The following is a 57,671-nucleotide window of genomic DNA, read 5'->3' on the forward strand; positions in this document are numbered from 1 at the left end:
CGGTGCGGCCTGCGGGCTCTGGCGATGCGATGCCAGATCATCCGGCATGAATGTCAGCATGCGTAACAGCGTCATGGTAAAACCGGCATATTCATCGGGCGCCAGACTCAGATCGCTGCGCCCGTGCAATGCGATCTGATAAAACAGTTGTACATCATCGGGCGCTAAGGATTTTGCCAATGCAACGATACGCGCGTATTCCGGGGTATCTTCGCCGATTGCCTGCGGCACGGTTTGCGCCAGTGCGATGCGATGCAATAACGCGGCCAGGTCCTGCAATGCGGAATCGAAGGAGAGGCACTGCGCTTCCATTTCATCGGTCAGAGACAATAATTTTGCGCCATCCCGCTGCACCAAAGCTTCGAGCAGATCGAACAAATAGCCTTGATCGATGATGCCGAGCATATCCCGCACACCGGCTTCCTCGATTTTGCCTTCGCCGAACGCGATGGCTTGATCCAGCAGACTGAGCGCATCGCGCATGCTGCCTTGCGCGGCGCGCGCGACCAACTGCAACGAGGGGGTGTCGCAAGGAATGTTTTCCTGCGCCAAGATATGCTTGAGGTGGGCGGCAATCTGCGTTTGCGGAATTTGTTTCAGGTTGAATTGCAAACAGCGGGATAACACGGTAATCGGGATTTTTTGCGGATCGGTGGTCGCCAGCACGAATTTGACATGCGCGGGTGGCTCTTCCAATGTTTTCAGCATGGCATTGAACGCCGATTTCGACAGCATGTGCACTTCGTCGATGATGTAAATCTTATAACGCGCACCGGTGGGGGCGTACAGCGCATTTTCCAGCAGTTCGCGCATGTTATCGACTTGCGTGTTGGAAGCCGCATCCAATTCGATCAGATCGATAAAACTTCCCGCATCGATTTGCAGGCACGCCGCGCAGGCGCCGCAAGGCGTTGCGGTGACACCGGTTTCACAGTTGAGCGACTTCGCCAGAATGCGGGCGATGGTGGTTTTGCCGACACCGCGCGTGCCGGTCAGTAAATACGCATGGTGTAAACGGTTTTGCTCAAGCGCATTGGTCAATGCTCTGACCACATGCTCCTGTCCAGTCAATTCGGAAAAATTTCTCGGGCGCCACTTACGCGCAAGGACTTGTGTTTGGGACACGTTTTTGATTGGAAAAGCGAATTAGATCCTGTTAAACCAGTAAAAATCCGGAAAGGCAGATCCCAGTTCGTGTTGGGTGGCGAGCCCGACCCCCGGCACTCGCAATAAATAGCTGTGGCTGCTTCCTTCCGGACCTGACCAGATTGACTACCTTGCAATGCGGGGAGGCCCGCCATAAAACTCAATGTGGCGGAAGTATACCAGTTGATGATGGATTACTCCAATTTCAATCACGGTTGAAGTGCGCATTTGCCGGTAAAAGGAAATAAATTCAAACTCAAATTTGATCTGGCCGTTATGTTATTTTCCCCCGGGAATTGCAAAATGTTTAATCATCGTGATCTGCTCGACGACTTGAATAAACCGTTACCGTTGAAGGATAAAATGATCAGCGCGCATCGTTCTGTTCAGAACAAATTTCCGTTTATTTCACGGATTGCAATCGCGCTGTACGATCCCGATACGCGAGTGCTAAAAACGTATCTGAATAGCAGCGAGGGAGAAAACCCCTTGCTACACTATCAAACGTCGTTGGATAACGCGCCGTCGCTCAAGGAAATCCTTGTCCAAGGCTTGCCGCGGGTGGTCAATAACCTGGTGACTTTTGAGAACGGCACGCACGAGCATACCCAGCGCATTGGCCGCTCCGGCTACGCCGCGAGCTATACCATGCCGATTTTTCATGGCGGCGAGTTTGTCGGATTTTTGTTTTTTAATTCGCATGAAGCGGAGGTATTCACCGAGAATGTATTGAGCATTCTCGATATCTACGGACACCTGATCGCGCTGATGATCGTCAATGAACTGGCCACATTGAAGGTCATGAACGCCGCGTTGAAAACAACCAGCGGCATTACGCATTTCCGCGATCCCGAAACGGGCAGCCATCTGGATCGCATGTCGCGCTACAGCCGCATCATCGCCGAAGCGCTGGCTGATCGATACGATCTGGACGATGCGTATATCGAGCAAGTTTTCATGTTTTCACCGCTGCACGATATCGGGAAGATCGCCATACCTGACAGTATCTTGCTGAAACCGGGGCCGCTGAACGCGGAAGAACGGGCGATCATGAATACGCATGCGCGAAAAGGCAGGGAAATGATTGATGATATCGTCATGAACTTTGGCTTCGGCAATATCAATCATATCGACGTACTGCGCAATATCGCTGAATTTCACCATGAAGCGGTGAACGGCAGCGGTTATCCTACCGGTAAACGCAATGATGAGATTCCGCTGGAAGCGCGCATCGTCGCAGTGGCCGACGTGTTTGATGCGCTGACGTCGCGCCGTCCTTATAAGGAAGCGTGGGGCAATGAAAAAGCATTCGCCATGTTGCAACAGCTCGCCGGTGAAAAACTGGATATCGATTGCGTGCAAGCATTGATTGAAAACCGGCAGAAAGTGGAATCGATTCAACAACAGTTTAAGGAAGATATCTACGGTTAGCGGTGCCTGGCCGCTGCACCGGGATCAACCGGATTTTTCCCGCAAAATCCATCCGCAACAAATGGTTTAAATCCGCTAAAATCAGCAGTTTTATGAGAAGCTCACTCGTAGAGCGATGACTGCCGGTAATTTTTCCCCAACTCTGATCAAACCCAGTGACGCCAGCGCATGGATGACTTGTGTCCGGCGTGTCTGGCTGGATAAACATCAACCGGTTGCAGCGGAACTCGATGGATTTAATCGGCTGCTCAGCGATCTTGGGCTGGAACATGAAGCCGCCATGCTGGCCAAGCTGGGAGATCAATATGCCGTCAGCAAAGCGGTCTCTTTTGAACATACGCAAGCCTTGATGCAGCAAGGTGTGCCGTTTATCTACCAGGGCCGTTTGCTGGATGAACGGCAGGGGTTGGTGGGTTATCCCGATTTCCTGATCCGGCATGAAAGCGGGCAATATCAGTCTGCGGATGCGAAGCTTTCCTCGAGTGAAAATAAAAAATCGATTCAGATTCAACTGGGAATTTATCGCCGTTTGCTCGCCAACGATTTACCGGCGATGGTTTTTTTGGGCAATGGCCGTGTTGCGCAATTGGGCGATGAAGTCGAGCCATTGGTCGATGAGTTTATTACCAGCATGCGAGCCTTGCTGGATTTGCCGCAACCGCCCGCAGTCCGTTATAGCCATAGCAAATGCCGCATTTGTCCGCACCAAGCGGTTTGCCGCCCAGAATTCGAAGCCAAGGAGGATATTTCGCTGTTGTACGGCGTGCACGGCAAAGCCGCGGATCATCTGGCGCAAGCCGGAATTGCAACGATCTCGCAGCTTGCCGGGGAGTCGGCCGAATCCCTGCCGGATGTGCCGCATCTCAAGGGTAGTAAACGCAAGCACCGCGCCATTTTGCAAGCCCGCTCGATGTTGAGCGGTGAGGTATTTCAACTGAATAAAGCCGTTTTGCCGCAAGGCACCTGGGTTCATTTCGATATCGAAGACAATCCATTGACCCCAAATCGCGAGCGTCATGTTTATCTGTGGGGATTTTTGGCGCCGCCGTATGGCCGGGAAAGCTTTGAATACGTCTGGACCGATGATGAAACCAGCGATTACGACGGATGGCTGGGTTTTTTGCAGAAAATGGATGAATACCGGTCACAGTATCCGGCCGTAGTGCTGGCGCATTATTCCAACCACGAAAGGGCGACGATCGGCAAGTACGCCGAGCGTTACGGTATGGGAAATCATGCTACGGTGAAATGGTTGCTGGGCGCCGATAGCCCGCTGTTTGATATGCAGAATCCTGTGCTGGACTGTCTGGTATTGCCGCTGCAAGGCTATGGACTGAAGGATATCTGTAAACATCCGGGGCTAGTGAATTTCCAATGGGAAAATGAGGAATCCGGTTCGCAGTGGTCGGTGGTGCAATTCAACCGTTTCCGCGCGGAAACAAGCCTGGCCGAGAAGCAAAAATTGCAAGCCGCAATACTGGGTTATAACCGTGACGACGTGATCGCTACGCGCAGACTGGAAGTCTGGCTGCGCGAGCGATTTTCCTGAAGTCCGTTCTGATGAAATTTCCCGCTTAGGTTAAAATACGTTTTTTTCCGATCCGCGTTGTTTATTGCAAGGCGAATCTTTGCTGTTAGACCCGAAAGTCTATAAAAGGAATTGTTATGAAATACCAGACCGATGATTTACGTATTGTCGGCGTGCATGAACTGACTCCGCCGGTTGAGCTGCATCGCGAATATCCGATGACGGAGAATGCGACGCAAACCGTTTATGCCGCGCGGCAAGCCACTCATCGCATTCTGCACGGCGAAGATGACCGCTTACTGGTTGTGGTCGGCCCTTGCTCCATTCACGATGTCGACGCCGCGTTGGAGTATGCCGCGCGTTTGAAGCATTTGCGCGAAACGCTGAAGCAGCAGTTGCATATCGTGATGCGCGTGTATTTTGAAAAACCGCGCACGACCATCGGCTGGAAAGGGCTGATTAACGATCCCGATCTGGATAACAGTTTTCATATCAACAAAGGTCTGCGGACGGCGCGCCGGTTGCTGCTGGATTTGAATACCATCGGCATGCCATCGGCCACCGAGTACCTGGACCTGATTAGTCCGCAGTATTTGTCGGACTTGATCAGCTGGGCAGCGATCGGTGCACGCACGACCGAAAGCCAGGGGCATCGCGAACTCGCTTCCGGCGTGTCCTGCCCGATCGGTTTCAAGAATGGCACGTATGGCAATTTGAATATTGCGATTGACGCGATTGCAGCCGCTTCCCGCCCGCATCATTTTCTGTCGGTCACCAAAGAAGGGCATACTGCGATTTTTGCCACCAAAGGCAATGAAGACTGCCACATTATCCTGCGCGGCGGGCGTAAACCCAATTACGATGCCGCCAGTGTCACTGCGGCGGTGGAAGAATTGAAGAAAGCCAAACTGCCGCCGCATTTGATGATCGATTTCAGCCACGCCAATAGCCACAAGGATTACCGCCGTCAAACCGATGTCGCGGCCGATGTGGCGGAACAGATTGCAGGCGGTAGCCATGCCATTTGCGGTGTGATGATCGAAAGCCATCTGGTGGAAGGTAACCAAAAAGCCGACGGTAAAAAACGCGAAGAATTGGTTTACGGGCAAAGCATTACGGACGGCTGCATCAGCTTTGAGGCGACCGAGCACGTGCTGCAACAACTGGCAAACGCGGTTGAAAAGCGCAGAAAGAAATAGCGCAACTTTCTGATTTCCCTCTGCAAGGCGCTGTAAAGCAGCAAGTCGGCAGAATATCGAAGTGTGGAGGTGGGATGCCTAAAATTCTGGTAACCGGCGCGACCGGTCAAATCGGTGCGGAATTGACGCTGGCATTGCGTGAGCGTTACGGTGCGGATAGCGTGATCGCTGCCGGACATCGCCGCGAACCATCTGATCATCTGATGCACGGTCCTTATGTCAGTCTCGACGTGCGCGATGCGGCAGCGCTTGATGTCGTGGTTGCCGGTCGGTGTATTACCATCATTTACCACCTCGCCGCACTGCTTTCCGCAGTGGCCGAAGAACAACCGCTGCAAGCCTGGGATATCAACATGAACGGCCTGCTCAATGTGCTGGAAAGCGCGCGCCAGCACGGTTGCCAAGTGTTTTTTCCCAGTTCCATTGCCGCATTCGGTCCCGGCACACCACCTTACAATACGCCGCAGGATACCGTGCAGCATCCTTCGACGATCTATGGCATCACCAAAGTGTCGGGTGAATTGCTATGCGATTACTATCATCGCCGCTACAGTGTCGACGCGCGCGGCTTACGCTATCCCGGACTGATTTCCAATCAAGTGCTGCCCGGCGGCGGCACGACCGATTATGCCGTGGATATTTTTTACGCCGCGGTCAAACAGCGGCATTACGACTGTTTTCTGCGCGCCGATACCCAACTGGATATGATGTATATGCCCGATGCCATTGCAGCCGCAATGCAACTGATGCAAACCGATCCCGGCAAATTGACGCATCGCAACGGCTTTAACGTTACCGCGATGAGTTTTACTCCGGCGCAATTGGCGGCGGAAATACAAAAGCATCTGCCCGGATTTACCATCGGCTATACGGTCGATCCGCTGCGGCAAGCGATTGCCGATTCCTGGCCACGGCATATGGATGACAGTGCCGCGCGGGCTGAATGGGGTTGGCAGCCGGGTTTCGATTTACCTGGCATGGTGGCCGATATGCTGGCGCACATCAGCGCCAAATTTCGTAACGGTTAATGGGAGATCTCTATGTCGCTATCGAAAGTGGAACCGCTATTCCTGGCCAAGTTGAACCAATTGCAACAGCAAGGCGTCCGCAAGGGCGACGAGAAAATCATTACCGGCATGCTCGCGCCGGAAAACGGATTGGGGCCGCGCTATCAGCTGCACGGTTATGGCAAGCGCGCATTTTTGCGCATGAATTCGAATTCCTATTTGGGATTGGCGCGGCATCCCGCCGTGATCGAAGCGGAAGCGCTGGCAGCGGAACAGTATGGCGCCGGTCCCGGCGCGGTGCGTTTTATCAGCGGCACGTATGCGCCGCATGTCGAGCTGGAGCGCAGGCTGGCGGCATTTCATGGCCGTGAAGCGGCGCTGCTGTTCAGCGCGGCCTATGCCACGATGGTTGGCGTGCTGCCGCAATTGATTTCCGAACAGACGCTGGTGGTCAGCGATGCGCTGAACCACAATTGCATCATTAACGCGATCCGTCTCGCGCATCCGGCCGGAAAAGCGATTTATGCGCATGGTGATATGTGCGATCTGGAAAAAATCCTGAGCACCAACCGTGACCGCTATCAACGGGTTTGTGTGGTCACCGACGGTGTTTTCAGCATGCGCGGCGATCATGCGCCGCTGGATGAACTCGATGCCTGCTGTGCCAAGCACCAAAGCGATTATCCCGAAGGAATTGTCACACTAGTGGATGACTCGCACGGCGTCGGCGCTTTCGGCAGCACCGGGCGCGGTACTGAAGAAATTACGGGAGGATGGGCGGATGTGTTGGTAGCCACGCTCGGCAAGGCGTTCGGTGTCAACGGCGGTTACGTTGCTGCCAGCGCCACGGCCATCGCTTACTTGCGGGAAACCGCGCCGTTATATATCTATTCCAACCCGATCACGCCCGCCGAAGCGGCTGCGGCGCTAGCCGCGCTGGATGTTCTGGAAAGCACGGAAGGCTTGCGCCTGCTGGATCGATTGCGCAGCTTCAGCACTAGACTCCGATCCGGATTGCAACAGCTGGGTTTTGAAACTTTGCCCGGAGAGCATCCCATCGTGCCGGTGTTTATCCGCGACACCGCCAAAACCGCCGCATTGGTTGCGCATTTATTCGACCACAACATTCTCGCCACCGGTTTGAATTATCCGGTCGTGCCGCAAGGCGATCAGGAAATCCGCTTGCAGGTTTCCGCCGGACATACTGAGAAAGATTTGGATTATTTACTCAATGCGTTGGCGGATTTTCGTCAGTAGCAGCGGACTCTAAGGGTTTCAGGCCGCTTGAGTGCGCGGACGGAAAAAAGAACAAACGCTTCAATGCGATTTGGAAATAAAAAACGCCAGAACTCGAACTGAGTTATTTCGTAGCATCTTCAGTTTGATTTTTGATTTCTTTAGCGATTTCTTCCATTTTTCCCTGAGCTTCTTCAGAAGCATCCTTCACTGCGCTCGTGATATCTTCGACCGCATCGCGCGCTTTTTCGTTAGGACGACGGTCTAGCGCGTCGTTGACTTTGTCCATTACCTTTTCTGTGGTTTCCGTTGGTTTTTGTCCGCAGGCGGATAAAGTTGATAGTGCTATCGCAATCATAAAAAGGTAGCGTAATTTCATGTTTTTTCCCCGTATTGATTAGAACTGAGATTCTAACTCACCGGGCTGGTTTTTATTCAGCCAAGTGAGTTTTTCACGTTATTTTACGCTGGGACAATCCATGTAAACGGGGTGCGATGTGATCACAATCGCCACGCGGCTTTCCTGATCGGGCGTGTTGTCGGCGCCGGGAACTTCACCGATTGCTTTGGCAATTAATTGGCTGGGCCGTGCACCGCTTGCTACCAATCGTTGTATCACCGCCTGGGCTCTTCTTTCCGATAAATCCTGATTGTAGGCCGGTTTGCCGACAGTATCGGTTGATGCCGTGACGGTTGCAGTCGCATCGGGATGAGCTTCCAGCCAGTTGCCCACTTTGCCGATGGTTTCATCTTTGGTTTTAAAGGGCACGGCGCTGCCTGTTTTGAAATAAGCCACGGTATCGTGAATCGATTCTTTTTTATGATGGTTATGACCATGTACTTCCGTCAGCCACAGACACATTTCCTTCTCCGCTTCCAAACGATGGCGTGCGGCTGATTTGGCGGCATCCAATGCCTTTTGCTTCTCGTTGATATTCCAATAGTGATTTTTTTCAAGATGACCCAGAATCTCATTGGCGGTTTCCAGATCTTCTTCGGATTGTTCTTGATGCCACATGGCTTGCCCGTAGTGACCGGTTCTGGCGGCTTTAATCTCGGCTTTCAAATCTTCCGTATCGGTTTTGGGCGTGGCACAGGCGGTCAGGAACAGTATCAAAATTGCGAGCGGTAAGTAATGATATTTTTTCATGATGATATCCTTATGATCGAATGGGTCGCAGCAGGCTTATTCGCCATTATCCAATGGGCCGTAACTGGTCCAGTAGCCGGGATAATGCAAACCAAAATAACGGCTGTCTTCACTGAAACGATTCCAAACATAAGCCGGTGTGGCAAATTCACTGGATGGAACCGGTGAAGTGATGACTTCCACACCACCCACCAGCGTCCGGCTCACGCCATGCACAATGCCGCGGATAACACCCCACGTCAGACCTAGAAAGATATTTTGATCGTTGGTGATATTGATCACGTTTTTGGGAATTTCGATAAAGCCGAAGGCAATGTTTGCAATACCTTGGCTGAATTTGTCGATGAAATAGCTTTCTGCTTTGGCTGCTGATGTCATCATCAGCGCACAGGTTAGCATGCAGGCAGCCAGAATTTTATTTTTGCTCATGAGTAGCTCCTTATTTTTAGAATTGAAACTACGCGAGACCCTACACAGATACCCAAAAGTGCAGACCCCACATCGATCTTTACTTTGATGACTGATTTATCTGGGAATTTTCTTGCGGCCCCAGATTTTTTTCATCATAAGGCCGCTGGTTGGATAAATAAATAAGCTTTTGCTTATTTCTATCTAAGCGATTTGCTTATAAAAATGCAGAGATGATTGAAAATCAGCGCAAAAATCAGGAGAAGGCGCGTGATTCTGAGTACCGCGGGCTGATCATAAGCGCCTGCTTTGGGTGCTTACCATTCGGATCAGTTACGACCTGCCACGCCCGCATAGCTGCCGCCAATTTTTGAGCATAGCGGGGATTCTGTGGATCAAAGTAATCAGGAACATCGATAGCCGCCGGAAAGTAAAAACCTGTTTTGATACCTCGGCGAGTCAGCCAAAGACAAAGTGATTCAACCTCTACTCGAGGCTCGGCAAGATCGATTCAAAAAAGCTGCTTTAGCAAGGTATTCGTCATGTTTCAGAAAAAATTTTTGGTTAGATAGTGCCGGGTCTAAGTTTGCTCATTTGTTAGATATTGACTCGTCCTATCTATTGGATTAGCGAGGATTTTACTGTACATTGCGGCATATTTTATAAGCATATCTATGCTTAGGATAATTCGCTCTATCGGCTAATCAAGTTGAGCAAGAATAAAAAAGGATTTCGCACAATTCATGGCCGCTAAAGAAGCCAAAGCCCGAATCAAAATCAATAAGCTACTTGTAGAATCTGGTTGGCGTTTTTTTGACGATGCCTTTGGCAAAGCCAATATCGTGCTGGAACCTAATGTCAAGCTGACCAAAGCCGGTATTGATGCAATGGGTGAGAATTTTGAGAGTGCGCACAACGGTTTTATCGATTTTCTGTTATTAGACGCACAAAGTCATCCGCTGATTGTGCTCGAAGCGAAAGCGGAAGATAAAAATCCCCTGATTGGAAAGGAACAAGCGCGCAGCTATGCCAAATCCCAGAACTGCCGCTTTGTGATCCTTTCCAATGGGAATTTGCATTATTTTTGGGATTTGGAACAAGGCAATCCGCATATCATCACGCGCTTCCCAAATCCGGATTCAATCAAGGGATACCAGCGCTTTCAACCAAATCCACATCGCCTGATTACCGAGATAGTTTCAAAAGACTATATTGCGCTGACGCAAATGCCGGGCTATGCCAATGAGGCAGGCTGGAAAAGCGAAGCCGAACGTCCTGCTTTTACCGCGAAGAATCGGCTGCGCTTCCTGCGGGATTATCAAAAACGTGCAGTTCAAGCATTGCAGAATGCTGTGGCGGAAGGGAAAAGCCGTTTTCTGTTTGAAATGGCAACCGGCACCGGTAAGACACTAACCGCTGCCGCAGTCATCAAACTTTTCCTGCGAACGGGAAACGCGCAGCGCGTGTTGTTTCTAGTGGATAGGCTTGAATTGGAAGACCAGGCTAACAAGGCATTTGTTGCCTATCTGAAGAATGATTACACCTCGGTCATATACAAAGAACGCCGGGACGAATGGCGCAAAGCCGAGATCGTTGTGACGACGGTGCAATCCCTGTTGTTCAACGACAAATACCAGCGATTGTTCTCGCCCACCGACTTCGATCTGGTGATTTCCGACGAAGCGCATCGCTCCATCGGCGGTAATGCCCGTGCGGTGTTTGAATATTTTGTTGGCTACAAACTGGGATTGACCGCAACGCCCAAGGATTACCTGAAACAATTCGACAACAGCAAATCCAACACTCGCGATCCACGCGAATTGGAGCGGCGTCTGTTGCTCGATACCTACCGCACTTTCGGCTGCGAATCCGGCGAGCCGACTTTTCGTTACTCGCTGCTCGATGGCGTGCGTGAAGGATTTCTCATCAACCCCCTAGTGGTCGATGCGCGCAGCGACATTACCACCCAACTGCTATCCGACAAAGGCTATGCGGTTGCCGTGGTGGACGACGACGGAAAAGAAGCAAACGAAAGTTTCTACCAAAAAGACTTCGAGAAAAAATTCTTCTCCGAAGCGACCAATCGATTATTCTGTGAAACGTTCATGCGCAATGCGCTCCGTGATCCAATCAGCGGTGAAACCGGCAAAAGCATTGTCTTTGCCGTGAGTCAGAATCATGCCGCCAAGCTGACGCAAATTCTCAATGAGCTGGCCGATGCTTTCTTTCCTGGCCAGTATCAATCCGACTTCGCCGTGCAAGTGACGTCACTGATTCCCGAAGCGCAGCAATTTACCATCAACTTCGCTAACAATAATTTGCTGGGTTCGGGCAATTTCGAGGAAAACTACCGTACCAGCAAGGCGCGCATTTGTGTCACCGTCGGCATGATGACCACCGGCTACGATTGTCCGGATATTCTGAACCTGGCGATGATGCGCCCGATCTTCTCGCCGCAGGATTTTGTGCAAATCAAAGGACGCGGCACACGCAAGCACGATTTTCTGGAGCAGCTTTTCGATCCGGTCATGAAACAGCAGTTGAAGAAACAGGAGAAAACCCGCTTCAAGCTATTCGATTTTTTTGCGAATTGCGAATACTTCGAGGGAAAATTCAATTACGACGAAGTGCTGAAACTGCCGCAACCGCAAAGCGGTGAAAAATCCGAATTGCCGCCGTTGCCGCCGTCTGGCGCATTCCAGTATGGTGGAGCGGATACGCTGGCTGCATTAGATGAGCATCAAATCGGCGAACGGGGCATGAAAATCGACCGCATGTTTTTCAGTAAATTTGAAGAACAAGCCCAAAGCGATGCCGCGCTGAAAGCCCTGGTTGAAAATGCGCAATGGGATCAAGCCGCCGATTACGTGCATCGCCATTTATTCGACAAACCGAAAGAATTCTTTTCGCTGGACACCTTACGCCGCGCGGCAGGCGTGGATCGTCACCTGAGTTTGCGGGAACTGCTGGAAAAAGTGTTCGGCTTGATTCCCGGATTCAAATCGAAGGATGAATTATTGGAAGACGAATTCCGGAAGCTCTTGCTCGATTTGTCGCCGGAGGAGCTGGAACAGCACGCGGATGCCATTGTCGCCCTCAAGAACTATTTCAAGGCGTATGCCACCGATGGTCATTTGCGTTACATCATCGATGAAGGACAATTCACCGATCTGAATGTCAATCCGAACTTCAACATGGCTGACTTCAAAGCTGTACCGGCGGCATGGCGCAACCGTATCCCGGAATACGTCAAAAATTACCTTCCGCTCGATCAATTCAAATAGGCAGTAAAAAATGCTCGATTCCGAAACCAAACGCCGCATTGATTCCTGCCGTGACATCCTGGTCGGCAAAGTACCCGATCCCAAATCGCAAGTTGAGCAGATCACCATCGCGCTGATCTATAAGTTCATGGACGACATGGATGCCGAAGCCGAAGAACTGGGCGGAAAACGCAGTTTCTTTACCGGCGAATTTGCGCAATACCGTTGGTCCAAGCTGATGGTGCCCGGCATGGGCGGATTCGATATGCTCAGCCTTTATTCCGAGGCCATCGGCAAAATGAACGAAAACCCGGGCGTGCCTGCGCTGTTCCGGGATATTTTCAAGAACGCCTATCTGCCGTACCGCGATCCGGAAACGCTGCGCAGCTTCCTGAAGGAAATTAACAGCTTCACCTACGATCATTCCGAACGGCTCGGCGATGCTTTCGAGTACCTGCTGTCGGTGCTCGGCAGCCAGGGCGATGCCGGGCAATTCCGCACGCCGCGCCACATCATCGACTTCATGGTGGAAATCATCGATCCGAAAAAGGACGAATCCATTCTCGATCCGGCCTGCGGCACGGCGGGCTTTCTGATTTCGTCGTACAAACACATCCTCAAGCACAATAGTAAGGATTACCAAGCGCAACAGGATCGTGAAACGTACGATGAACAAGGCGTGCCGCTGGAATTGCTGACGCTCGACAACCCGCTGCATTACCGGGGCGAACTGCTCACGCCCGACGACAAAAAACGCCTCGCTACCAATATCCGTGGCTACGACATTTCGCCGGATATGGTGCGTCTGTCACTGGTGAATATGTATTTGCACGGCTTTGCCAGCCCGCATATCGACGAATACGACACGCTCACCAGCGATGAGAAATGGAACGAACTGGCCGACGTGATCCTTGCCAATCCGCCGTTCATGTCGCCGAAAGGCGGTATCAAGCCGCATAAGCGCTTTTCCATCACCGCCACGCGTTCGGAAGTGCTGTTCGTCGACTACATCGCCGAGCACCTCACGCCCAACGGCCGCGCCGCCGTGATCGTGCCCGAAGGCATCATTTTCCAGAGCGGCAATGCCTACAAACAATTGCGCGAAATGCTGGTAAAGCAGTATCTGGTCGCGGTCATCTCGTTGCCCGCCGGGGTGTTCAATCCCTACAGCGGCGTCAAAACCTCGATCCTGGTGCTGGACAAACGCTTGGCGAAAAAGACCGACGCGATTTTGTTCGCCAAGATCGATAATGATGGTTTCAACCTCGGCGCTCAGCGGCGTCCCATCGACAAAAACGACCTGCCCGCAGCGGTGCGCAATATCAAGGCGTGGCTGGCGAGCTTGCATAATGGCGCGGCGTTTGATGTTGAGTCAATTGCCAATCTGAATCTCGTGGCCAAGGAGAAAATTGGTGAGAATGGTGATTGGAATTTGAGTGGCGATAGGTATCGTGACGATAACAAACGGCACTCTCAATTTGATTTACTGCCGTTTGATCAGGTCTGTACACTCGAATATGGGGCGGCGCTTCCAAAAGAAAAGCGTATTGATGGCGAGTATCCTGTATTGGGATCGAATGGTATAACCGGCTATCACAATGAATACTTGGTTGAAGGTCCTGCTGTTATCGTTGGTCGAAAAGGTTCGGTTGGTGAGGTTACATATATTGAGGAAAATTGCTATCCGATCGACACAACGTATTACATAAATCGGACTTCACCAGATAAGTGCGATATTCGCTATCTTTATCATGTGCTCAAAACGCTTGATCTGCCTTCTTTGAAGGGCGGCGCTGGAATTCCAGGGCTGAATCGCAAAGAAGTTTATGAAAAACACAAAATACCCCTCCCACCGCTAGAAGTGCAAAAGGCGATTGTGGCGGAGATCGAAGAATATCAAAACCGGATTGAAACACTTAAAAGAGAGATTATAGAGCAGGAAGAAAAAATCAAAACCGCCATCAACCGCGTCTGGGGAGAAACCACATGAGCAAAGACCTGACCAATTCATCCATCGACCGGCAGAATATTCTCAACAATCCCTATGCAGTTGCTGAAATCGAGAAAGCCGCCGGAATTCAGGGGATTCCGTTCGAAGGCAAGACGGTGCTGCTCAAGGAGCAAGTTGCTACGTTTTTTGAAGTAACGGCGCGCACGATTGACAATTACATCGAGAAATTCAGCGATGAATTGCGTCAAAACGGGTATGAGGTATTGCGCGGTAACAGACTGAAACAACTGAAATTATCACTCAGCGGCCAATCTGATCACGAAATTGATTTCGTTACCAAAACCACTGCGCTTGGCGTGTTCGATTTCCGCTCCTTTCTCAATCTGGCGATGCTGATTTCTGAAAGTGAACGGGCAAGGTTGTTGCGTCAGGCGATTCTCGATATTGTCATCGATACGATTAACCAGCGTACCGGCGGCGGGACTAAGTACATCAATCAGCGTGACGAGGATTTTCTGCATTCCGCCTTTGTCGAGGAAAACTATCGTAAGCAGTTCACCGATGCGCTGAAAGATTGCGTAGCGATGGGAAATTTTAAGTACGCGGATTATACGAACAAGATTTATGTCAGCATTTTCCGCGAGAAGGCGAGCGAGTATCGAAAAATATTGAAACTCGACAATAGGGACAATGTCCGCGCTACGTTTTATGCCGAAGTGCTCGATTTGATCGCTTCTTATGAGAGCGGTTTTGGCGACATGCTGCAACAGCAGGCGGCCATGAAAGGGCGTAAGCTCACGACCTGGGAAGTCGATAGCCTGTTCAAGACTTTTGAATCGCAGGCACACTGGAAACCTCTGATCGAGAAGGCGCGTATGAAGATGGCCAGCCGCGATCTGGCTTTCCGCGACGCATTGCATCTCCAGCTCAAGGAATACGTCACACCAGTGCAGCGCGAGGATTACGAGCGTTTTCTCGGGGAGAAAAGCAAGGAATTGGCTGAACGGCTGGAAGAAGCCAGGGATGTGATGAAGCGTTTGAAGGAGCGGGAATAGTGGCGTTGATCTATCTGACTTTGGAACAGATTATCGATATTCATGCAAAAACAGTAGAAGTAAGCGGCGGCGGCGCACTGGGACATTTGGATCTCGGTAAACTGGAAAGCGTGCTTCAGCACATTCAAGATGATGACTACTACCCGACATTTGAAGAAAAGCTGACACATTTGTTCTTTAGTGCCTGCAAGTTTCACTGTTTTCAGGATGGCAATAAACGGATTGCCATTACGCTCAGTGCGCAGATGTTATTGTTCAATGGCTATCTGTATTGCGTGAGCAGTTTTCTAAGAGAAATGGAGAATATCAGCTATCACGTTGCTGCCGGAAATATCGATAAGGAATTGCTTCAGGAAATCATTACGGCTCACTTGATGGAAGAGGAAAACAGCGAATCGCTTAAGTTAAAGATATTGAATGCTATTTCAGGGTAAACCCGATAATGGCAATTTGATGTGCAGAAGGTATTGTTTATTGCAAAGAATTGAATCGTCTGCCAGTCGGCATAAAGGCTGGGGGTATCGATCTTAATTCAGCAGCATTACGCACCGAGAAAATAAAAAAGACCTGAATTTATTCAAGTCTTTATTTTATTTGGCGTCCCCAACGAGATTCGAACTCGTGTTACCGCCGTGAAAGGGCGATGTCCTAGGCCTCTAGACGATGGGGACAAAGTGATGTGTCGTTTATAGCACCGCTTAATCCAAGAAAAACTTGGTGGAGATAAGCGGGATCGAACCGCTGACCTCTTGCATGCCATGCAAGCGCTCTCCCAGCTGAGCTATACCCCCTGATCAAAGGAAGGGGGATTATACTGATGCGATGATTTATTGTAAAGAAAAGATCAACCGGGAAAACTGCTGAGATGACTGTTCATGCGCGCCAGTGTCTCCTCGCGTCCGAGTAATGCCAGTACCGCATCGATCGACGGGGTGTGAACTTCGCCGGTGACCATGACCCGTAACGGCATGGCGATTTTCGGCAGTTTGACATCGTGCTCCTTGGCGGCGGCTTTTATTTCTTGATGGATGACTTCGCGTGTCCACTCGATGTGGCGGAATTTTTCCAGCAAACCGGTCATGATCGGCTTTGTTTCCGCAGTAAAATGCTGCGCTTTCAGTTCATTGTCGGGTTCCAGCGGGCGGTAAAAGTACACTGCGGCATCCGCCAATTCTTCGATGGTATTCACTCGTTCCTTGAGCAAATCGACAACCTGTGCCAGATCGGGGCCGCCATTCGTCAGACAATTGTCTTTTGCCAGAAAAGGTGCCGTCAGTTCGGCCAGGCGGGTGTTATCCGTTGTTTTGAGATATTGCTGATTGATCCAATGCAGTTTTTCTGGATTGAATTTGGCCGGGGAGCGGCTGATCGCGGATAAATCGAACCATTCCACCAATTGGTCGCGGCTGAAAATCTCCTCGTCGCCGTGCGACCATCCGAGTCTTGCCAGGTAATTCAACAGCGCTTCCGGCAAATATCCATCCTCGTGATATTGCATGACCGAGACCGCGCCATGCCGTTTCGACAAGCGCTCGCCGTTGGCGCCCAAAATCATCGGCACATGCGCGTATTCCGGTAATGTGGCGCCCAGCGCCTTAAGAATATTGATCTGGCGCGGGGTATTGTTGACGTGGTCGTCGCCACGGATGACATGGGTGATATTCATGTCCAGATCGTCAATGACGACGCTGAAATTATACGTTGGCACGCCATCGCCGCGCAGCAGCACCAGATCGTCGAGTTCGTTGTTGGCGACGGTGATTTTTCCCTTGATCTGATCGTTGAACGTCACGAAACCGTCCAGCGGGTTTTTGAACCGCAGCACCGGTTTTACACCGGCTGGCGGGGTTTGCTTGCTATCGCGCCAGCGGCCGTCGTAGCGGGGCTTCAAGCCCGCCGCCAATTGCTGTTCACGCATTTGCTCCAATTCCTCCTTGGTGGCGTAGCAGTAATACGCTTGATTATTCCGCAGTAATTGCTCGGCAATCTCGTGATAACGCGCTAAGCGCTGCATCTGATAAAACGGCCCTTCGTCGTAATCCAATCCCAGCCACGCCATGCCGTCCAGAATTGCCTGAATCGATTGTTGCGTTGAACGTTCCAGATCGGTGTCTTCAATGCGCAGAATAAATTTTCCGCCGTGCTTGCGGGCATAAGCCCAGGAAAACAGCGCGGTGCGTGCGCCGCCGATGTGGAGATAGCCGGTTGGGCTGGGAGCAAATCGTGTGCGTACCATCATGATTGTTGTGTCAACTATTACGCCGAATATTGGAAAGCGGATAGTTTACGCGATTCCGCCGGGTATGTTGATAGCCGTATGAAAGCCAAAGCCGATTATAATGAGCGCACTTTCTAATTCAGATGCTTTTCTTGTGGCGCAGACAAGCGCGTTTGCTCAATGACTGACTTGATCCATGATCTGATTTTTGCCGCTGCCGGACGGACACCGGACGCCGAAGCGTTGTCTTATGACAATCAGCGTATGCGCTATGCCATGCTGGCGGGGGCAGTCGCGGCAACGGCGAATGGCTTGCGCGCATCCGGTTTGAGCCGCGGCGAGCGTGTGGCGGTTTATCTCGAGAAACGTTTCGAGACCGTAATTGCGCTCTTTGCCGCAACGGCGGCGGGCGGTGTGATGGTTCCGGTAAATCCGGTATTGAAGCCGGAACAGGTGGCGTACATCCTGATCGATTGCAATGTCAGGATATTGGTGACTTCGCTGGAGCGGCTAAAATTGCTGCAAACGGTTCTGCCGCTGTGTCACGATTTGCATACTGTGATTGTCGTCGATGGCGGAGATCGCTTGCCTGTGCTTGCCGGTCTGACAATTGCCAGTTGGCAAGCTGTTTCTGCGGTGCAAAAAGAACATTCCGCATCGGGCGTGATCGATAGCGATATGGCGGCGATTATCTATACCTCGGGCAGCACCGGCAAACCCAAGGGCGTGGTGCTGTCGCATCGCAATTTGCTGGCCGGCGCGAAAAGTGTCGCGCAGTATTTGCAAAACCGTCCGGATGACCGGATTCTGACCGTGCTGCCGCTGAGCTTCGATTATGGATTGAATCAATTGACGTCGGCTTTCTATGCGGGAGCGGCGAATGTGCTGATGAATTATCTGCTGCCGCGCGACATTATCCGCATCGTCAACGACGAGCGAATCACCGGTCTTGCGGCTGTGCCGCCGCTGTGGATTCAGCTGGCGCAATTGGACTGGGGAAAAGCGCCGTCGCTGCGCTATATCACCAATTCGGGCGGCGCCATGCCGCGTGGGACGCTGAACAAATTGCGCAGCGTATTACCGGCAACGGAAATTTTCCTGATGTATGGTTTTACCGAAGCGTTCCGCTCGACGTACCTGGCGCCGGAAGAAATTGACCGTCGCCCGGATTCGATCGGCAAGGCGGTACCGAATGCGGAAGTGTTGGTTCTGCGCGACGATGGTTCGCCGTGCGCGCCGGGTGAGCCGGGCGAATTGGTGCATCGCGGTGCTTTGGTGGCGATGGGCTATTGGAACGATGCGGAAAGAACCGCATTGTGCTTCAAACCGCTGAAAACGCGCCAGGCCGGGTTGCCGCTCGCGGAGATCGCTGCCTGGTCCGGCGATACCGTGCGCGTGGACGAAGAGGGGTTCCTATATTTCATTGAACGCCGCGACGAAATGATCAAAACCTCGGGTTATCGGGTCAGTCCGACCGAAGTGGAGGAAGTGATTTATGCCGCTGAGCATGTTGCGGAAGCGATTGCGATCGGTGTGCCGCATCCCGTGCTAGGGCAGGCAATCGCGGTGATCGTTACGGCGCGCAATGCTGTGAAGCCGGATGTGGATGCGTTGTTGCGCGCATGCAAACAGCATTTGCCTGCGTATATGCTGCCCAGTCACATCGAGCTGCGTGAGGGTAATCTGCCGCGCAATCCGAACGGTAAAATAGACCGCAAATTGCTTTCTCAGGAATTGCAGCATTTATTTAAGGAAATCGCGCAATGAGCAATTTACCGCCGGAGCATGCGCCGCTGGTGCAGTTCGCCGTGCAGGACGATTGTCTGCAAGTGGGCGGCATGGCGTTGACGCGCTTGGCGCAACGCGTCGGCACGACGCCGTTTTATGCCTATGACCGGCAGAAAATCAGCGAACGGATTGCATTATTACGGCGGCATTTGCCGGGCGGAGTTTTGCTGCACTATGCCATGAAAGCCAATCCGATGCCGGCGCTGGTGCAGCATGTGGCCGGTTTGATCGACGGTATGGATGTCGCTTCGGCGGGTGAGATGCGCGTGGCGCTGGATACGGTTCTGCCGCCGGGTCAAATCAGTTTTGCCGGGCCGGGTAAAAAAGAGCATGAACTGCGCAGTGCGATTGCGGCGGGCGTTATGCTGAATCTCGAATCGGCGCGGGAGATGGAATCGGTTGCGCAATTGGGAGCCAATTTAGGGATTACGCCCAAAGTGGCCATCCGGGTGAATCCGGATTTTGCACTCAAATCCTCCGGCATGAAAATGGGCGGCGGGCCGCAGCCATTCGGTATCGATGCCGAATGTGTGCCGGATGTATTGAAACGACTGGCTGCGCTGGGATTGGATTTTACCGGTTTCCACATTTTCAGCGGTTCACAAAATCTCAATGTAACCGCGCTGCAGGAAGCGCATGCAAAATCCTTGCAGCTGGGTATCCGGCTGTCTGAATATGCGCCATCGCCGGTGCGCTTGCTGAATATCGGCGGCGGTTTGGGGGTGCCGTATTTTCCCGGCGAACGGGCGCTGAATCTTGCCGCTGTGGGGGAAAATTTGCAGCGTCTGATGCCGGAAGTGCAGCGGCAGTTGCCCGGCGCCAGAGTTGCAATCGAATTAGGCCGGTATATCGTGGCGGAAGCGGGGATTTATGTGTGCCGCGTTCTGGAACGCAAAATCTCGCGCGGGCAGGTTTTTCTCATCACCGATGGCGGACTGCATCATCATCTGGCGGCTTCCGGCAATTTCGGCCAGGTCATCCGCAAGAACTATCCGGTCATCATCGGCAATAAAGTCCGTGGCGCGGAAAGGGAAGTGGTATCTGTCACGGGACCATTGTGCACACCGTTGGATGTACTGGCCGATCAGTTGCCAATGGCCAAGGCATCCGCAGGCGACTTGGTTGTGGTATTGCAGTCCGGTGCCTACGGTTTAAGTGCCAGTCCGGCTGCATTCTTAAACCATCCTGCACCCATCGAAGTGCTGGTTTAATCGATTAAATTTCATCATCCTGCGCGCAATTGTTGTTTATTGTGTACAAGTAGTTATCTTTGTTGTAATTCTGCCATTAATTGCTAAAGATCAGTTGAATATTCGCTTTAAATATACTTAAATGACCGCTGTAGTTAATTTATATTACTTATTGAAAGAAAAGCTTTGTTTCGTGCGGCTAAAAATAAGAAATGCACCGTAGATTCTGCGCTTTTTCAATGATGATGTGGCGCCAGCACAGTTTACTATTTGGACACTTCTCCATATCAACGAATGATCCGGAGGAGTGCTAAAAATGAATGTAACGAGCTGCTTATTAAATTGGGTGATTCTATGAATGATTTGTATCAAAATTTTCAGAAGTTCTTTGAAATTGTAGTCGCTGATACAGCTGAGCTGCTTGAACATGTTTATAGAATTCGCTATCAGGTGCTATGCGTGGAACAGCGTTTACCCGGATTCGACCCTGCGCTTTGTCCGGATGAAAAGGAAAAAGACAGCTATGACAGCCATTCCTGCCATGTGCTTTTGCGCTATCGACCATCGGGAGAATTTATCGGCACTGTGCGGTTAATTCTGCCGGATTCAACGCGGCCTGAAAAACTATTGCCAGTCGAATTGTATAGTCAAACAGACCCGGCACTGTGCGATATCAAAGCATTACCGCGCCAGCAGACGGCTGAGATTTCCCGTTTTCTGGTGATCAGCCGGTTTGACCGGCGTAAAGACGAACGGCGCAGGGAAGAGCGCCGCAAGGAAACCGCCGAGACTGACAGCGATAAAAGAAATACGCAGGATCGCCGTTCCACCGATCGCCGTTCCGCGCTCAGCATTGGACTGGTGTTGATGGCGGGCGTTTTACGCATGTCCGTCAAATACAATATCAAGCACTGGCTATCGGTTGCCGATCCCGCGCTGAATAAGCTGATGGGTTTTTACGGCTTGAATTTTAATCCGATCGGACCACCGGTAGACTATCATGGCATGCGCCGTCCCTATTACGTGAAAGTGGAAGACGCGCTCAATAAAATGTACCAAGAGCATCGCGATGCCTGGGAAGTCGTAACCGACCGCGGTACCTATAATCCCATTCATATTAACTAATGGAATAACCCTGAATCAGGAATCTGTTTCTTGAATTTATTTCATTTCTCTTTACAGGCCCAATTCTCCAGGCACTGTTTGTTAAAAACTAGAGCTTGCTTGTGTTTTGCTCTAACTGTATGCCTTTGGATTGTGGCAGCGGAAGTAAGAGCAAATGATCATTATGAAATTGTCACCAATCCGGGCGTGACCGAGAAAACCCTCTCGGTCAATTCGTTACGCTCAATTTTCAGTATGCGTTTGAAAACCTGGTCTGACGGAACCAAGATCAGGGTTTTCGTGCTATCCGATGAAGATCAACTGCATCAAATCGTTTCCAAGGAGAAGTTAAACGTATTTCCTTATCAATTAAGATCCACCTGGGATCGATTAGTATTCTCGGGCACAGGCCAAGCGCCGATTAAAGTCAACTCAAATGAAGAAATGCTGGCTAGGATTGCCACTACACCCGGCGCAATAGGTTATTTATGGAGAGCCAATATTAATGAAAATGTTAACGTGCTCGAGATTAAGTAGCTATTTCATCAGCTCCGTCCGGTGGCTGGGCAAGGGTATTGCCGTGCTATGGATGATTGGCGCTGTTTCCACTCAGGCGCAACAGCTTGATCAATCACAAAAACAGCCTGAACCCGCTCAAGCGCCGGTCAAATGGGTGCAAGCGAAAGATTTACCCGCCGAAGCGACAGAAGCAGGCAACGCCAAAGAAAAACCCGGTGTGGTCAGCACTGTGCTCAAATGGTGGCATTCAACCGAGCGCCCCGGCGATTTGCAGATTCACGGTTTTGTCAGTCAGGCTTACATATCAACTTCGGATAATGATGTTTTTGGCAATAGTGATAAAGGCGGCAGTTTTGGTTTGACCGAAGCCGGGCTCAACGCTTCCTTGCGGCCATTGCCGAGGTTGCAACTCTCGGCGCAAGTGTTGTCGCGCCGTGCAGGTGAAGGAAACTCGGGTATGCCGCGCCTTGATTATGCCATCTTCGATTACCGCTTGTATTCCCAAGAAGTAAACCAATTCGGTATCCGCGTGGGCCGGTTGAAGAATCCTTTCGGGTTCTATAATGAAACCCGGGATGTGGCGTTTACGCGTCCCAGTATTATGCTGCCGCAATCGATTTATTTTGACCGCACCCGTAATTTGGGGCTTTCCAGTGATTCCGTGCAACTCTATGGCGATACCGCAGTATCCGATTGGGGTACGTTGTCTACCCAGTTTGGCGTGACACTGCCAGTCGTGAATAACAGAGATACCGAGAGTTCATTATTGGGATTGGTACGGCCGGGGGAATTGAATCGTGAAATTTCCTATATTGGCCGCGGAATATTTGAAACCAATGACAAACGCCTTCGTTTGGGTATCAGCGGAATATGGCTGAATACATCGTATGATCCAAAAAAATTGAGCTCCCCGTTAGAATTGGGTCCCGGTGCCTTAGAATTTACACCGGTAATTTTTTTTCTGCCCAATATAACTCGGAACGTTGGACGCTGACTTCGGAATATGCCATACGGCCTTTTAGCTATGATAGGAATTTTAAAAGTACAAGGTTAGATGGTCAGCATTTCGTTGGCGAGAGCTATTACTTTCAAGGTGAATATCGCTTTACTCCGAATTGGGAAGGTTTTTTGCGGTATGATGCTCTCTTTATTGATCGATCAGATCGAGATGGAAGCGACTGGGTTGCACAAAATTCCGCTGGACGAAGCGGTTTGGGACATAGTCGTTTTGCCAAGGATATTGCCGTGGGTATACGTTGGAATGTCACACCGGCATTCATGCTGCGTGCCGAATATCATCATGTCAATGGAACAGGCTGGTTATCCGGATTGGATAATCCAATCGATCTAAGAACGGGTCGGCCCATTGATACACATCAGTATTGGGATCTTTTCGCGATTCAGGCTTCTTATCGTTTCTAAGCAGAAATTCTGATGGAAAATAGTTCCGGGATTAAAGTGGAAAAAGCGCCTATTGTTTCAAACCCCAAGGGGCGCCGGTTCCGCAGTCTGAGATGGAAAATCTCGCTGAGCAGCAGCATGATTCTGCTGGCGGTGGTGATGCTATTTTGTTTCGTCAGCTATCTGGGCTTAATGGCCAATTTCGACAACCAACGGGAAGTCGAATACCATCGCTATTCCAGGGAAGTCAATAGTTTAATCAAGAATACTTCGCAGAATTTATATCAACTGGCTGAAATGATTCCGTTTCTGGACGGGATGAAAAAAGCTTTGCTGACCAACGATGGTGAAAGCATCAGTAAAGTTTTTGATCTGCACTGGGCACTATTGCAATTCCATAACGGCGTTGAGTTCGTTCACTTTTATAATCCGCAGAATCAGTTGAACGCCAGCTGGGATAGTCTGGATACCCATATGGATGGCAATATCCTGCTGTCGACCTGGGTCAGTCATGTCAATCAATCGGAAAGACCCATCAATCCGCTACTGTGCCGGGAAAGCTGCATACAGTACATAGTTGCGCCGTTGCTCGTGGAAGGTAAGAAAGTGGGTGTCGTGGTGATGGGAATATCGCTGGCGGATGTATTTCTGGCGTTCAAACGGATAGCCGGTGCCGATATCGGTTTGCTGATCAAGGAACAGAATAGCCTGTTGCAAAATGATCCCGATTTTTTACGTTGAAATATTCACATCTCGGCGCTGACCGACAAAGAAAAAAATCTTGAGGTGCTGAAAAAGATCGCCCGGATATACCCGGAGATGCCGGTATTACAGAACGGCGCTCAGATCCGCTGGAACGATCAGTATTTGCAAATAAAATTATTTCCGCTTGATTCGTACGAACCCGATAAAGCGCATCTGATCGTAATGACCGATGTGACCGCTGCGGTGAAGAATATTCATGATTCGATCTGGAAGATTGCGCTGATCGGTTTACTGGGGCTCATTTGCGCGGAAATATTGCTGTTTCTGATTTTTACCCGGTTGCTGGCGAAGCTGAAAGATGTCGTGTTTGTCCTGCCGCTTCTGGCTAACGGACAGTTTGAGAGATTCCGCTTATCGGTGGCCTCGACGGACCGGGCGCAGCGTTTTAGGGATGAGGTCGACACACTTTCGGAAGCGGCTGTTTCCTTGTCATTGCAACTGGAAAAACTGGAGCAGGAAGTATCCACGCGGACAAGAATGCTCATTGAGCAGAAAAATGAGCTCGGCAGAGAAAGGGATTTTGTCGAGAACCTGCTGGATACGGCCCAGGCTATCGTGCTGACACAGAATGCCGAAGGCCTGGTTATGTCGCTCAATGCGTATGGCGAAATGCTGATGCGTTATACCGAAAGTGAATTGCAGGGTAAATCTTTCCTGAACATTCTGATTCCGGAGTATGAGTCGCAAGATTTGCTGACGCGCTTTAAAGAAATTCACAGCGGAAAAAGAATGCAGTTGCGGCACGAGGCGATAACCCATTGTAAGGATGGAACGACACGGCATGTGGCTTGGTTGCATTCGCATCTCGGCCGGCAATCCGAGAATGACCCGTCTATTTTGTCGGTCGGGCTGGATGTCACCGAGTATAAACGGGTTGAAGGGCACTTAGCCTGGCTGGCGGATCACGATCCATTAACCAATTTGTTCAATCGGCGGCGTTTCAGCGAAGAATTGGAACAAGTATTGAGCCGGGCGGAGCGTTACCGCCACCCCGGCGCATTGTTGTTTTTCGATCTGGATCGTTTCAAATATATCAACGATACCAGTGGCCATCAGGCGGGTGATACGCTGCTGAAAATGGTGGCCAGCATGCTGGCTCAGACCATCCGCGCGGACGATATCACCGGCCGCTTGGGCGGTGATGAATTTGCGATTATTCTGCCGGAAATCAATGCCAACGGTGCGATCGAAGTAGCTAAAAAGGTTCTGGATCAACTGGGCCATGCGCAATTGACCATCAACAACCGCACACACAAGATTTCAGCCAGTATCGGCATTGCGCTGTTTCCGGAACATGGCGCCAATATTCATGACTTGCTGGCTGCCGCTGATTTGGCGATGTATCAGGCCAAGGCGATGGGGCGGAATGCCTGGTATCTGTTTTCCGATAAGGATCGCAGCCGTGAGCGTATTCATACTTTGGTGTACTGGAAAGAGAAAATCGAATATTCGCATTTGCATGACAATTTCATGTTGTATTTGCAACCGATCATGCAGGTGAAAACCAAAGAGATTTCGCATTATGAGGTGTTGCTGCGGATGCAGGATAAAGACGGTTCGGTGCTGTCACCCGGCGAATTTATTCCGGCGGCGGAACATACCGGATTGATTCACGCCATCGATCATATGGTGCTGCGCAAAGCCATCGCGCAAGTGGCCAAAATTTACCAAGCCGGATTCAAGGTGAGCTTCTCAATCAACCTGTCCGCGCACGCCTTCAATGACCCGGAATTATTACCGATCCTGAAGGAAGAATTGACTTCGCAGGACATGGATCCGGCCTGTGTTATGTTTGAAATCACCGAGACGGCGGCGCTGGAAGACTTACCCGGCGCGCGCGGGTTGATGATAGAAATCAAGGAGTTGGGCTGCGGTTTTGTGTTGGATGATTTCGGAGTTGGTTTTTCTTCGTTTTACTATTTACGCGAATTGCCGGTCGATGTCGTCAAGATTGACGGCTCGTTTATCCGCAATTTATCCGAAAGCAGCGACGATTTGATCCTGGTTAATGCGCTGTGCAGTGTGGCTCGCGGTTTCGGTAAGAAAATCACGGCGGAATTTGTCGAAAGCGCCGAGATACTGTCGCTCATCGAAAAAATGGATATTGATTACGCGCAAGGATACTACATAGGAAAACCGGCGCCGGCCACGGAATTCTTTACCGATCATGAAAGTGACTCGTTTTAGTGCGGTTTGTTTCCTTGATACGACTGGCTGATGCTGTTGAGCTCCGTTAATCGTGCCGCTACCCGGTAATTAATACTTCCTTCGGGATATCCGCCATGGGTATCCGCTTCTCCCGCCGGTAAACCGGTCAGCAGCGTAATGGCTTGATCGATATTTTCCACCGCATACACGTGAAATTGCCCTGCCGCTGCGGCATCGACGACATTCTGGTGCAGCATCAGATGCTGGACATTGGCTGCGGGAATCAATACGCCTTGCGTGCCGGTTAATCCGCGTGCGTTGCAGATGTCAAAGAAACCTTCGATTTTTTCGTTCACTGCGCCAATAGCTTGAACTTGACCCAATTGATTGATCGAGCCGGTCACGGCCAGCGATTGGCTGATCGGCACATCCGCCAGATTGGAAAGCAATGCGCATAATTCCGCCAGCGATGCGCTATCGCCATCGATCATGCCGTACGACTGCTCAAACGCCAGGCTGGCGGATAGCGCCAACGGTTGATTCTTGGCGTAACGCGCGGCCAGAAAAGAAGAAAGAATGAACACGCCTTTGGAGTGAGTGGCCCCGGAGAGCTTGACCTCGCGCTCAATATTGATCAAATCCCCTTTGCCCAAGCGGCTGGTTGCGGTAATCCGGGTGGGTTGCGCAAAGGCGAAGCCGCCGAGTTCGATAACCGCAAGACCGTTGACTTGCCCGGTTACCGCACCTTGCGTGCCGATCATCAGGATGTCGCGCTGAATCGCTTCGTATAGCCGGTCTCTGATGCGATCCTGACGGCGGATCTGCGCGTCGATCGCCTGCTGCACATCACTGGCCAGCACGGTGTCATGATTGGCTGCGCGCGCCCAGTAATCGGATTCGCGTAGTAAATCCGCGATGCTGCGCATGTGCATGGACAGTTTCTCCGCATCACCCGCTTGGCGCGCGCTGTATTCGATCACGCGGGCAACTGCGAAGCGGTCGTAAGGCAGCAATCCTTCCTTGTGCGCTACAGTGCCGATCAATTGCGCGTACAGGAAGTGACTCTCGGCGGTCCGTCCGATGGTCTCTTCGAAATCCGCGGCGACTTTGAATAACTCGCTGAACTCCGGATCGTATTGTTGCAACAGGTAATAAAATAACCGGTCGCCGAACAAGATCACTTTGACATCCAGCGGAACCGGCTCCGGTTCGAGTGAGACAGTGCTGACCAGGCTGTAAATCTGTCCGAGCGATTCGATATGAATCTTGCGGGCTTGCAGTGCGCGTTTCAAACCTTCCCAGGCAAATGGCTGCATCAGCACTTTGCGGATATCCAGCAGCAAGTAGCCGCCGTTGGCCTGATGCAATGCGCCGGGTTTGATCAGGGTGAAATGGGTGACCAGCGCGCCAAACTGGGCAATATGTTCCACCCGTCCTACCAGGTTGCTGTAGGTCGGATTATCTTCATAGACGATGGGCGCTCCCGGTTTCTGATGATTCGAGCTCAGCACATTCACCTGATAATTGTTGAATGTTTGATGGGTGACGACGGTCATGCCGGAAATGTTGACGGATTCATCCGGTTTGCGGAAATCATCGACATGCAGCACCATGTCTTGTTGTACGGCATCGAAAAAATCCAGCACGTCGGGTAAACCGGCATAGATTTCGCGCAATTCGTCGAGCATATGCGCAATGCTGGATAGCATGATAGCGTGATTCAACTGCTTGATACGTTCACTGCGCTCGCGGCGGCGTTGCGGCAAGCGGGCCAGAATTTTTTCCAGATGGGCTTGCAATTCCGCAACATCGGTCTCGATCTGATCTTTTCTTTCCTGAGGCAGCTTATCGTATTCATCCGGTGGAATGGCTTCGCGATTGCGGCTCGGTGCCAGCGCAAACCCTTCCGGCGTACGCAGCAGGATAATCTCTTTTTTTTCGGCTTCCGCTTCTAATTCCGCGATATCGCGTTCCTGCCGTTCATTGTATTCTTGCTGTATTGCACTGATCCTGCTCCGGTATTCCTCGCTTTCAAACTGCACGGGAATGGCGCTGCGCAAATAATCCACCAGCCGTGCCATATGCGCACGCAATGCTTCCCCTTTGCCGGATGGCAATTTGAGCGCTTTCGGTTTGTGCGGCTGGGTAAAGTTATTGAGATAGCACCAATCCGGCGGTTCCGCTTCCTTGCTGGCTTTGCTGTCGAGAAACTGCTGCACTAGGGTGTGCCGGCCCATCCCGGGTGAGCCCAGGACAAAAAGATTGTAACCTTCCCGGCGAATGTCCGAACCGAAACGCACCGCATCCATGGCGCGTGCTTGGCCGATGATCTCCGTTAAGTCCGGTAAGTCCGCCGTGGTCTGAAACGTGAATTGACCGGGGTCGCAGGCATGACGTAGCCGTTGCGGTTGCAGAGGAATATTAGCGGTCATTATTTTTCTTCAGTAGGTTAGCGGATAATGGGTTGCCTGGTTGACGCTTTTATGAGTAAAGTAGCAACCGGATCTTCCATACGACAACCGTATTGTAATGGATGAGAGCGCTTAGCCAATACGGATGGTTAATTATTCACTTTTTCACAAGATATCAAATTTGTCATTGCAGTGTGTGCATGGTGCGGACGCGAGAATTGAGCTGGAAATGGGCAACCTTCATCCGGTTACCCCGTAAATGACCGCACCTTGAGAGAATGGCGGTTTTTGTGGCAAAAACCCTAGTGACCCCGGAAAGCCATGTTGAATACTGAGCCAGTACTATTCCTGTTGTTTAATTTTTTGCTTGCAAAGAGAGGAGAGAAAGAATGATAACGCTAAGAAAGAGTATGGTATTTCAAGTTTTTCTAATTGCACTGGCCATCGGTCATGCTCATCCCGTATGGGCGGATAAAGTATCCGGTGTTTTTACCGCGCAGCAGGCCTGTCCGGCGTATGTATCAAAAAATAAAGCGACTAATCCGGATAATAAGCAGATTCTTGCGGGCAGCCAGTACGACATTATCGAAGTGATTAAACCCGGCCAGCCCAGCTGGTACCGGGTGGTTCTGCCCAATGCTGACCCCAAAGAACGCTGGGTAAGCGCCGAATGCGGCCAAGCTCAGATTACCGGCGGCGGAACGGGAGATGGCGGAAATTCCGGTGGTAGCTGCAACACAGCCGGTCAGGCGGATAGTTATGTGCTGGCGCTGTCGTGGCAGCCCGCTTTCTGTGAAACCAAGCCGGACAAAGCGGAATGTAAGATTACCGATCCCAAGGTTTATCAAGCCCGGCATTTTGCATTGCACGGCTTATGGCCGAACAAAAAAAGCTGCGGCATACAGTACGGTTTTTGCGGCGATGTCAAAGGGCAGAAAAGCAATTTCTGCGATTACCCACCAGTTCAACTGGATGCCGATTCCACCGCGTCATTAGCCGAAGTGATGCCCAGTGTGACATCGGGTTCCTGTCTTGAACGGCATGAATGGTTCAAGCATGGCACTTGCCAGGCGAACTGGTCCATGGGAGGCTATTTTGATCTGGCGGCCGATTTGACGCGTCAGTTCAACGATGCCGGGGCGGCTTACTTCATGAATCGCCGGATCGGTCAGCAGGTTCGCACGGAAGATTTTCTCGGCCGCGTGGTTGCGGTGCTTGGTCCCGCAGTTAAAGACCGCATTAAGCTGACCTGTAATCAAGGCATGCTGGTCGAAGTGCAGTTGAATTTGTCGGCTGACCTGAAGCCGGGCGCCGATCTGGAAAAACTGCTGGAGAATGCGCCGCTGCAAGGTAAATCCAATTGCGGCGATACTTTCCTGGTTGATGCGATTGGGCAGTAATTAACGCATTTGAGAAATTTTTGAACCAGTTGATTACGTTCCCGAAGGTGGTTGCCGGGAACGTAATCCGCAAACTGTTGCGTGTTTACTCAATTACAAAGCCTGAAACACCACATCGCTGACTGAAAGCGCTGTCGATTGCTGCAGCACGCCGACAAACGTGATGCTGGCAATGTCGCTGACAAAGTGCACCACGATGTCATCGCCCTGTGCATCGATGCTGGTGATATACGGTGATAGTTGCGCATAGTCTGCAACCCCCAGTCCGGTATCGAACGCTACTTTATCCACGCCCGGAACGAAATCCTGAAACGTATAGAAACCGACACTGGATAGTCCGAAGATATCAGAACCTTCACCGCCGGTCATACTATCGCTGCCTAATCGCCCGATTAGTGTGTCGTTGCCGTTATTCCCGATCAACGTATTATTGGCGCTATTTCCGGTCAGCTTATCGTTGCCTGAGCCGCCGATGGCATTTTCGATCACCGAGTTTAATCCGAGTGACAAATTATCAATCGCAGCAAGACCTGCCGGGATAAGACCGACCGAGCTGAGCGTGCCGGGTGCGGCGGGGTTGAGATTGAGCGTGACCGCTGTCGTCAAGCCGGATGCATCGAGCGTGTCGGTGCCGCCGTCATCGTAGATGGTTTGCACGATATGGCCGCTGTCTGTCGTGAACGTGTAGGTGTCATCGCCGGTATGAACCGGTTTGGCATTATAAAGATAGGCCAACGCCGCATAATCATACGGTGCGAGATTGATCCGCTCGAGCCCTTGGCTTTGCTGGGTGTACGACATGATGCTGAATAATTCGGAATCCTCGACGCCGGTCAAAAACGGTCCGTCATTGGGGTTGGATGATCCCGGATCCGCCGCGTTGTAATCGCCGGGATGCTTCAATCCGAGCGTATGCCCGATTTCGTGAATCAAGGTCGAATAGGCATTGGTACCCTTTACCACGTGGGTTGTTTGCGAAACCGCGGCTACATTGTTGATGTATAGATCGCCCGCGGTATCGCCGGTAAATTTTTCCGGATAATAGGCATAACCGGCTGTGGCAGCCTGGGAATTATTGCCGAAACGAAGCTGGCCGTACGATGACGCGGAATCAGACACCTCGGTGAATGTGATGTTGAATTGCGACGACAGCGAGGCCAGGATTTCCCGCACGGCGGTTTGCTGATCGCTGGTCATCACACTGAAACCGTTGCCATCGTGAGCCGGATTCGCATATACCGGTAACGCCGACATGAAGCTGTACGTCAACGCCACGGTTCCGCCCGGCCCCGCATCCCAGCGGATGTCACTGCCCGCCAGTACAGCATCAATACGATAATCGTCCGTAATACTCGGCATACTTTTCTCCTCGCAAAATGTACAGATAGGCAATTAATTCTTGGTTTGCGGATTATAGAGCGATGAGCGACAGAGCAATCGCAATAACATCATCACTTTCTTGTTCTAATTTGAGGTTTTAATACCGAACTCAGCAGCTACTTGAGTTAGCTATGCTATCAGATCAGTTTCTTAAACACGCACACCATTGATGAAAAAAATTTTATCCCCATGGACCTACTTCCATATCAAATCAGGATAAACTGCAATTTCGCACCCAGGTCGAAGTCCTCTCGGCTCAGTGAAAAAAATGTCCGTCAAAATGGAACAACTCCAAGTAGCCGAGAAGATCATTTTCGGATTTTGTATCCTGTTTTCAACATTCGCAATGTCCACCACGATACTGCCAGGAAACATACCATCAGAATCCCAAGGCTGAGGTATGGTGAAACATCCGAGGCGCGAAAGAAGCCGTAGCGAAATCCATCCACCATGTAGAAAAACGGATTCAGATACGATAATCCCCGCCAAAATGCAGGTAACGAGGAAATCGTATAGAAAACGCCCGACAAAAATGTCAGTGGCAGGATGGCAAAGTTTTGCAACGCAGCAAGGTGCTCAAATTTTTCCGCCCAGATTCCCGCAATGATGCCTAAGGCGCCCAGTAACGCAGTGCCCATCAAGGCAAATGCGAATACCCATGCGAACGAGTACAGGGGAAGTTCAAAAAACGCCAGCGTCACCACGCAGATACCCAGTCCTATCAACAGGCCACGAACGACCGATGCCAGCACATAGGCAGTGAATATTTCCTGATAGGAAAGCGGCGATAACAGCATGAAGATGTGATTACCCGAGACCGTCGATTGAATCAGGCTTGATGAGGAGTTGGCGAAAGCGTTCTGCAACATAGCCATTATCACCAGTCCCGGAATCAGAAAAACTGCATAGGTCACACTTGGAGATACCCGCGCTTGTTCTTCCAATACGTGAGAAAAAATCAGCAGATAGAGCAAGGTAGACAGTATGGGAGCAAATAAGGTCTGGAACCCGACTTTCCAGAATCGCAGCAGCTCTTTATAGAGTAGTGTAAGAAATCCATTCATACCGATGCCAATTCGAGATTCTCTGCGCCACGCATGATTTTTACGAACACTTGCTCAAGATCTGGCTGCAATATCTGTAGTTCCAGGATTTGGGTCTGGGTCGCGCGTAATACGGCCATCACATTCTCAAGCTGGAAGTATTCCTCGATTGCCAGAACGTAGTAGCCTTGGTCATGACTGATCGTCAATGGCTGTAAAGCTACCGGAATAGTGTCAGGAGATAGTTGGAGTCGTATCCGATATCCAGCGATGTTGCTGATGAGATTTCTGACGTTATCGAGCACGATGATACTGCCATTTTTGAGCATTGCCACGCGGTTGCATAAAGCCTCTGCTTCTTCGAGATAATGCGTAGTGAGCACAATGGTATGACCGTTGTGGTTTAATTGCTTAATGAAACGCCACAGGGACTGGCGCAATTCCACGTCCACACCTGCAGTGGGTTCATCCAAAATGATTACCGGGGGTTTGTGAACCAATGCCTGCGCTACCAAAACACGCCGCTTCATGCCGCCGGACAACGAACGCATGTTGGTATCGGCCTTATCGGAAAGGTCGAGATGGTGGATTATCTCGTCTAACCAGCTGTTATTCTTCTTTAGGCCGAAATAGCCGGATTGAAACATAAGCGTTTCCCGAACGGTAAAGAACGGATCAAATACCAGCTCCTGCGGCACAACGCCTAGCATGCGACGTGCCTCACGATACCCGGCGATGACATCATGTCCCATTACCCTGACACTGCCGCTGCTGGCCAGGGTAAGGCCTGCGATGATATTGATCAGCGTCGTCTTTCCCGCTCCATTGGGACCCAGCAAAGCAAAGAATTCGCCGGTATTGATTTCGAGATCAATGTTGTTCAAGGCATGCAATGCACCGAAATGCTTGTGCACCTGCCGGACTTCGATTGCCGTAGTCATGAAGAAAACTCCGTTTCAACCGAAGGAATGGCCGTTGCGTATCGCTCGGCGATACGGCTTTCCAGCGCATTCACCAGCATTTTCGCCGAGTTGAACCCAGTCTGATCGGCAATCTCCTGCATGCAGGTTGGACTGGTAACATTTATCTCAGTGAGATAATCACCAATCACATCCAGCCCCACCAGCATCAATCCTGCATCGTATAGGACGGGACCAAGCGCTTCAGCGATTTCGCGATCCCGCCGGGTAAGTTGCTGCGCAACACCTATCCCACCTGCGTTAAGATTGCCGCGTGTTTCGCCAGGCTTGGGAATGCGTGCAAGCGAGTAAGGCACCGGTTCTCCGGCGATCAGCAGGATGCGTTTATCGCCTTGAGTGATCTCAGGAATGTACCGCTGAGCCATGATTGTGCGTGTGCCATAGTGCGTAAGGGTTTCCAGGATTACGTTCATGTTGTGATCGGCCCCGTGAATGCGAAATACGCTGGCTCCCCCCATGCCGTCGAGCGGCTTGAGCACAATGTCGCGGTGTTCGTCCAGAAAATCGCGAATCAGAGCTTCCTGCCGGGTCACCAGGGTAGGCGGGGTAAATTGCGGAAACTTGGCAATGGCAAGTTTTTCATTATGATCTCGTATCGCCCGTGGACTATTGAAGATACGTGCCCCCTGACTTTCTGCCAATTCCAGCAGATAAGTGGTGTAGACATATTCCATGTTAAATGGCGGATCCTTACGCATCAAAACAGCATCGAATTCCTGCAGCGGAATTTCCTCCGGCTCCTTTGTCCAGTACCAGCGGTGTCCATCGTCATCCTTGCCGGTTAACTCCAATTCGCGCGCAAACCCCACGGTTTGCGCGCCTTTCCATGCCAAGCCGCCTTGTTGCAGGGTAAATAGTTGATGATGGCGGGTTCCCGCTTCACGCATCATGGCAAAGCTCGAATCCTTATAAATTTTGATGGAATCCAGCTGGTCGAGAATAAAGGCAAGTTTCATTTAGTAGAGTGTCATCCAGTTACCGGCGGTGAGTAGGCATTAGCACGACCATTCCTTGGAAGTACTTGAGTTGTTTGCATAAAGTATACGAATTCATTGCGCAGCAGTTTCGATCTTCCAGTCAGGCAAGTTTTTAGGCGAGTTCTGGGAATGGATGATGCTGGCTGAGACGTCTTGCGAGAAATAATTGCTCAGATATTTATCGAAAGGGATCTCATTCGTTGCATCGAGCTGTTTCTGTTGTGCCAGCGATGTCTTGACTTGGAGATCAAAATTCCTCTTTATTGCAGCATCTAGCGCGGACTTCTGGAAATAACGAGTGTATTCATGGGATTTTTGTAATGCCAGCTCGGTAACTGACATCTTTTGCGCGCGCATGGCTGAAAGCATCCTTGCTGAAGCCGTCAACTCTGGGTGGTGAATTTTTTCGATCTGCTGGTGCAATGCGCGGGTATAGGGTGTATTGGCACTACCATTATCCAGGATCTCACAGATCTCTTGCATCTGCTCGCATAGTGTCAGCGCCCACTGCCGGAGCGGGACTTTATGACCGTTGTCCAACAGCTTCAGCTTCGGATCCCTGCCCCGATTGGCCACCGCCAATGCGTTATTGTTGATCTCGTCATGCTGCTTCAAGTCATGTCCCGCATTGGGCTGGAATAGACAGAAAAGACTCAATGCCTCAAGAAAGCGCGTGGTTTCGATCGAAATGCCCGCCGGTTCAAACATATCAACATCCACAGAGCGTATTTCAATATATTGAATCCCCCGGTTTCCCAGTGCCTGAAGCGGCCTCTCATTCGGTCGCGCCGGCTGTTTCGGCCGCACCGAAGTGTAATACTCATTCTCGATTTGCAGGAAATGGGTATTCAGTTGCCGGTACTGGCCGCCCACCTTTGCCCCGATCCTCTCGTATCCGAGATGAGACATCGTTGTTGCCCTGCGCAAGTCGCGTATATAGTCATCAATGCTGTTAAAGGAAATATGAAACACCGATTGAACGGGATTCAGATAACCGATTTCGCTCATCCTCAAAGAGGTCGCGTAAGGTTTGTAATAGGAGGTTTCATCGAACTTTTCCAAGGTGCGGGAATGCGCCGACTGACGGCTTTCGATAAAGCTTCTGGCAACCGCCGGGGACGAACCAAATGAATACAAGATAAGCCAACCATAACGCTGCAAGTTTCTGATCATTCTCATATATGTCTGCGTCGTGAACGATTGCAGATCGCCGGTATGCTTCATGAAGTGCTGGTATTGGGGCCAAAATGGCTCGGGCAGCGAGTAGTTGAAATGGATTCCGGCGATAACCTGCATGCAACGGCCATAACGATAGCTTAAACCCTGCCGGTAAATGTGCTTCATCTTCCCGGCATTGGATGAACCATATTCGGCAATGGGAATTGCTTGATCCCGCAAATCACCGACAGGCATACTTGCCGCCAGCAATAATTCGTCATTGATATTTGCGCAGACATATTTATGCAAGTCCGCCAAGTAACTCAGCATTTCCGTTCCATCTGATAATGCTGGCGTGATCAACTCAAGTAACGCTTCAGAATAATCGGTTGTTATATTGGGATGAGTCAACGCGGCTCCAAGCTGACTCGGATGAGGTAACAATGATATTGATCCCTCCTGATTAATTCGGAGACTTTCTTTTTCGATACCTTTCAAGCCATGAATTAATAAGGGTTGAAGTGATTCGTTGATGGTTGTAATGCGATTGTTACAAGATGATCGTCTTGACATTTGTCCTCCGACATTGCCTGCAATAGGTAAGTGGTCAGAGTATAGGTCAGCAGATAGATGGGCGTGTAGTATGTTAAATTGGTACTCAGTGTCCTATTTTTGCAACTATTTGGATGCGGCGCGCTGAGATCGATTCGTTGGGCAAGTTCCGGAGCGCTCTTAAGTTTGCCTAGTCGTCATGCAGCGTCTCGAAACGTTGTGCGAGAAAATCAATTAACGCCCGCACGGAAGGCAGAAGACCGCGACGGGACGGAAACACCGCATGAATGATTACCCGGCGTGGCGCCCAGTCGGGTACCAGCCTGACCAATAAACCAGCCGTCAGCTGGTCTCGTACCGCAATCACTGGCAGCTCTACTACGCCAACACCGGCCACAGCAGCATCTCTAAGCGCAATCATGTCCGTTGTCACGAAGCGTGGCGTGTGATGAATTGTTGCTTGTGTGCCATCGGGTCCATGCAGCACCCAGTTATGCGTTTGTTGCAGGATCCCTCCTAGGCTTAGACTCGGCCAGTTGCTCAAAGCAGCAGGTGTTGCAGGAAAACCGAGCTGTTGGACAAGGATGGGGCTGGCCACCAGACATTGGCTTCGATCAGCCAGGATGCGCATAACCAGATCACTGTCCTGCAATGGTGGGTGGCGCACGCGAAGGGCAACATCCAGTGACTCGCTGACCAGATCGACACGACGGTTAGTCGTTTCCATCTGCACCATGACATGCGGGTAGCACACCATGAAATCGGCCAGCATTCCTCCCACATAAGCATTCACCAGCGGGATGGGGCATGTCATCCGGATTACACCGCGGGGCTCATTTTTTAGTGTGTCTATTGCTTCCTGAGCCGCTTCGGCTTCCACCAGCATCGCCTTGCAATGCAGGTAATAGTTCTGTCCGGCCTCGGTAACCGCAAAGTGACGTGTTGAGCGCTGGATCAGGCGCACACCCAAGCGCTCTTCCAGCTTGGCGATGCGGCGGCTGAGCTTCGACTTCGGCATGCCCAACACTCGGCCTGCCGGAGCAAAACCGCCATGATCCACGGCCTGGACATAATAGTAGAGGTCATTCAGGTCTTGCATAGAAACCCACCCATAGTTTCAAAAATAGAACACTGAGTACCAATTTAACATACTACACGACCATCCGTCTGCTGACCTATACTCTGACCGCTTGCTAATTACTTTGCTTCAGTAAGAGATTACCCTACAGGAAGAAGTAAATACCCTTGGCACTACTACCGGCGGCAAACATCAGCACCATGCCCCTAACAAAGATACCTACTTAACAATAAACTGCATTGCAAAAGGAATTTTCCATGTCCACACAATCAAATGTCGAACGCACGCTGTACGGATTCTGGCTCTCACCTTATATGAGCCAGGTTGCGCACGTCCTCTCGGAATCTGGTCTACCTTATCGCTATGAACGAGTGTCTCCGTTTCAAGGGAGCACGCTCACGCCAGAACACTTAGAAAGAAACCCTCTTGGAAAAATTCCCAGTCTTAGGGATGTCAATGGTGTTGATATTGGGGAAAGTCACGCTATTTGTCGTTATCTCGCGAAAATCTACCCAGAAGTGCAAAAGTTTTACCCTATTGATGATCCTTTGCTCTGCGCACAGGTCGATGCCAAGAATGACTTCATCACTTTCTCCATAGCAGGCCCATTCTTCAACTGGTTCGTTATCAGCGGATATTTTCCAAAAGCTTGGAAACTCAAGGTTGATAAAGAAGCCCATATTTATAATCTTTTTTCTGTATTACTGAGCAAATTGTGGCTATCCCGGCTAGTTAATGGCTCGAAAATGGATCCGTTCCTACTTGGCAAAGAACCTTTTCTGCCAGATTTTCAGTTGTTCTATACACTCGAGCTTAGCCAAATGTTTTCTGAATTGTTCGAAATACCCGAAATGCATCTATTTCGAGACGATCCAGTATTGCAGAAGTTTTACGATGCTATGTGTGAACGTCCTTCTACTCGAGAAATACTAGCGGCCAAAGAATTGGAACTGGAGGTTACGAAGAAGGAACTCTACGGTGGATTTGGTGCGGCCTACCTTGACAAGCATATCGACAAACGAGTTCTTGAAGGACTACTCGGACGTGAAGTCTAATTCACTGGAGTTGGAGTTGCCCCCTTTAAACAGATCATAATGTGTCCGTTCAAAGGGGGCAGCTCCAATACACGAATGTGTCTAGTTTGGGGTCTTATCGATCAGAAAATCACTAAGCACTTCTTCTTCATTCTCTTGTGCTGTTACTTAAGATCAGATTACCAAGGCACAATCTGACCATCGAACGCATAAAACTTCCCGGAATCTTGCAGTGTAAGGTTGGCGATCACGCGGCGCATGCCGGCGACGCTTTGTTCGGCGGTGATCAATGCGCCGGGGCCGCCCATATCGGTTTTAACCCAGCCGGGGTGGAGCAGGACGGCGATGATTTTTTGGGGATTCAAGTCGATCGACAGGCTTTTCATGACGATGTTGACACCCGCTTTACTGGAGCGGTAGATATAGCTTCCGCCACCGCGGTTGTCGGCGATGCTGCCCATTTTGCTGGTGATGGTGACAATGGTTTTGAGTTCGCTGCGCGCGATCTGCCGGATAAAGGCTTCGGTTATTTTCAGCGGCGCCATGGTGTTGACCGCGAAGGCGTGCTGCCAGGCGGCATAGTCGGTTTCGCCCAAAGCATCACCGTACGCGGGGGGATAAACACCGGCATTATTGATAAGCAGGTCAATCGGCTGCTGGGATAATGTTTGTGCCAATTGATCAATCTGCGCGTGATCGGTGACATCCAGCGCATGCACGGTGGTTTGATCCGGGTATTGCGCGGCGAGACGATTGAGCGCTTCGGCGGCTGCCGGTTTGCGGCAGCAAGCAACTACCCGCCAGCCATCTGCGGCATATTGCCGCACAAACTCCAGTCCGATACCTCGGTTCGCGCCGGTAATCAACATTGTTCTCATTTTTCTCTCGCGTATTTATTGCAGGAATAGGGTTGCTGAAATGTGCCGGTTGAATGTGACAGAGTTAATGTTAATCATGATCTTATCAATCTCCAATTGTGTTAAGTGGGTTCCAATTCATGATAGCACTTTCCCGGATGGTTAATGGAGCGTGATCAATGACGTGAAAAACATTGTGCTATGTAGGTGATTATTAAGACTACATATTCACTTGACGAAGATAGTATGTCTGACTACCATAAAGAAAGCAGCATGGATTATTGCTGTTTTTTTGTCTTTCTTTAACTATTTTAAGGGCTTATTATGTTACAGTTTAAAAAGACGTTATTAGGTGGTATTGCACCATTACTGTTATCCATTGCACTGGCAAGTCCAGTAATTGCTTCCGATACGCATCATCATGCACACGGAAAAGACCATAATTTTGGTGCCTTTAATAAAGATAATGTATTGCTGACGCCTAGAGGGTACCGTGAATGGGTTTTTGTCGGCGCACCGGTCACACCGAATGAATTGAACGATGGCAAAGCCGCGTTCCCTGAATTTCACAATGTATACATCGATCCAACTAGCTGGAATCATTGGAAAAAAACTGGTGAATTCCGTGATGGAACGGTTATTGTCAAAGAACTCGTGAGCGTAGGATCAAAATCAGCACCGAGTGGAAATGGTTATTTCGCGGGAGAGTTCAATGGAATCGCTGCGATGGTGAAAGACTCCAAACGTTTCCCGAACAGACCGGGTAACTGGGCATTCTTCGGTTTTGAATCATATGAAGCTAAGGAAGGCGCAATACAAGCTGATGAAGCTTGCGCAGCTTGCCATAAAGATAATGCCGCGCAAGACATGGTATTTACTCAATACTACCCCGTATTACGCGCTGCCAAGCCTAAAAAATAATGAAGCCGATGGCGCAACATTAGCCATCACAAGCTTTTAAACGAGGCAATTTGATTTGTAGTGAATATGAATCAAATTGCCTTTTTATTTGAACATCGTTATGGGGTATATTTTTAGAAGTTATTTTTCCATTCTCGCAATACCGAGAAAACGCTGAGTGGATCCGGAAGCGATATTGCGGCATGCCGCTGCGCGCTATCGATGAGTGCTTGCTGATCGCAGCGCAGGAAAGGATTCACGGCTTTTTCGAGAAATAGTGGCGTGGGAAGCGTTGGGATATTTTGCTGGCGCAATTGTTGCGCGGTGATTTCCAGTTCGATGAGCTTCCGGTTTTCCGGATCAACCGCTCTGGCAAAGCGGATATTGCTCAACGTGTATTCATGGGTGCAATAAATATGGGTATCTTCGGGTAACCGGGCGAGCTTCTGCAAGGATTGGTACATTTGCTGCGTGCTTCCTTCGAATATCCGCCCGCAGCCGCAAGAAAAGAGCGTATCGCCGCAAAACACCAGAGCAAATGGATCGGTTCCATAATAAGCGATATGGCCGCGGGTATGCCCGGGAATATCCATGACGGTAAGACGCAGCGGCAGTTGTGGCACATCGATCTGATCGTTTTCCCGGACCGGATGGGTAACTGCCGCGATGGTTTCATTGCAAGGTCCGTATACTGGCACAGTGGATAGTTTCTGTAGCTCGGCAATACCTCCGGTATGATCGCTATGATGATGGGTGATAAGAATCGCGCATAATTGCAATTTTTCCGTTTGCAAATAATCTATAACGGGAAACGCTATACCCGGATCGATTACCACGGCATAATCCCGATTGTGAATGACCCAGATGTAATTGTCTCTAAATGCAGGTACCGGATGAATGTTCAGCATGAAATTTCCCTGTCTTACAAATGGTGAAGCTGATGCTTTGATCAGATAAGTCCAATAGTATAAATTTAAGCAGAATTTTGATTATGACTGCACAAAATGTTCAACAATGGTTCGAGTCCTCGCTTGGTCAATATCTGATCGAACATGAGCAGTGCTACTTTGATCAGGTTGTGGCGAATATTTTTGGCTACAATGCCGTGCAAATCGGCTGGCCGCAATTTAATTTTCTGCGTTTGAATAGAATGCCTTTTCATTTTTCCGTCGGACTCGAGGCTGGAGCATCCTTACGTGCCGCGCCGGGTTTTCTGCCGATTCAGAGCAACAGTGTGGATCTTGTCATTTTGCCACATACGCTTGAGTTTAATACCAATCCGCATCAAATTTTACGCGAAGTGCATCGAGTTTTAATACCGGAAGGTCATGTCGTGATATCCGGCTTTAATCCGTTCAGTTTGTGGGGAGTGTGCCATTACTTGCGGTCGACCCGGCGGGAATTTCCCTGGAACGGTCAATTTATTGCGTTATCACGGCTTAAAGATTGGTTGAAGTTATTGGATTTTGAAATGGCTGGCGGCCGGTTATGCTGCTATACACCACCCTTTAAGCAAGAAAAGTGGCGCAAACGGCTCAGTTTTATGGAAGCGGCAGGGGATCGCTGGTGGCCGATTTCCGGGGGAGTGTATTTTTTGCATGCGATTAAGCATATGCACGGTATGCGGATTATCAAGCCGAATTGGAAGAGCTGTCTCGATGCCCGGAAAAAAATGGTGCCGGTCGCGCAAAGAGTAAACGAAGCTTCGCTTGAAGAGAAGTCAGCGGAAAAGCTGAATCAGACTGATGAGTTACGCCGATAATGAGCATAGCGGATGCTAAAGTGGTTGAGATCTATACGGATGGCGCTTGCAAAGGAAACCCGGGTGTTGGAGGGTGGGGCGCTTTGCTGCGCTATGCCGGGCATGAGCGTGAGATTTTCGGCGGGGAGCAATTAACTACCAACAATCGCATGGAATTACTCGCGGCCATACGCGCTTTAGAATCACTCAAGCGTCCTTGCAAAGTACATTTGCATACCGATTCGCAATACGTTCAGAAAGGCATCAGCGAATGGCTCGATGCGTGGAAAGCACGGAATTGGCGAACCGCGAACAAAAAACCCGTAAAGAATGAAGATTTATGGAGACTGCTGGACGAGTTAACGCAACAGCATGAGATTGAATGGTGTTGGGTGCGGGGGCATTCAGGGCATGCGGATAATGAGCGCGCCGATCAACTGGCCAATCGTGGCGTGGAAATGATAACTTCCGGAGAAGTGGAATAAACTCAAGGATCTGATATGCGCCAAATTGTACTGGATACCGAAACGACCGGGTTGGAGCATAAGCTCGGTCATCGTCTTGTTGAAGTAGCGGCGGTGGAGTTATGGAACAGGCAGCTTACGGGTAACCACTTTCACTATTATCTTAATCCGGATCGTGAAAGTGATGAAGGAGCGTTGCAAGTGCATGGATTAACAACGGAATTCCTTCAGGATAAGCCGAGATTCCATGACATCTCCAAGGAGTTTCTAAATTTTATCAACGATGCTGAACTGATTATCCATAACGCACCGTTCGATGTCGGATTTCTCAATCATGAATTGAGTTTGATCAATTTAAAAACACTGGACAAGTATTGTGCTGCGATAACGGATACTTTGAAACTCGCGAAGGAATTTCATCCGGGTAAACGTAATAACCTCGATGCGCTATGCGAACGCTACAATATCGATAACTCAAAGCGCACGCTGCACGGGGCATTATTGGATGCGGAGCTATTGGCCGAAGTTTATCTGGCCATGACGCGCGGCCAGGAAAGTTTACTGATCGACCTGGAATATACCGAGATCGCTCAGTACGCCGTTGAAAATCTGGATAGTTTGAATTTGAGAATTATCGAAGCAACGGCTGAGGAATTGGCGCAGCATGCGATGGTATTAGAAAAAATCGCGCACGAGAGCAACAATAAATGCCTGTGGAGAAAGCTCGAAAGCGCAAATGCCAGTGATACGGAATCAATCGGGACGAGGCATTAAATTTGATAGCTAACCTGCAGGGGGGTTGTCAAAACGTTCGATTAGAGAACAGTAGAGTTTTGCCGGTGATGCCGGGCAAAACTCTAGTCAAATAAGTAGCGTTAAAGAGAGGTGAGAATTGCAGTGAATGATGAGGCGAGCCGCAACTAGAACCCAAGACTGGCGAGTAGATCATCAACCTGATCTTGATTGCATACCACATCATTGCGTTTTTCGGGATTTGTGACCGGACCGTTCAGGAGTCCTTCATCAGCAACGATAATATTTTTCTTGGCTGGAACGTTTGCAAGTATTAGATCTATCAGGTCTTTCTCCAAACTTTGCACCATGTTTGTAACTTTCTTGATTACTTGACCGGTAAGATCCTGAAAATCTTGCGCCATCATGATTTCCATCAGTTGCGTATTGGTGGCGCTAGTTTGTTCCGGAATTTTATCAAGATATTGCAGCGTATCAATTAGCAATAATTTAAATTTTTCCGTATCTGGGTTGGTTTGATGAGTTTCGAACGCTTGTTTCCATTGTTCAGATAAATGTATAGCATCGGCGGAAATTTTCTCTTGAATTGGCATGGCAATTTCAGTTGCATTCAGTGTCCGTTCCGCTGCTTGCTCGGTTTTGGTCGCTATATAGGATAATTTATCTTGCGCTTCGGGTACTTCGGATGCAATTGCCTGAAGGCGCTTGTCGTATCCCAGTTCACGCAGACTATCGTGTAAGTTTCTGGTTAATTGTCCAATCTGATCAATCACTTTTTTATTAGTAGTCATTGATTCGCTGACTTCCATATTTTGAGCCATTTCATCTGGCGGTGTATCGGCTAATTTGATGGATTTATTGGGTTTGCTGCTGACTGTTTCTTGGGAAGCATCTTCCGTTTTAGCTTTCATAAGACGTTTTGTATTCATTTTGAACTCATCGGTTTGTTATGAAAAGAAATTCTATGCTTTTACAGCTATTTTGGCTTCCATGTTCTGGAATATCTTATTCAATTTTTCTTCCAGTACAGCAGCAGTGAAAGGTTTCACAATATAACCGCTCGCTCCCGCTTGGGCTGCAGCAACGATATTTTCTTTTTTCGCTTCAGCGGTGACCATGAGTACAGGGATATTTTTTAATGCTTCATTGGCACGTACATTCTGAAGCATGGTTAACCCATCCATATTGGGCATGTTCCAATCGGATACAATAAAATCAAAATTGCCATCTTGTAGCTTGCGTAAAGCTACCGCACCATCTTCAGCCTCATCGACATTGACAAATCCTAGTTCTTTTAAAAGATTGCGAACGATTCTACGCATGGTAGAAAAATCATCCACTACTAAGAATTTTAAATTTTTGTCAGGCATTCTCTTCTCCGTAAATAACAATATTTTATGTACTACCAGAATTGCTTTGATTTTTAACCAGCTCATCAGCTCTTGCTGCATGATTTTCACTTCGCCGTTGTTTTTACGACAGTCAAGCATGAAAGTTTAGAATAAATCTGAAAATTCCTATGAGCGGTGCAGAATGTAGCGCTAAGTTTGCTTTGAAGCTGCTGAGCCGTACAAGGTTAATAGTATTACGGGAGATTGATGGAAGATGTTGAGTGAGAGAAAGTAAGTTTCGCTTGAATAACCGGATTACACGGAATCTAGCGGCAGTAATCGTTTTCTTTGAACCATTTGACCGCATCCCTAAGCGCTTCAACAGCGGGGCGGTGTTGATAACCCAATTCCCGATTTGCTTTTACGCTGGAGAAAAACATTAATTTCTTGGCCATGTGAATGCTGTCGAGTGTGGCACGAGGCTCCGTGCGTGTGAAGAGTGCGATCTTTTCCATACACCACGCCATCGGGAGCATGACATTGATGGGTATGTTGACGCGCTTTTTGCGTGTTCCGTTAATTTCGTCGATGAGTTGCAGAATTTGCAGCAGCAACATGTTATCACCGCCCAGAATATAGCGTTCTCCAGCCTTTCCGCGCTGAAATGCCAGTAAATGGCCTTGCGCGATGTCGTCGACATGCGCAATATTCAAACCGGTATTGACGTACGCCGGCATGCGTCCCATTAAGGTATCCAGCACGATGCGTCCGGTCGGTGTGGGGCGCACGTCTCCAGGGCCGATCGGCGTGGAAGGATTAACGATGATTAATGGTAAGTGGTATTCATCAACGAGTTGTTGTACCAATTTTTCAGCTTGGTATTTGGAACGCTTATAGTGACCTTTAATGCCCGCAAAATTGGCGGGCGTTTCCTCAGTGGCGGGTGAACCATCGGTGTTTAACCCGAGTGTTGCCACACTGCTGGTATAAACAATGCGTTGAATGCCTCCCTCATGGGCAGCTAAAATCAGTGCACGCGTACCGGTCACGTTAATTTCATGCATGGTCGTAGGATCCGGAACCCACAGCCGGTAATCGGCAGCAACATGAAACAGATTATCGCAACCCCTGACGGCACGTTTGAGCGATTCATGATCGCGCAAGTCGCCTTCGGCAATTTCAACAGGGAAATTTTTCAGATTTCTCCGGTCGCTATTCGGTCTTACTAGAGCACGGACTTCATGCCCGGCCGCAAGCAGGCACCGCATCACTGCGGAGCCAAGAAATCCTGTTGCGCCTGTGACTAATGACTTCATGATTTTTTGAAAGCGAACCTGCATTCCGGTTCGATTGGTATTGAAGAGTATCCGGAAACTAAAACGGTAGCGATCATTTACCGGATTTCCGGTAGTGCTTCATTGCTCAAAGCAGCTACCGGCAAGTTCCGGGATGTCAGCTTGAACAATAATTCCAGGATCCAGTCATGACTGGCAAATAAACTGGTCGTTACAATGGTGGCTTTGACACTGCGGCGGCTGATTTTAACTTGGGCTCCTTCTGAAAAATCCCGGTGTTGATTGATTTTATTTAATGTCAGGATGGCCATACCAATGGCCCATAAGCAGAACCTGCGGATTCCTTTTTCTTTAGGAGGGATCATGCTGGTATAAGTCAGCGCATTTTGTAAATGACCTTTGGCAACGGCCAATAGCTCCGCTAATCCGGCTTGAAATTTCTCATCGGATATTCCAGGCCGCAAGTCGCGCAGATTGAATCCGTTTTTAAGAAAAATATCCTGCGGCAGCCAGCAAGCGCCTCGCTTCCGGTCGTCCCAAATATCCTTGAGAATGTTCGTCATTTGCAATCCCTGGCCGAACGAAACAGAAAGCTTCATCAAAGCAGGCTTATGGCGATTGATTTCTTCCGAATAATCGCAGAATAATTCGGTTAACATTTCACCGACAACACCGGCCACGTAATAACAATATTCATTCATTGCGGGCAGATCTTTCAACCCTTCCAGCGATTCCGTTTCCTGATAATCCGCCATTCCCTTAGCCATGATTCGCACGCAACGCTCCAACGCTCTGCGTTGTGTCGGGTTAAAGCTGTGTGTGACGCGAATGACCGCCGGGGTGTTTTTGATTAAATCATGCTCTGCCGGAATGGTATGGGCGGAAAGCAGCGGATAGAGCTGGTGTGCGAATTCCTCGGCTGAAGCATTGCCGCACACGACCTCGGCAAACATATCAGATAGCTGCCGGGTCTGCTCGTTGGTCAATGCGCTATCGTCCTCAATCGTATCGGTAATACGGCAAAGCAGATACGCATTGCCGATCACGCGGCGCAACGTTTCGGGTAATTGCGGGATAGTCAGCGCAAAAGTGCGTGAAACACCTTGCAGGATATGGTCTTGATACTGCGCATCGTCGATACTGGGTTGGCTTGTCATTACGGATTTATCATAAAGCGATACGGCATGTTACTACAATTGAACGTATCTCCAAATGCCCTGTCATTTATTGCGGCAGTATGCGCTCAGCGGCCATTAATTGATCGATCGTCTCACGTTGCCGGATGATATGGATTTGATCCTGATCGACCATGATTTCGGCGGCGCGCGGCCGGGTGTTGTAATTTGAACTCATGCTCATGCCATAGGCGCCGGCGGACATCACAGCCAGCAAATCGCCATCTTTCAGGCTGAGTTTACGGTCATGGCCGAGAAAATCACCGGTTTCGCAAACTGGGCCGACCACTTGGTAATTTCTAGCTTCGCCTGCATTTTGTTGTACAGGCAGGATCGCGTGATAAGCATCGTACAAGGCTGGTCGCATCAGGTCGTTCATGGCGGCATCGACGATGGCGAAATCACGCGCGGAAGTGTGTTTAAGGTATTCAACCCGCGTCAGTAAAATACCGGAATTACCCACCAGTGAACGGCCCGGCTCGATTAACAAGCGTTGTTTGACTGTCCGGGTACCGGCGCATAGCGCGGAAACATAGTCTTTGATGCTTGGCGGTGTTTCATCGGTGTAGCGGATGCCCAAGCCGCCGCCCAAATCCAGGTGCTCAATGGAAAGACCTTGCGATTGTAAGGTTTCGAGTAAATTGAGCATCTTATGGCCGGCTTGCTGGAACGGTTCAAGCTCGGTGAGCTGGGAACCGATGTGACAATCCAAGCCAGTAAACCGGATATGCGGATATTGCTGTGCCGATTGATAAATCCGTCCAGCCTCGCTGGCGGGAACGCCAAACTTATTTTCCTTAAGGCCGGTTGAGATATAAGGGTGCGTCTTGGCATCCACATCCGGGTTGACGCGTAGGCTGACGGGCGCAATCTTGCCCATGTCTTTGGCGATCTGGTTCAACACAATTAACTCAGCTTCGGATTCCACATTGAAACAGAGAATGTTGGCATCCAACGCCATGCGCATTTCATCAACATGTTTCCCAACACCGGAAAACACGGTTTTGCCCGGATCGCCGCCCGCTTTGATGACACGCTGTAATTCTCCACTCGATACGATATCGAAGCCGCTGCCGAGCCGTGCGAAAAGGTTGAGGATGGCGATATTCGAATTGGCTTTTACCGCGTAACAAATCAGATGGCTCCGGTCCGCAAATGCCGCATCGAATGCCTGATAGGCTTTGGTTAAAGCGGCGCGCGAGTAGACATAACAAGGTGTGCCGAATTCCCGGGCAATCTGCTTAAGCGGAACCGATTCTACAAAAAGCTCATTGTTGCGGTAATCGAATTCAGGAAAACCGCTCATTTTTTCTCTACTTGATCAGATGACGCGGTGCTGGCTTCCTCAACCTTGGGAAGGTAGAGCGGCCCCTTCAGACCACAAGCGCTGAGTAAGTAAGCGGAGAGCAGCAGGGCTGGAATTAAACGCATGCAAAACCTCTGGAACAATAATGACGGGATACTAACATAAGAGAATGATAAATTAACCCAACTTGAGATTAATTTTGACTGCCCAAGCCGGGATTAATCGTGTGGTAATGTGGCGGCCAGCCAATTAACCAATTCATCCAGCAGTTGATTAGTCGCCGCGCTTAATGCAGACACCGCTCCCGCTGCATCGGCCGAAGGCGCTTTTGCCGTGATGTTGAAATCTTTCTGCGCCAGCAGTTTGCGTGTACTGCGTTCGATCAAACTGGCGCGCAAACCGGCCACAATGCGGCTATCCGCGGCTGTATCAAACACTTGTGAGAATTCTTCCAGCTCGGTATGTAGTACATGATCGGCAGTTGCGATGCTGTTGTCTTTAATCACTTGTTCTTGCGTACCGGCGACGATACGGTTGCGCAGCTGCTGCGTAAACAGAGCGGCAGGCGTGGCAATCCAGCGATTACTGGCGTAGGTGTACGATTGTGTTGGATTGTGATACAGCAGGCGGTAATGAATCGCTTTGCTATCCAGCCATACCGGCGCTGTCGTGTCCGTAACCAGCAAGCTATTCTTCCGCAGCTGGGCGGGCTGAACCGATGGCTGGGATAACGCTGGTGTCTGGATACCAAAATCGTACACAGCTGTGGATTGCGATTTATGCAGAACAGTACAACCCGGCAGCAGGCAGATGATGGCGAGCAACAAGAGTATTCTGGTCATTGGCTTACTCCTTGGGGGACACAAAACCGGCTTCTCCAGGACCCGGCAAGGGGGAAGGGCGGCCAAATAATAAACTTTGCGGGTTTTCTTCCAATTGATGCAAAACCTTATCAAAATTATGCGAACTACGGGCAATGCTGTGACTGGCATTGCGCAATTCAGGAATCGTCATGGCCAGTTCTTGCGTGCTGTGCGACAAGCTGTCAAAAATGCCATCTTTCTGATTGATTTTGGCAACGGTTATATTGATTTCACCCAGGATCTGATCCAGACGTTTAACCAGCGTCGCTGATTCGATTGTGAGTTCAGTGAATGAGGTGAGCACAGGCTGCAAGTGACCGGCAATACCATCAAAATTGCGCGTGGCTTTTTGAATATTATGCAGAATATGGAAAACTTGATCTTGATTCTCATCGTTCAGCAAATGGTTCATTTTTAACACTAACTGATTGACATTGGTGAGTAAGTCCTGCCCGGATCCGGCGACTTCGTCGAGCAATGAACGGCGCATCGGGATACGCGCGTCATGGGCCAGTTGATCAGTACCGATGCCATCGTCGTTCAGTTGAATGTAAGCCAATCCGGTAACGCCTTGATAGCCCAACTGCGCGTAAGTGCTGCTTCTGAGTATGACATTCTCGTTCACTGAAATACGCACAAGAATTTGCTGCTGATTCTCCGGATCAAATTCGATATTTTCAACTTTACCGATGTTAACACCGCGATAATGCACCGCCGACTGCGGATTAAGCCCGCTCACCGATTCTTTGGTGACGACGAGATAATCGATGCGCTGAATGTTGCTGCCACTAAACCACACCGTCACTAAAGCGATGGCGATGCTCAGAAAAATGACAAAGATACCTGCTACGAGGGCATGGGCACGGTTTTCCATGTTTGCTCCGAGTTGTTTTGTTGCTCAATTTTATGCCGTATGCTTTTGAAGTAACTATTGATAAAAGGATGCGGAAAGCGGTATACCTGGTCCAAGGCGCCGATGACAACCACTTGTTGATCGGCTAGAACGGCAACCCGGTCGGATAGCGCGACCAATGTATCCAAATCATGCGTCACCATGACAATCGTCAGATCCATTTCGCTGCGCAATGCCAGCACTAATTCTACGAAACTTTCACTCAGCTCGGGGTCCAGTCCGGCGGTGGGTTCGTCCAGAAACAGTATTTCCGGATCCAATGCCAGCGCTCTTGCCAGCGCCACGCGTTTGATCATGCCGCCGGATAAGGCGGCGGGCATTTTGTTCGCGTGCTCGGGTCCGATGGCCACCATATTCAGTTTAACCATCACCAGATCCCGGATCATGTCTTCGCTCAAGGTGTGCAATTCACGCAAAGGCAGCGCAATATTATCAAATACAGTCAACGCGCTGAATAATGCGCCTTGCTGAAAAAGCACGCCTGAACGGCTGCGGATATTTTTTCTGTGTGGATTGATGTCAGCGTTTGAACGAGTGCCGCCAAAAACTTTGACGCTGCCTTGCGACGGTTCTTCCAATCCCAGCATCTGGCGTAACAACGTGGTTTTTCCGCTGCCCGATCCGCCGATCAGTGTCAGTACTTCACCGCGGTAAACGCATAAATTGATATCGCGATGCACGATATGATTTCCGAAACGGGTATAGAGCGATTCAATCTCGATGATGCATTCCGGTTTTGTCATCATCTAGGTAAGCCCCACGTCTGAGAATAACACGGCAAAAATGGCATCGATAATGATCACCATGGTGATTGCGGTTACCACCGAAGAGGTGGTGCCTTCACCCAGGCTTTCGGTATTGGGTTTGATCCTTAAACCAAAATGACAGGCGATGAGTGCGATGACCATGCCGCATACAGCCCCTTTGCCGAGTCCGAGCCATAAGTTGGCGATAGGCACTGCGTCCGGCAGCGCTGACAAAAAGTATTGCGAGTTCAAACCTAACTGCCATTCCGCAGCGACTATTCCGCCCAGCAAAGCGATCGCGCTGGTCCATACCACCAGCAAAGGCATCGCGATACCGAGTCCCAGCACTTTCGGTAATATCAGACGCTGGCTATGCGAGATGCCCATCACCGTCAGGGCATCCAATTCCTGAGTTACGCGCATGACACCGAGTTGCGCCGTCATCGACGACCCAGAGCGGCCGGCAACCAGGATCGCCGCCAGCATGGGGCCCAGTTCACGGATGATACTGATTCCCAATATGTTGATAATAAAGATATCGGCGCCAAATAACTGCAATTGTTTGGAAGAAAGATAGCTTAAAACAATACCGATCAGAAATCCGACCAGCGCGGTAATGCCGAGCGCCTGCGCCCCGGTGCGGTATAAGTTGGCAGAGATTTCGCGCCAGGGGATATAAACCGGGTTGCGGAATAAATAAATCACATCAAGCAGCAATTGGCCAATTAAGCTGACCAGACCGATGGCATGTTGCCATAACAGCAAGGCCAATCCGCCCAGAGCGGTTAAAGGCCAGAGCAAATCCCGGTATGGGGTTTCCGTTTTGATCGCTGGCAATTGCTCCAGACGCGCAAACATTTTTTCGTGTTCCGGGCGCAGCAGAAGATGTTCCGGCCGCTGCGCTTTCCACGCACGCCACAGCAGGGTCGTGCCCGCGATATCCATTTGCTGGATGCCGGTCAGATCCCAGTACAGATCGCGATTTTTGGCTTGCTTGCTCAGCTCATCCATGAGTGACTTGAGGATCGGCTCTAGCGCCGTCAACGTATAGTTACCGGTTAAAACGATATGCGCGAGACCAGCTCTGGTGGAAAGCTGAAACCATTGTTGCATCGTATTGGCAGGCGGATCGCTGGTGTGCATTAATTCTGGCTTGGGTTCATTCATAGGAATGCCAAGTATAGTCATAAACAATCGGGATAATTTTTACTCTTTAAAAATCCGGATATCCTTTTTAAGGATACTCTGATCTGACCGGCTAACAGCAGTTATTGTAACGTGTTACAGCAAAACAGTTGAATCGGATTGCGGGCGCGGCAGGAAAAACAGAAACGCAACGGCGCTATTGGGTCTGCGCGACGGCAGCGCGTGCCAGGGCCGGATTATCCGAAAAGTATTTCTTGATGCCCAGGAACATCGCGTCCGCCATTCTATCCTGATAGCCCTTGCTGCGTAGTTTTTCTTCTTCTTTGGGATTGCTGAGAAACGCGGTTTCCACCAGGATGGAAGGAATGTCGGGTGATTTCAGCACCGCGAAACCCGCTTGCTCGACATTTCTTTTGTGCAAGTGATTAATGCCGCCTAACTGTTTTAAAACGTATTCGGCGAGCTTCACGCTATCGTTGATAGTCGCATTCAGCGACAGATCCAGCAGCAGCTCCTTGATGTCTTTTGATTTCGAGGTGATATCGATGCCGCCCATCAAATCGCTATCAACGCTGTTTTCCTTGTTGGCAAGCCAGCTTGCCGTGGTCGAGGTGGCGCCATGTTCGGACAGCGTGAAAACCGAGGAACCGTGAGCATGTGCTTTGGGATTGGCATCGGCATGGATCGACACGAACAAGTCGGCATTGGCGCGCCGGGCGTTAATGCGGCGTTGCGGCAGTGAAATGTAATAATCGCCGTCACGGGTCAGAACGGCGCGCATATTGGGTTCCTTGTCGATCCGCTCTTTCAGTTTTCGCGCGATCGCCAGGGTTACATCTTTCTCGTAGGTGCCCTGATTGCCGACTGCACCGGGATCCTTGCCGCCATGACCGGGATCGATGGCGACGATAATGATGCGTGGAGCCTTGCTGGGTTTGCGGTTTTGCGCAGTGGGAGACGAAGCGGGAGAATTATTGTTCTGCTTGGCTTGATTCAACTGCGGCTTGGGCGCGTGCGGCCAGACAAGCGGGGCTTGCGGGCTGGTTTTGGGTTGTTTGGCGCCGCCTTGCACCAGCGTGGCAACCAATTCATCCAAAACATCCGCTTCAAAATCCGTGCTAGCAGCAGAACCGGAGCGGGCAGTCTGATCCGCCTTGCCGGTTTTATCCGGATGATGGATATCCAGAATCAAGCGATGCGCAAAATTCTCCTTGGGCTCGATCACAAAGGTGCGCGGCACGACATTGGCTTTCAGATCGAACACCAGCCGGATGACGTGCGGTTTATATTGCCCGACGCGGATTTTCTGCACGAAAGGATCGATCGCATCGACCTTTTGCGGGAGTACCGAAAGCGCCTGTGAGAGTTTGGTATTGCTTAAATCGATAACCACGCGGTGCGGGTTTTCCAGCATGCTTAATTCATATTCAAGCGGCTGATTGGACTCCAGGGTGATGCGCGTGTAATCCGGCGTTAATCCGACACGAACCGATTGAACGGTGGTATCTGCGGCCAGCACTGTTTGACTGGAGCCTATCCAGCAACAGAAAAAGACCAATATAAAAAATATCAGGAAGTTATTTTTGACGGCAGCATAGGTGTTGCTATTGGAATACGCAATCACTCGCTTTTTGGGTTGTTCCAATGTATCAAACATTGTTTTCCTGCCTCTGTGCCAGCCCGGATTTCAATCCTGCGGCCGTTGTCAAGAATGCTGAAGATGAGCTGCAAATCGGCTTCCGGCAATAAATTGCCTGCTTTTTCAGGCCATTCCACCAAACAAATTGCGTCTGAATTAAAGTAATCGCGGAAGCCTGCTTCTTCCCATTCGAGGTAATCATTGAACCGATAAAAATCAAAGTGATACAAGTATAACGCAGAGATTTTATAGATTTCAACTAAATTATAGGTAGGACTTTTGACTACATGCTGATATCCGAGGCCGTGTAGAATACCGCGCGTCAAGGTTGTTTTGCCTGCACCGAGATTGCCGCTCAGATAAATGGCCAGTCCGGAATGCAAGCAGGCAGCCAGTTTTTTACCGAATGCCAGCGTTGCCGCTTCATCTGCAAGAAAGCAGGTAACACATTGTGCTGATTCAGTATCTGTCGAACGAGCGTTATGCAAGAAAATACCTCAACCAATAAATTGCCGGATTACACCGCCTTGGCGGCTGCCATCAAAACCTGGGGCAAGGAACTCGGATTTCACGATGTCCGCATCGCCGATGCGCAGGCGGATATGTCGGTGGTGGAATCCGGTCTGTTCCAATGGCTGGCGCAAGGATACCACGGTGACATGGATTATATGGCGAAACATGGCACCAAACGTACCCGGCCCGCCGAGCTTGAGCCCGGCACGCAGCGGGTGGTTTCGGTGTGCATGAACTATGCGCCGCCCGCGGTCAAAAATAGCTGGGATGTGATCCATGACGGTGACCGGGCATTCATTTCGCGCTATGCGCTGGGGCGCGATTACCATAAAGTGATCCGTGCCCGGCTGCAAAAATTGGCCGACCGGATAACCAGCGAAGTCGGCGCTTTTCAGTATCGGGTATTTTCCGACAGCGCGCCGGTGATGGAAGTGGCCTGGGCGCAGAAATCCGGCCTGGGGTGGCGCGGCAAACACACATTATTGTTGAACCGGCAAGCCGGTTCGATGTTTTTCCTCGGTGAGATGTATATCGATTTGCCGCTGCCCGCCGACGATGCGGTGGGGGATTATTGCGGCAGTTGCTCCCGCTGCATCGATATTTGTCCGACGCAAGCGATCATCGGGCCGTATCAAGTCGACGCGCGCCGTTGCATTTCCTATCTCACCATCGAATCGAAAGACAGCATTCCCGAGCCATTGCGGCCGCTGATCGGTAACCGCATTTACGGCTGCGACGATTGCCAATTGGTATGCCCGTGGAATAAATACGCCAAAATTACCCAAGAAAACGACTTTCATGTGCGTAATGGCATGGACGATGTGTCGCTCATTGAATTATTCGGTTGGAATCAAGCCACATTCGAGGCAAAACTGGCCGGCAGCGCGATCCGCCGCATCGGTCATACGCAATGGCTGCGCAATATCGCCGTCGGTTTGGGCAACGCGCCTTATTCCGCGGAAATCGTCAGCGCACTGCAAGCGCGCGCGGACGATCCATCGGACATGGTGCGCGAGCATGTGCAGTGGGCGTTACAGCAACAGAATGATAAGAGAACAACAACGAAGGAAACCAAAAATGAATAAACGATCGATCATCGGCACGCCGCTGAGTCCCTCGGCGACCAAAGTCATGCTGCTCGGCAGCGGCGAACTCGGCAAGGAAGTCATTATCGCGTTGCAGCGCTTGGGCGTTGAAACCATTGCGGTCGACCGCTACGCCAACGCGCCGGGGCATCAAGTGGCGCACCGCGCGCATGTGATCAATATGGCGGATGGGCAGGCATTGCGTGCGCTGATCGAACTGGAGCGGCCCGATATCATCGTGCCGGAAATCGAGGCGATTGCCACCGATATGCTGATCGAAATTGAGCAAGCCGGTATCGCGACAGTGATCCCGACGGCCCGCGCCGCGAAACTGACGATGAATCGCGAAGGTATCCGCTGTCTGGCGGCGGAAACGCTCGGCTTGCCGACTTCGCCGTATGCTTTTGCCAATAGCCTGGATGAATTGCGCGCCGCGATCGACGGCAAAATCGGTTATCCCTGCATCGTCAAACCGGTCATGTCGTCATCCGGAAAAGGGCAATCGCGTATCGATCACGTTGGGGAAGTGAAAGCAGCGTGGGATTATGCCGCCAGTGGCAGCCGCGTCGATCAAGGGCGTGTCATCGTCGAGGGCGTGATTCATTTCGATTATGAAATCACGCAACTGACTGTGCGTGCGCTGGATGCCGGTGGCAACATCAAAACCCATTTCTGCGAACCGATCGGCCATGTGCAGGTACATGGCGATTATGTCGAAAGCTGGCAACCGCAGGCGATGTCCCTGGCGGCACTGCAACGTGCACGGGAAATCGCCAAGATCATCACCGATGATTTAGGCGGGTTGGGCATTTTTGGCGTGGAATTGTTCGTCAAAGGCGACGACGTGTGGTTCAGCGAAGTCAGCCCGCGACCGCACGACACCGGTATGGTGACGATGTGCAGCCAAAAACAGAGCGAGTTCGACTTGCACGCGCGCGCGATTTTGGGGCTGCCGGTCGATACGGCGCTGCTCGCACCCGGCGCCAGCGCGGTGATCTACGGTCAGCTCGAAGCCAAAGGCATTGCGTTCTCCGGCGTGGTTGACGCACTCAAGGTGCCGCAAAGCGATATCCGCCTGTTCGGCAAGCCGGAATCGTTCAAACGGCGGCGTATGGGCGTTGCATTGGCCAATGGTACGGATACGAATCAAGCGCGTGAGCGTGCTAAACTCGCCGCCAGTAAAGTACTGCCGGTCAAAATTTAACTCTTCAAATCAATCGACAATAAAGGAAAAACAACATGACTATCGAACAACTGAACGCCAATTTTGCCATTGCAGGTCAACTCGAATTTATCGCCGGTAACGGTGGACTGCCGATGATTCAAGTGAAAACCGCCAAAGCTAAAGCACTGATTTCGGTTCATGCCGGTCAGGTGCTGTCGTATCAGCCCGCCGGTGAGCCGGAAGACGTGATGTTCTTGAGCGCGAAAGCGTATTACCAGGACGGTAAAGCCATCAAAGGCGGTGCACCAATTTGCTGGCCGTGGTTCGGCGCCGATCCCGAAGGCAAAGGCCGCCCAGGGCACGGTTTCGTGCGCAACCGCGGCTGGAACGTAGTGGCGACCGAAGCATTGAGTGACGGCGATATCAAAGTCACCGTCGGACTCGACGATACGCCGGAAACGCAAGCCATTTGGCCGCATGCGTTCAGTCTGCGGCAGGAAATCGTCATCGGCGACTCGTTAAACCTGTCGCTGATCACGCGCAACACCGGCAAGGAAAAATTCACCATCACACAAGCATTCCATACCTATTTCAAGGTCGGAGACATTACTCGCGCGAAAGTAGTGGGACTCGCCGGTTGTGACTATCTCGACAAAGCCGGTGGCGGCAACACGCAAAAACACCAAACCGGTGACGTCACCATCGACGCCGAAGTCGACCGCATTTATCTCAATGTTGGCAATACCCTGACCATCGACGATGAAGCCCTCAATCGCCGCATCCAAATCACCTCACAAGGCAGCAAAACCGCGGTGGTATGGAACCCGTGGGAGAAAATCGCCAGAGATATGGCCGATTTGGAAGATCACGATTACCAGCGCCTGTTGTGCGTGGAAACGACCAATGCGGCGGATGATGTCATCGAAGTGGCACCGGGTGGGGAATGCCAGTTGGTATCTAATTATAAGATAATTCCTTAATTTAATTTAATTTATTAAAGTAGGAAGGTATTGAACATGGAGTTCCTTTTTATTTCATTATTTGGGGTAAGCTATGCAGCTTTTATTGGCGTCAGTATTTTTTTATTAACAGGAAGAAATAGACAAATATCATTTTTTGAATTTGGAATATCTAAAATTGATTCTGCTTATTTAATTCCTCTTGCGTTCTTATTAGTTACTTTCATTTTTGCAGCCCTGATCCTACGAGATCATCCGATAATTAAAGCATTTTATCCACCAGATAATAATTTAATTAAT

At 50.3% G+C, this 57,671-nt stretch carries 53 protein-coding genes, 2 tRNA genes, 1 other RNA gene and 1 pseudogene (2 of these 57 cut by a window edge); 28 read left to right on the forward strand and 29 right to left on the reverse strand.

Translation table 11 applies throughout. The annotated features are described in order from the left end of the window. Window positions 1-1,125, reverse strand: partial view of a DNA polymerase III subunit gamma/tau gene (gene dnaX / locus R2103_RS04025; RefSeq protein ID WP_317530240.1) — the 5' portion only. 468 nt of this gene lie to the left of the window's left edge; only the first 1,125 of its 1,593 coding nucleotides appear in the window; it begins with the start codon at window positions 1,123-1,125; its stop codon lies beyond the left edge, outside the window. Between the two features lie 75 nt (window positions 1,126-1,200). Continuing rightward, window positions 1,201-1,299, reverse strand: an RNA gene (gene ffs, locus R2103_RS04030) — signal recognition particle sRNA small type. A gap of 150 nt (window positions 1,300-1,449) precedes the next feature. Between ffs and R2103_RS04035 the strand changes: the two genes are divergently transcribed. From R2103_RS04035 to R2103_RS04055, 5 genes are all read left to right on the forward strand, one after another. After that, complete coding sequence (locus R2103_RS04035; RefSeq protein WP_317530241.1) at window positions 1,450-2,577, forward strand: HD domain-containing phosphohydrolase; 1,128 nt, start codon at window positions 1,450-1,452, stop codon at window positions 2,575-2,577. A 115-nt stretch (window positions 2,578-2,692) separates the two neighbouring features. Next, window positions 2,693-4,126: a TM0106 family RecB-like putative nuclease gene (locus R2103_RS04040; RefSeq protein ID WP_317530242.1), complete on the forward strand. Its 1,434-nt coding sequence runs from the start codon at window positions 2,693-2,695 to the stop codon at window positions 4,124-4,126. A gap of 116 nt (window positions 4,127-4,242) precedes the next feature. Then, window positions 4,243-5,304: a 3-deoxy-7-phosphoheptulonate synthase AroG gene (gene aroG, locus R2103_RS04045; RefSeq protein ID WP_317530243.1), complete on the forward strand. Its 1,062-nt coding sequence runs from the start codon at window positions 4,243-4,245 to the stop codon at window positions 5,302-5,304. A 74-nt stretch (window positions 5,305-5,378) separates the two neighbouring features. Next, complete coding sequence (locus R2103_RS04050) at window positions 5,379-6,332, forward strand: NAD-dependent epimerase/dehydratase family protein (RefSeq protein WP_317530244.1); 954 nt, start codon at window positions 5,379-5,381, stop codon at window positions 6,330-6,332. Between the two features lie 12 nt (window positions 6,333-6,344). Then, complete coding sequence (locus R2103_RS04055) at window positions 6,345-7,568, forward strand: aminotransferase class I/II-fold pyridoxal phosphate-dependent enzyme (RefSeq protein WP_317530245.1); 1,224 nt, start codon at window positions 6,345-6,347, stop codon at window positions 7,566-7,568. Window positions 7,569-7,671: 103 nt separating this feature from the next. Here R2103_RS04055 and R2103_RS04060 read toward each other — a convergent pair whose 3' ends face one another. The 3 genes from R2103_RS04060 to R2103_RS04070 all read right to left on the reverse strand — a co-directional run bounded on the left by R2103_RS04060 (window position 7,672) and on the right by R2103_RS04070 (window position 9,126). Then, window positions 7,672-7,926 (reverse strand): hypothetical protein, encoded by a 255-nt coding sequence (locus tag R2103_RS04060; RefSeq protein ID WP_317530246.1) that lies wholly within the window; start codon window positions 7,924-7,926, stop codon window positions 7,672-7,674. 78 nt (window positions 7,927-8,004) lie between these two features. Continuing rightward, window positions 8,005-8,697 carry an OmpA family protein gene (locus R2103_RS04065; RefSeq protein ID WP_317530247.1) on the reverse strand — a complete coding sequence of 231 codons (693 nt, stop codon included), beginning with the start codon at window positions 8,695-8,697 and terminating at the stop codon, window positions 8,005-8,007. 36 nt (window positions 8,698-8,733) lie between these two features. Then, on the reverse strand, window positions 8,734-9,126 hold the full coding sequence (locus R2103_RS04070; RefSeq protein ID WP_317530248.1) for an exosortase system-associated protein, TIGR04073 family: 393 nt from the start codon (window positions 9,124-9,126) through the stop codon (window positions 8,734-8,736). Between the two features lie 866 nt (window positions 9,127-9,992). On the opposite strand from R2103_RS04070, the pseudogene R2103_RS14355 reads away from it, so the two are divergent. From R2103_RS14355 to R2103_RS04090, 5 genes and pseudogenes are all read left to right on the forward strand, one after another. Further along, window positions 9,993-10,199: pseudogene (locus R2103_RS14355) on the forward strand (type I restriction enzyme HsdR N-terminal domain-containing protein); the annotation flags it as partial. Then, window positions 10,197-12,389, forward strand: a complete 2,193-nt coding sequence (locus R2103_RS04075) for a DEAD/DEAH box helicase family protein (RefSeq protein ID WP_411172642.1) — start codon at window positions 10,197-10,199, stop codon at window positions 12,387-12,389. The pseudogene R2103_RS14355 and the gene R2103_RS04075, both read left to right, overlap by 3 nt. A gap of 10 nt (window positions 12,390-12,399) precedes the next feature. Then, entirely contained in the window at window positions 12,400-14,358 is a 1,959-nt protein-coding gene (locus R2103_RS04080) for an N-6 DNA methylase (RefSeq protein ID WP_317530250.1), read from the forward strand. Beyond that, the gene (locus R2103_RS04085) at window positions 14,355-15,374 is read left to right on the forward strand and encodes a DNA-binding protein (protein ID WP_317530251.1); all 1,020 of its coding nucleotides are present in this window, start codon (window positions 14,355-14,357) and stop codon (window positions 15,372-15,374) included. Before R2103_RS04080 ends, R2103_RS04085 begins: the two co-directional genes overlap by 4 nt. Next, on the forward strand, window positions 15,374-15,808 hold the full coding sequence (locus tag R2103_RS04090) for a type II toxin-antitoxin system death-on-curing family toxin (RefSeq protein WP_317530252.1): 435 nt from the start codon (window positions 15,374-15,376) through the stop codon (window positions 15,806-15,808). Before R2103_RS04085 ends, R2103_RS04090 begins: the two co-directional genes overlap by 1 nt. Window positions 15,809-15,969: 161 nt before the next feature. Here the strand turns inward: R2103_RS04090 and R2103_RS04095 are convergent. From R2103_RS04095 to gltX, 3 genes are all read right to left on the reverse strand, one after another. Next, window positions 15,970-16,045: transfer RNA gene (locus tag R2103_RS04095), tRNA-Glu, on the reverse strand. 44 nt (window positions 16,046-16,089) lie between these two features. Further along, a tRNA-Ala gene (locus R2103_RS04100) sits at window positions 16,090-16,165 on the reverse strand. Between the two features lie 53 nt (window positions 16,166-16,218). Continuing rightward, window positions 16,219-17,610 carry a glutamate--tRNA ligase gene (gene gltX, locus R2103_RS04105; protein WP_317532053.1) on the reverse strand — a complete coding sequence of 464 codons (1,392 nt, stop codon included), beginning with the start codon at window positions 17,608-17,610 and terminating at the stop codon, window positions 16,219-16,221. Between the two features lie 162 nt (window positions 17,611-17,772). Between gltX and R2103_RS04110 the strand changes: the two genes are divergently transcribed. The 8 genes from R2103_RS04110 to R2103_RS04145 all read left to right on the forward strand — a co-directional run bounded on the left by R2103_RS04110 (window position 17,773) and on the right by R2103_RS04145 (window position 26,546). Further along, on the forward strand, window positions 17,773-19,359 hold the full coding sequence (locus R2103_RS04110) for an acyl-CoA ligase (AMP-forming), exosortase A system-associated (RefSeq protein ID WP_317530253.1): 1,587 nt from the start codon (window positions 17,773-17,775) through the stop codon (window positions 19,357-19,359). Continuing rightward, window positions 19,356-20,591, forward strand: a complete 1,236-nt coding sequence (locus tag R2103_RS04115; RefSeq protein ID WP_317530254.1) for a pyridoxal-dependent decarboxylase, exosortase A system-associated — start codon at window positions 19,356-19,358, stop codon at window positions 20,589-20,591. Before R2103_RS04110 ends, R2103_RS04115 begins: the two co-directional genes overlap by 4 nt. 333 nt (window positions 20,592-20,924) lie before the next feature. Continuing rightward, window positions 20,925-21,695 carry a PEP-CTERM/exosortase system-associated acyltransferase gene (locus R2103_RS04120; RefSeq protein ID WP_317530255.1) on the forward strand — a complete coding sequence of 257 codons (771 nt, stop codon included), beginning with the start codon at window positions 20,925-20,927 and terminating at the stop codon, window positions 21,693-21,695. Window positions 21,696-21,725: 30 nt separating this feature from the next. Next, the gene (locus R2103_RS04125; RefSeq protein ID WP_317530256.1) at window positions 21,726-22,211 is read left to right on the forward strand and encodes a substrate-binding domain-containing protein; all 486 of its coding nucleotides are present in this window, start codon (window positions 21,726-21,728) and stop codon (window positions 22,209-22,211) included. Beyond that, complete coding sequence (locus tag R2103_RS04130; RefSeq protein WP_317530257.1) at window positions 22,180-23,187, forward strand: hypothetical protein; 1,008 nt, start codon at window positions 22,180-22,182, stop codon at window positions 23,185-23,187. The genes R2103_RS04125 and R2103_RS04130 overlap by 32 nt, the downstream gene beginning before the upstream one ends. Continuing rightward, window positions 23,184-23,615, forward strand: a complete 432-nt coding sequence (locus tag R2103_RS04135) for a hypothetical protein (protein WP_317532054.1) — start codon at window positions 23,184-23,186, stop codon at window positions 23,613-23,615. Before R2103_RS04130 ends, R2103_RS04135 begins: the two co-directional genes overlap by 4 nt. A 12-nt stretch (window positions 23,616-23,627) precedes the next feature. Beyond that, complete coding sequence (locus R2103_RS04140) at window positions 23,628-24,335, forward strand: cache domain-containing protein (protein WP_317530258.1); 708 nt, start codon at window positions 23,628-23,630, stop codon at window positions 24,333-24,335. 78 nt (window positions 24,336-24,413) lie between these two features. After that, a complete protein-coding gene (locus tag R2103_RS04145) occupies window positions 24,414-26,546 on the forward strand; it encodes a putative bifunctional diguanylate cyclase/phosphodiesterase (RefSeq protein ID WP_317530259.1) in 2,133 nt (710 codons plus the stop codon). Here R2103_RS04145 and R2103_RS04150 read toward each other — a convergent pair. Then, window positions 26,543-28,939 carry a Lon protease family protein gene (locus R2103_RS04150; RefSeq protein WP_317530260.1) on the reverse strand — a complete coding sequence of 799 codons (2,397 nt, stop codon included), beginning with the start codon at window positions 28,937-28,939 and terminating at the stop codon, window positions 26,543-26,545. The two genes, R2103_RS04145 and R2103_RS04150, sit on opposite strands and share 4 nt — an antisense overlap. Window positions 28,940-29,307: 368 nt before the next feature. Here R2103_RS04150 and R2103_RS04155 point away from each other — a divergent pair, with 368 nt between their 5' ends. Further along, window positions 29,308-30,318: a ribonuclease T2 family protein gene (locus R2103_RS04155; RefSeq protein ID WP_317530261.1), complete on the forward strand. Its 1,011-nt coding sequence runs from the start codon at window positions 29,308-29,310 to the stop codon at window positions 30,316-30,318. Window positions 30,319-30,411: 93 nt separating this feature from the next. Here R2103_RS04155 and R2103_RS04160 read toward each other — a convergent pair whose 3' ends face one another. From R2103_RS04160 to R2103_RS04185, 6 genes are all read right to left on the reverse strand, one after another. Next, window positions 30,412-31,677 carry a M10 family metallopeptidase C-terminal domain-containing protein gene (locus tag R2103_RS04160; protein ID WP_317530262.1) on the reverse strand — a complete coding sequence of 422 codons (1,266 nt, stop codon included), beginning with the start codon at window positions 31,675-31,677 and terminating at the stop codon, window positions 30,412-30,414. Between the two features lie 329 nt (window positions 31,678-32,006). Next, complete coding sequence (locus R2103_RS04165) at window positions 32,007-32,762, reverse strand: ABC transporter permease (RefSeq protein WP_317530263.1); 756 nt, start codon at window positions 32,760-32,762, stop codon at window positions 32,007-32,009. Then, window positions 32,759-33,682, reverse strand: a complete 924-nt coding sequence (locus R2103_RS04170; RefSeq protein ID WP_317530264.1) for an ABC transporter ATP-binding protein — start codon at window positions 33,680-33,682, stop codon at window positions 32,759-32,761. Before R2103_RS04170 ends, R2103_RS04165 begins: the two co-directional genes overlap by 4 nt. After that, window positions 33,679-34,677, reverse strand: a complete 999-nt coding sequence (gene gshB / locus R2103_RS04175; RefSeq protein ID WP_317530265.1) for a glutathione synthase — start codon at window positions 34,675-34,677, stop codon at window positions 33,679-33,681. The genes R2103_RS04170 and gshB overlap by 4 nt, the downstream gene beginning before the upstream one ends. A gap of 93 nt (window positions 34,678-34,770) precedes the next feature. Next, a complete protein-coding gene (gene gshA / locus R2103_RS04180) occupies window positions 34,771-36,429 on the reverse strand; it encodes a glutamate--cysteine ligase (RefSeq protein ID WP_317530266.1) in 1,659 nt (552 codons plus the stop codon). Window positions 36,430-36,598: 169 nt separating this feature from the next. Further along, complete coding sequence (locus R2103_RS04185; RefSeq protein WP_317530267.1) at window positions 36,599-37,507, reverse strand: LysR family transcriptional regulator; 909 nt, start codon at window positions 37,505-37,507, stop codon at window positions 36,599-36,601. A gap of 236 nt (window positions 37,508-37,743) precedes the next feature. On the opposite strand from R2103_RS04185, the gene R2103_RS04190 reads away from it, so the two are divergent. Next, on the forward strand, window positions 37,744-38,541 hold the full coding sequence (locus tag R2103_RS04190; RefSeq protein WP_317530268.1) for a glutathione S-transferase family protein: 798 nt from the start codon (window positions 37,744-37,746) through the stop codon (window positions 38,539-38,541). A 158-nt stretch (window positions 38,542-38,699) separates the two neighbouring features. Here R2103_RS04190 and R2103_RS04195 read toward each other — a convergent pair whose 3' ends face one another. Beyond that, a complete protein-coding gene (locus tag R2103_RS04195; protein WP_317530269.1) occupies window positions 38,700-39,398 on the reverse strand; it encodes an SDR family oxidoreductase in 699 nt (232 codons plus the stop codon). 303 nt (window positions 39,399-39,701) lie between these two features. Between R2103_RS04195 and R2103_RS04200 the strand changes: the two genes are divergently transcribed. Next, entirely contained in the window at window positions 39,702-40,298 is a 597-nt protein-coding gene (locus R2103_RS04200) for a cytochrome P460 family protein (RefSeq protein ID WP_317530270.1), read from the forward strand. Window positions 40,299-40,411: 113 nt separating this feature from the next. Here the strand turns inward: R2103_RS04200 and gloB are convergent, their stop codons facing one another. Next, on the reverse strand, window positions 40,412-41,185 hold the full coding sequence (gene gloB / locus R2103_RS04205; protein WP_317530271.1) for a hydroxyacylglutathione hydrolase: 774 nt from the start codon (window positions 41,183-41,185) through the stop codon (window positions 40,412-40,414). Window positions 41,186-41,268: 83 nt separating this feature from the next. On the opposite strand from gloB, the gene R2103_RS04210 reads away from it, so the two are divergent. The 3 genes from R2103_RS04210 to dnaQ are packed head-to-tail and all read left to right on the forward strand — an operon-like array spanning window position 41,269 to window position 43,256. Beyond that, entirely contained in the window at window positions 41,269-42,039 is a 771-nt protein-coding gene (locus R2103_RS04210) for a class I SAM-dependent methyltransferase (RefSeq protein ID WP_317530272.1), read from the forward strand. Then, a complete protein-coding gene (gene rnhA, locus R2103_RS04215) occupies window positions 42,039-42,503 on the forward strand; it encodes a ribonuclease HI (protein WP_317530273.1) in 465 nt (154 codons plus the stop codon). The genes R2103_RS04210 and rnhA overlap by 1 nt, the downstream gene beginning before the upstream one ends. Window positions 42,504-42,518: 15 nt before the next feature. Further along, on the forward strand, window positions 42,519-43,256 hold the full coding sequence (dnaQ, locus tag R2103_RS04220) for a DNA polymerase III subunit epsilon (protein WP_317530274.1): 738 nt from the start codon (window positions 42,519-42,521) through the stop codon (window positions 43,254-43,256). 146 nt (window positions 43,257-43,402) lie between these two features. Here the strand turns inward: dnaQ and cheZ are convergent, their stop codons facing one another. The 12 genes from cheZ to tsaE all read right to left on the reverse strand — a co-directional run bounded on the left by cheZ (window position 43,403) and on the right by tsaE (window position 54,137). Further along, entirely contained in the window at window positions 43,403-44,164 is a 762-nt protein-coding gene (cheZ, locus tag R2103_RS04225; protein WP_317530275.1) for a protein phosphatase CheZ, read from the reverse strand. Window positions 44,165-44,197: 33 nt separating this feature from the next. After that, window positions 44,198-44,605 (reverse strand): chemotaxis response regulator CheY, encoded by a 408-nt coding sequence (gene cheY, locus R2103_RS04230; protein WP_090318938.1) that lies wholly within the window; start codon window positions 44,603-44,605, stop codon window positions 44,198-44,200. 287 nt (window positions 44,606-44,892) lie between these two features. Next, complete coding sequence (gene hpnA / locus R2103_RS04235) at window positions 44,893-45,882, reverse strand: hopanoid-associated sugar epimerase (protein WP_317530276.1); 990 nt, start codon at window positions 45,880-45,882, stop codon at window positions 44,893-44,895. A 77-nt stretch (window positions 45,883-45,959) separates the two neighbouring features. Continuing rightward, complete coding sequence (locus R2103_RS04240) at window positions 45,960-47,018, reverse strand: phytoene/squalene synthase family protein (RefSeq protein WP_317530277.1); 1,059 nt, start codon at window positions 47,016-47,018, stop codon at window positions 45,960-45,962. Between the two features lie 67 nt (window positions 47,019-47,085). Then, a complete protein-coding gene (lysA, locus tag R2103_RS04245) occupies window positions 47,086-48,342 on the reverse strand; it encodes a diaminopimelate decarboxylase (protein WP_317530278.1) in 1,257 nt (418 codons plus the stop codon). Beyond that, window positions 48,339-48,467 (reverse strand): LPS translocon maturation chaperone LptM, encoded by a 129-nt coding sequence (gene lptM / locus R2103_RS14360; RefSeq protein ID WP_411172448.1) that lies wholly within the window; start codon window positions 48,465-48,467, stop codon window positions 48,339-48,341. Before lptM ends, lysA begins: the two co-directional genes overlap by 4 nt. A 93-nt stretch (window positions 48,468-48,560) precedes the next feature. Beyond that, window positions 48,561-49,184, reverse strand: coding sequence for an ABC-type transport auxiliary lipoprotein family protein (locus tag R2103_RS04250; RefSeq protein WP_317530279.1), 624 nt, complete (start codon window positions 49,182-49,184; stop codon window positions 48,561-48,563). 4 nt (window positions 49,185-49,188) lie between these two features. Continuing rightward, window positions 49,189-50,079, reverse strand: coding sequence for an MlaD family protein (locus R2103_RS04255; protein WP_317530280.1), 891 nt, complete (start codon window positions 50,077-50,079; stop codon window positions 49,189-49,191). Next, window positions 50,052-50,861 carry an ABC transporter ATP-binding protein gene (locus R2103_RS04260; RefSeq protein WP_317532055.1) on the reverse strand — a complete coding sequence of 270 codons (810 nt, stop codon included), beginning with the start codon at window positions 50,859-50,861 and terminating at the stop codon, window positions 50,052-50,054. Before R2103_RS04260 ends, R2103_RS04255 begins: the two co-directional genes overlap by 28 nt. Window positions 50,862-50,864: 3 nt before the next feature. Further along, window positions 50,865-52,031 (reverse strand): MlaE family ABC transporter permease, encoded by a 1,167-nt coding sequence (locus R2103_RS04265; RefSeq protein ID WP_411172593.1) that lies wholly within the window; start codon window positions 52,029-52,031, stop codon window positions 50,865-50,867. A gap of 175 nt (window positions 52,032-52,206) precedes the next feature. After that, complete coding sequence (locus R2103_RS04270) at window positions 52,207-53,667, reverse strand: N-acetylmuramoyl-L-alanine amidase (protein ID WP_317530281.1); 1,461 nt, start codon at window positions 53,665-53,667, stop codon at window positions 52,207-52,209. Further along, a complete protein-coding gene (gene tsaE, locus R2103_RS04275; protein ID WP_317530282.1) occupies window positions 53,631-54,137 on the reverse strand; it encodes a tRNA (adenosine(37)-N6)-threonylcarbamoyltransferase complex ATPase subunit type 1 TsaE in 507 nt (168 codons plus the stop codon). The genes R2103_RS04270 and tsaE overlap by 37 nt, the downstream gene beginning before the upstream one ends. On the opposite strand from tsaE, the gene queG reads away from it, so the two are divergent. The 4 genes in view from queG to R2103_RS04295 are tightly spaced (at most 36 nt apart) and all read left to right on the forward strand, a layout consistent with a single transcriptional unit that may run on beyond the window. Beyond that, window positions 54,132-55,247, forward strand: a complete 1,116-nt coding sequence (gene queG, locus R2103_RS04280) for a tRNA epoxyqueuosine(34) reductase QueG (protein ID WP_317530283.1) — start codon at window positions 54,132-54,134, stop codon at window positions 55,245-55,247. The two genes, tsaE and queG, sit on opposite strands and share 6 nt — an antisense overlap. Beyond that, window positions 55,240-56,451 (forward strand): formate-dependent phosphoribosylglycinamide formyltransferase, encoded by a 1,212-nt coding sequence (gene purT / locus R2103_RS04285; protein WP_317530284.1) that lies wholly within the window; start codon window positions 55,240-55,242, stop codon window positions 56,449-56,451. Before queG ends, purT begins: the two co-directional genes overlap by 8 nt. A gap of 35 nt (window positions 56,452-56,486) precedes the next feature. Beyond that, window positions 56,487-57,392 carry a D-hexose-6-phosphate mutarotase gene (locus tag R2103_RS04290; protein ID WP_317530285.1) on the forward strand — a complete coding sequence of 302 codons (906 nt, stop codon included), beginning with the start codon at window positions 56,487-56,489 and terminating at the stop codon, window positions 57,390-57,392. Window positions 57,393-57,428: 36 nt separating this feature from the next. Beyond that, on the forward strand, window positions 57,429-57,671 hold the 5' portion of the coding sequence (locus R2103_RS04295; protein ID WP_317530286.1) for a hypothetical protein. 675 nt of this gene lie beyond the right edge of the window; only the first 243 of its 918 coding nucleotides appear in the window; the start codon lies at window positions 57,429-57,431; the stop codon falls past the right edge of the window.

The sequence above is a fragment of the Nitrosomonas sp. Is24 genome, assembly GCF_033063335.1.
Classification (GTDB): Bacteria; Pseudomonadota; Gammaproteobacteria; order Burkholderiales; family Nitrosomonadaceae; genus Nitrosomonas.

What these genes read in the sequence shown, in the direction of transcription:
- cheZ (WP_317530275.1), bottom strand. Translation starts at nt 44,164, where the DNA reads ATGAATACAAAACGTCTTATGAAAGCTAAAACGGAAGATGCTTCCCAA.
- R2103_RS04210 (WP_317530272.1), top strand. Translation starts at nt 41,269, where the DNA reads ATGACTGCACAAAATGTTCAACAATGGTTCGAGTCCTCGCTTGGTCAA.
- R2103_RS04115 (WP_317530254.1), top strand. Translation starts at nt 19,356, where the DNA reads ATGAGCAATTTACCGCCGGAGCATGCGCCGCTGGTGCAGTTCGCCGTG.
- R2103_RS04290 (WP_317530285.1), top strand. Translation starts at nt 56,487, where the DNA reads ATGACTATCGAACAACTGAACGCCAATTTTGCCATTGCAGGTCAACTC.
- gloB (WP_317530271.1), bottom strand. Translation starts at nt 41,185, where the DNA reads ATGCTGAACATTCATCCGGTACCTGCATTTAGAGACAATTACATCTGG.
- aroG (WP_317530243.1), top strand. Translation starts at nt 4,243, where the DNA reads ATGAAATACCAGACCGATGATTTACGTATTGTCGGCGTGCATGAACTG.
- R2103_RS04080 (WP_317530250.1), top strand. Translation starts at nt 12,400, where the DNA reads ATGCTCGATTCCGAAACCAAACGCCGCATTGATTCCTGCCGTGACATC.
- R2103_RS04195 (WP_317530269.1), bottom strand. Translation starts at nt 39,398, where the DNA reads ATGAGAACAATGTTGATTACCGGCGCGAACCGAGGTATCGGACTGGAG.
- dnaQ (WP_317530274.1), top strand. Translation starts at nt 42,519, where the DNA reads ATGCGCCAAATTGTACTGGATACCGAAACGACCGGGTTGGAGCATAAG.
- gshB (WP_317530265.1), bottom strand. Translation starts at nt 34,677, where the DNA reads ATGAAACTTGCCTTTATTCTCGACCAGCTGGATTCCATCAAAATTTAT.
- R2103_RS04130 (WP_317530257.1), top strand. Translation starts at nt 22,180, where the DNA reads ATGAAAATGTTAACGTGCTCGAGATTAAGTAGCTATTTCATCAGCTCC.
- R2103_RS04270 (WP_317530281.1), bottom strand. Translation starts at nt 53,667, where the DNA reads ATGTTTGATACATTGGAACAACCCAAAAAGCGAGTGATTGCGTATTCC.
- R2103_RS04055 (WP_317530245.1), top strand. Translation starts at nt 6,345, where the DNA reads ATGTCGCTATCGAAAGTGGAACCGCTATTCCTGGCCAAGTTGAACCAA.
- R2103_RS04190 (WP_317530268.1), top strand. Translation starts at nt 37,744, where the DNA reads ATGTCCACACAATCAAATGTCGAACGCACGCTGTACGGATTCTGGCTC.
- R2103_RS04085 (WP_317530251.1), top strand. Translation starts at nt 14,355, where the DNA reads ATGAGCAAAGACCTGACCAATTCATCCATCGACCGGCAGAATATTCTC.
- R2103_RS04260 (WP_317532055.1), bottom strand. Translation starts at nt 50,861, where the DNA reads ATGACAAAACCGGAATGCATCATCGAGATTGAATCGCTCTATACCCGT.
- R2103_RS04170 (WP_317530264.1), bottom strand. Translation starts at nt 33,682, where the DNA reads ATGACTACGGCAATCGAAGTCCGGCAGGTGCACAAGCATTTCGGTGCA.
- R2103_RS04120 (WP_317530255.1), top strand. Translation starts at nt 20,925, where the DNA reads ATGAATGATTTGTATCAAAATTTTCAGAAGTTCTTTGAAATTGTAGTC.
- R2103_RS04040 (WP_317530242.1), top strand. Translation starts at nt 2,693, where the DNA reads ATGACTGCCGGTAATTTTTCCCCAACTCTGATCAAACCCAGTGACGCC.
- hpnA (WP_317530276.1), bottom strand. Translation starts at nt 45,882, where the DNA reads ATGAAGTCATTAGTCACAGGCGCAACAGGATTTCTTGGCTCCGCAGTG.
- R2103_RS04070 (WP_317530248.1), bottom strand. Translation starts at nt 9,126, where the DNA reads ATGAGCAAAAATAAAATTCTGGCTGCCTGCATGCTAACCTGTGCGCTG.
- R2103_RS04255 (WP_317530280.1), bottom strand. Translation starts at nt 50,079, where the DNA reads ATGGAAAACCGTGCCCATGCCCTCGTAGCAGGTATCTTTGTCATTTTT.
- R2103_RS04165 (WP_317530263.1), bottom strand. Translation starts at nt 32,762, where the DNA reads ATGAATGGATTTCTTACACTACTCTATAAAGAGCTGCTGCGATTCTGG.
- purT (WP_317530284.1), top strand. Translation starts at nt 55,240, where the DNA reads ATGAATAAACGATCGATCATCGGCACGCCGCTGAGTCCCTCGGCGACC.
- queG (WP_317530283.1), top strand. Translation starts at nt 54,132, where the DNA reads ATGCAAGAAAATACCTCAACCAATAAATTGCCGGATTACACCGCCTTG.
- R2103_RS04185 (WP_317530267.1), bottom strand. Translation starts at nt 37,507, where the DNA reads ATGCAAGACCTGAATGACCTCTACTATTATGTCCAGGCCGTGGATCAT.
- R2103_RS04250 (WP_317530279.1), bottom strand. Translation starts at nt 49,184, where the DNA reads ATGACCAGAATACTCTTGTTGCTCGCCATCATCTGCCTGCTGCCGGGT.
- lptM (WP_411172448.1), bottom strand. Translation starts at nt 48,467, where the DNA reads ATGCGTTTAATTCCAGCCCTGCTGCTCTCCGCTTACTTACTCAGCGCT.
- R2103_RS04240 (WP_317530277.1), bottom strand. Translation starts at nt 47,018, where the DNA reads ATGACAAGCCAACCCAGTATCGACGATGCGCAGTATCAAGACCATATC.
- gltX (WP_317532053.1), bottom strand. Translation starts at nt 17,610, where the DNA reads ATGGTACGCACACGATTTGCTCCCAGCCCAACCGGCTATCTCCACATC.
- R2103_RS04200 (WP_317530270.1), top strand. Translation starts at nt 39,702, where the DNA reads ATGTTACAGTTTAAAAAGACGTTATTAGGTGGTATTGCACCATTACTG.
- gshA (WP_317530266.1), bottom strand. Translation starts at nt 36,429, where the DNA reads ATGTCAAGACGATCATCTTGTAACAATCGCATTACAACCATCAACGAA.
- lysA (WP_317530278.1), bottom strand. Translation starts at nt 48,342, where the DNA reads ATGAGCGGTTTTCCTGAATTCGATTACCGCAACAATGAGCTTTTTGTA.
- R2103_RS04065 (WP_317530247.1), bottom strand. Translation starts at nt 8,697, where the DNA reads ATGAAAAAATATCATTACTTACCGCTCGCAATTTTGATACTGTTCCTG.
- R2103_RS04160 (WP_317530262.1), bottom strand. Translation starts at nt 31,677, where the DNA reads ATGCCGAGTATTACGGACGATTATCGTATTGATGCTGTACTGGCGGGC.
- R2103_RS04050 (WP_317530244.1), top strand. Translation starts at nt 5,379, where the DNA reads ATGCCTAAAATTCTGGTAACCGGCGCGACCGGTCAAATCGGTGCGGAA.
- cheY (WP_090318938.1), bottom strand. Translation starts at nt 44,605, where the DNA reads ATGCCTGACAAAAATTTAAAATTCTTAGTAGTGGATGATTTTTCTACC.
- R2103_RS04140 (WP_317530258.1), top strand. Translation starts at nt 23,628, where the DNA reads ATGGAAAATAGTTCCGGGATTAAAGTGGAAAAAGCGCCTATTGTTTCA.
- R2103_RS04145 (WP_317530259.1), top strand. Translation starts at nt 24,414, where the DNA reads ATGCCGGTATTACAGAACGGCGCTCAGATCCGCTGGAACGATCAGTAT.
- R2103_RS04155 (WP_317530261.1), top strand. Translation starts at nt 29,308, where the DNA reads ATGATAACGCTAAGAAAGAGTATGGTATTTCAAGTTTTTCTAATTGCA.
- R2103_RS04060 (WP_317530246.1), bottom strand. Translation starts at nt 7,926, where the DNA reads ATGAAATTACGCTACCTTTTTATGATTGCGATAGCACTATCAACTTTA.
- R2103_RS04265 (WP_411172593.1), bottom strand. Translation starts at nt 52,031, where the DNA reads ATGAATGAACCCAAGCCAGAATTAATGCACACCAGCGATCCGCCTGCC.
- R2103_RS04110 (WP_317530253.1), top strand. Translation starts at nt 17,773, where the DNA reads ATGACTGACTTGATCCATGATCTGATTTTTGCCGCTGCCGGACGGACA.
- R2103_RS04035 (WP_317530241.1), top strand. Translation starts at nt 1,450, where the DNA reads ATGTTTAATCATCGTGATCTGCTCGACGACTTGAATAAACCGTTACCG.
- R2103_RS04150 (WP_317530260.1), bottom strand. Translation starts at nt 28,939, where the DNA reads ATGACCGCTAATATTCCTCTGCAACCGCAACGGCTACGTCATGCCTGC.
- rnhA (WP_317530273.1), top strand. Translation starts at nt 42,039, where the DNA reads ATGAGCATAGCGGATGCTAAAGTGGTTGAGATCTATACGGATGGCGCT.